The following is a 56,657-nucleotide window of genomic DNA, read 5'->3' as shown; positions in this document are numbered from 1 at the left end:
AGCCGTGTTTCGCGGAGCAAACGCCATCAGTCTCGATGCCAAAGGGCGGCTAGCTATGCCCAGCCGGTATCGTGACGAGCTCGTTTCGCGCTGTGAGGGACAATTGATCATCACAATCGACGCTGTTGATCGCTGCCTCTGTATCTACCCACTTCCTGAATGGGAACAGATCGAAGCCAAGCTCCGCGAATTGCCGTCACTGCGTGAGGAGAGCCGCCGGTTGCAGCGCCTGCTTATCGGCAACGCTGTAGATCTGGAAATGGATGGCAGCGGCCGCGTGTTGGTGCCGCCACGTTTGCGTGAGTACGCCGGGTTGGACAAGCGAGCCATGCTGGTCGGGCAGTTGAACAAGTTCAGCCTGTGGAACGAGGACGACTGGAACGCGCAAGCAAATGCGGACCTGGCGGCCATTAAACAACCCGGTGCCTTGCCGGAAGAACTGCGTGACCTAATCCTGTGAGCCAGACCAGCTATAACCACATAACCGTGTTGCTCGACGAGGCCGTTGCGGCGCTCGCTGTGCGCTCGGATGGCCGCTATCTGGATGGAACGTTCGGACGTGGGGGGCATAGCCGTCTTTTGCTGCGGCAGCTTGGGCCTGATGGCTATTTGCTAGGTTTCGACAAAGACCCGCTAGCAATCGCTACGGGGCAAGCACTGGCGGCCGAGGATGGCCGCTTTGTCGTTGTGCAGAGAAGTTTCGCCGAGCTCGGTGCCGAGGTTACGCAACGCGGCTGGACCGGCACCTTGAGTGGCGTGCTGCTGGATTTAGGGGTGTCTTCGCCACAGCTGGACGATCCGGAGCGCGGCTTTAGCTTTCTCAATGATGGCCCCTTGGATATGCGTATGGATCCCAGTCGCGGACTCAGCGCGGCCGAGTGGATCGCGACTGCCGCCGAAGATGACATCGCTCGGGTATTCAAGGAATACGGCGAGGAGCGCTTCGCCAAACGCATGGCGCGTGCGGTGGTGCAGCGTCGAGCCGAACGGCCCTTCGAGCGGACAGCTGATCTCGCTCAGGTATTGACTGTCGCCAATCCGGCCTGGGAGAAAGGCAAGAACCCGGCGACGCGTGCGTTTCAGGGCTTACGCATTTTCATTAACAACGAACTCGGCGATCTGGAAGCTGGGCTCGAGGCTGCCTTCGAGGCGCTCGAGGTTGGCGGTCGGCTGGTAGTGATCAGCTTTCATTCGTTGGAAGACCGCATCGTCAAGCAGTTCATGCGTCGTCATGCCAAGGGCGAGGCGGATACCCTGCCGCGCGACCTTCCGATCATTCCTGAGAAATTCGTGCCGCGTCTGAAGCTCCTGGGTAAACCTCAATACGCCTCTGCTGAAGAGATCAAGGCCAACCCGCGCTCGCGCAGCGCCGTGATGCGCGTTGCGGAGAAGCTGCGATGAGCCAGCTTCGGCGATCGATGCCGCGCGGCAGCCTGTTGATGCTGGTGCTGTTCGTTGCTGTGTTGCTTTCGGCAATCGGTGTTGCCTACAGCGCGCATTGGAATCGCCAGTTGCTAAATGAGCTCTATGGCGCGCTCAGCGTGCGCGACAAGACGCAGGCTGAGTGGGGTCGCCTGATATTGGAGCAGAGCACTTGGACCGCTCATAGCCGCATCGAGACGCTCGCCACCGAACAACTGGAAATGCAAATTCCGGCAGCGGCGGATGTCAGGTTGGTGGCGCCATGAGACTCCAGGGCGCGCTCTATCCTTGGCGTTTTCGTATCGTGCTAGCCCTGCTGGCCTTGATGGTCGGCGCCATTGCATGGCGTATCGTGGACCTGCAGGTGATCGATCAGGATTTCCTGAAAAACCAAGGTGATGCGCGCAGCGTGCGGCACATTCCTATACCGGCGCATCGCGGTCTGATCACCGATCGTCACGGCGAGCCGTTGGCGGTCAGCACTCCAGTGACAACGCTCTGGGCCAACCCGCAGGAGTTGCAGGCGGCGAAGGCACGTTGGCCCGAATTGGCGAATGCGCTGGGGCAGGAGCCGGGCGCTGTCCAGCAGCGCCTCGAAGGGCAGGCCGAGCGTGAATTCATCTACCTGGTGCGTGGACTGACCCCCGAGCAAGGGCAGCGTGTGCTGGACCTGGATATTCCGGGCGTCTACTCACAAGAAGAATTCCGCCGGTTCTACCCTGCGGGCGAAGTTGCTGCGCATGTAGTCGGCTTCACCGATATCGATGATCGTGGTCGGGAAGGCCTGGAGCTGGCATATGACGAGTGGCTTGCAGGCGTCCCCGGCAAACGCCAGGTGCTCAAGGATCGCCGTGGTCGGCTAATCAAGGACGTACAGGTGACCAAGAATGCCAAGGCCGGCAAAGCCCTGGCGCTCTCCATTGACCTGCGGTTGCAATATCTGGCGCACCGCGAGCTGCGCAACGCATTGTTGGAGTTCGGCGCCAAGGCCGGCAGCCTGGTGATGCTCGATGTAAAGACCGGGGAGGTGCTGGCCATGGTCAACCAGCCGACCTACAACCCGAACAATCGCCGCAACCTGCAGCCGGCTGCGATGCGTAACCGGGCATTGACAGACCTGTTCGAGCCGGGTTCGACAATGAAGCCCATCTCCATGAGCGCGGCGCTTCAAACGGGCCGCTGGAAGCCCAGTGATCTGGTCGAGGTTTGGCCAGGCTGGTTGCGCATCGGTCGCTACACCATTCGTGATGTCACCAGATCCGAAGGCCGCGAACTGGACCTGACCGGCATCCTCATCAATTCGTCCAACGTTGGCATGAGCAAGATCGCCTTCGATATCGGTGGCGCAGCCATTCATGACGTCATGAGCAAGGTCGGTTTCGGTCAGGCGACCGGCCTGGGCTTCCCCGGTGAGCGAGTCGGCAATCTTCCCAGTCATCGCGAATGGCGCCGGGCCGAGACCGCCACGCTTTCCTATGGGTACGGCCTGTCGCTGACCGCGGTGCAATTGGCTCATGCTTATGGCGCGCTGGCCAACAATGGTCGCCTTGTGCCCTTGTCGCTGACCCGCGTCGATCAGCAGCCAGAGGGCGTCGAAGTGGTTCCGCCAGAGGTTGCCAAGACGGTCCAAGGCATGCTGCAGGAGGTCATCGAGGCCCCGCGCGGCGTGTTCCGGGCCCAGGTGCCGGGTTATCACGTGGCGGGTAAGAGCGGTACTGCACGTAAGGCATCGTCAAGCAGCCGGGGCTACCAGGAAGATGCCTATCGCTCGATGTTTGCCGGTTTCGGGCCGATGAGCGATCCACGCATTGCCATTGCGGTAGTGATCGACGAGCCCAGCAAGGGCGGTTACTACGGGGGCCTGGTGTCGGCTCCGGTATTCAGTCGCGTGATGTCCGGCGCGCTGCGCCTGATGAATGTTGCCCCCGACAATCTGCCCCCAGTGGAAGAAGTCCAGACGGCCGAAATGGCCAAGCCGAAGGGAGGGCGGATCTGATGCCGATGCCGTTGAATCAACTGCTACCGCAGGCCGGCAGCGCCACGTTGATCCGTGAGCTGACGCTGGACAGCCGCAAGGTGCGTCCGGGTGACCTGTTCCTCGCTGTGCCTGGCTTGCAGCAGGACGGTCGCTTGCACATCGCGGATGCGATTTCCCGCGGCGCGGCTGCGGTCGCTTACGAAGTTGACGGCGCGGCCGAAATGACGGCAGTAAGTGCTGTGCTGGTGCCGGTCCGCGACCTGGCGGAGCAGTTGTCAGCGATCGCTGGACGTTTCTATGGCGAGCCAAGTCGCAGCCTCCACCTCGCTGGGGTTACCGGAACCAACGGCAAAACCAGCGTGACCTATTTGATCGCCCAAGCGCTGGATCGTCTGGGTGAACGTTGCGGGATCATCGGTACCCTCGGCACTGGTTTTCATGGTGAGCTAGTGCTCGGTCAGCACACCACCCCGGATGCGATCGGTGTGCAGGCCAATCTTGCGAACCTGCGCAAACAGGGCGCACGCGCCGTGGCTATGGAAGTGTCATCCCATGGTCTGGATCAGGGCCGGGTTGCAGCGCTGGCGTTCGATGTTGCCGTATTCACAAACCTGTCTCGCGACCATCTGGATTATCACGGATCGATGGAGGCCTACGGTGAGGCCAAGGCGCGACTGTTCACGGTGCCCGGGCTCAGCTGCCGTGTGATAAATCTCGATGATGCGTTCGGGCGCGTCCTTGCTGCTGAAAAAGGCGAATCACGGCTGATCACTTACAGCCTGGACGATGCCTCCGCTTATCTTTACTGCACGCAGGCGCGGCTGGACGACGATGGGATTCATGCTCGCCTTATCACACCGCAAGGAGAGCGTTCGCTGCGCAGCCCGCTGCTGGGCCGTTTTAATGTCAGCAATGTCCTTGCTGCGATAGGTGCGCTGCTGGGAATGAACTATCCGCTGGACGAAATTCTCTCCGTATTGCCGGAGATCGAGGGTCCTGTCGGTCGCATGCAGCGTCTGGGCGGCGGAGATCGCCCATTGGTGGTGGTTGATTACGCACATACGCCCGATGCCTTGGAGAAGGTTCTTGGGGCACTGCGACCTCATACCCGCGGCAAGCTGCTGTGCCTGTTCGGCTGCGGCGGCGAGCGTGATCGTGGCAAGCGTCCGCTGATGGCCGAAGTCGCCGAGCGGTTGGCTGATCGAGTCGTGGTGACCGATGACAATCCACGCAATGAGGATCCCATACAGATTCTCGACGAGATCCGTGCCGGCTTCAGCACACCGGAAAACGCGACCTTTGCGCCGGGGCGCGCCGCAGCCATAGCGAGCTGCATCGCGGCTAGCCATGTCGACGACGTGGTGTTGCTGGCCGGCAAAGGCCATGAGGATTACCAGGAAATCAAGGGAGAACGCTTGCCGTTCTCCGATCTCGACCAGGCCGCGATCGCCCTGGCTGCCTGGAGGGGCTCCGATGCTTGAAGCCATGCGTTTGACGGATCTTGTCGCCTCACTACCCGCTGAGTTGGTGGGTGCTGATGTGTCATTCAGCTCGGTTAGCACCGATAGTCGTGCGATCGCGCCGGGGCAGTTATTTGTCGCCCTGACCGGCCCTCGTTTCGATGGTCATGCATACCTGGCCGAGGTCGCGTCAAAAGGCGCAGCCGCCGCTTTGGTCGAACGGCGTGTGGAAAATGTTTCGTTGCCCCAACTGGTGGTTGCGGATAGCCGCATCGCTTTGGGGCAGTTGGGTGCGATGAATCGCGCTGCCTTTGCCGGGCCTGTAGCGGCAATTACCGGTTCCAGCGGCAAGACCAGCGTCAAGGAGCTGCTCGCCAGCATCCTGCGCGCTGCCTACGGTGCCGATGCGGTGCTCGCCACTCGCGGCAATCTCAATAACGATCTTGGCGCTCCGTTGACTCTGCTCGAGTTGGCACCACAACACAGCGCAGCGGTGATCGAGTTGGGCGCATCGCGTCCCGGAGAGATCGCATATACGGTCAGCCTGACGCAACCAGATGTCAGCTTGATTACCAATGCCGGTACTGCCCATGTCGGCGAGTTCGGCGGGCCCCAGAAAATCGTCGAGGCCAAGGGCGAGATACTCGACGGACTCGGCGCCGATGGCATCGCGGTGCTCAATCGCGACGACAAGGCCTATTCGATTTGGGAGCGACGGGCAGCCGGTAAACGCGTGCTGAGCTTCGCGACGAAGAGTCCCCTGGCTGATTTCCATCCCGCTTCGATTGCCTACGATCCGCGCGGTTGCCCAAATTTCGTACTAAACGGGCCCTCCGGATCCATGCGTGTGCAGCTTAATCTGCTCGGCCGCCACAGCGTGGCCAATGCACTCGCCGCAGCGGCCGCGGCGCATGCGCTGGGTGTCGTGCCGGAACACATCGTCGCCGGCCTGGAGAGCTTGCAGCCGGTCAAGGGCCGAGGTGTTGCGCAGATGCTAGGCAATGGCGTGCGCCTTATCGACGATACCTACAACGCCAATCCGGCATCGATCTGCGCGGCCATCGACGTGCTGACCGGCTTTGCCGGGCGCACCGTGTTGGCGCTGGGCGACATGGGCGAACTGGGCGATTGGGCCGAGCAGGGGCACCGCGAAGTCGGCAGCTATGCGATCGGCAAAGTCGATACGTTATTTGCCGTCGGTCCGCTGATGAAGCATGCCGTCGATACCTTCGGTGCTGGTGGTCGTCATTTTGCCGATCAGCAAAGCCTGATCGCGGCCCTGCGCCTGGAGCAGGGCAACGCCACCACTATTTTGATCAAGGGATCACGGAGCGCCGCGATGGACAAGGTCGTCGCTGCGCTTTCCGCATCCGGCACGGAGAAACGTTGATGCTGCTGCTACTCGCCGAGTATCTGCAACAATTCCACACGGGCTTCGCGGTCTTTCAGTATCTGTCCCTGCGTGGAATTCTCGGCGTACTCACCGCGCTGGTGCTCTCCCTATGGATGGGGCCCTGGTTGATCCGCACCTTGCAGTTGCGCCAGATCGGTCAGGCTGTACGTACTGACGGTCCGCAGTCGCACCTGTCAAAGTCCGGCACGCCGACCATGGGCGGGGCATTGATCCTCAGTGCCATCGGTATCAGCACGCTGCTTTGGGCTGACTTGGCCAACCGCTACGTCTGGGTGGTCTTGGCCGTCACGTTGCTGTTCGGCGCGATTGGCTGGGTCGACGACTATCGCAAGGTCATTGAAAAGAATTCCCGCGGCTTGCCAAGTCGCTGGAAGTACCTCTGGCAGTCCGTGTTCGGTCTCGGTGCTGCGATCTTCCTTTATATGACTGCGCAAACGCCGGTAGAGACGACACTGATTCTGCCGCTGCTGAAGAACATCGAAATACCGCTGGGTATTGGCTTCGTGGTCCTGACTTACTTCGTCATCGTCGGTTCGAGCAATGCGGTGAATCTCACCGACGGGCTCGATGGCTTGGCGATCATGCCGACCGTGATGGTCGGTGGCGGGTTGGGCATCTTCTGCTATCTGTCGGGTAACGTGAATTTCGCCGAGTATCTGTTAATTCCCTACGTACCGGGTGCCGGCGAGTTGATCGTGTTCTGCGGCGCGCTGATCGGCGCTGGGTTGGGCTTTCTATGGTTCAACACCTACCCGGCCCAAGTCTTCATGGGCGACGTCGGTGCGCTGGCGCTCGGCGCCGCGTTGGGGACTATCGCAGTGATTGTCCGCCAAGAAATCGTGCTGTTCATCATGGGCGGCGTGTTCGTGATGGAAACCCTGTCGGTAGTAATTCAGGTCGCCTCGTTCAAATTGACCGGCAAGCGGGTTTTCCGCATGGCACCGATTCATCACCACTTCGAACTCAAGGGCTGGCCCGAGCCCCGTGTGATCGTGCGCTTCTGGATCATCACGGTGATTCTGGTTCTGGTCGGTCTCGCCACCCTGAAACTGAGGTAATAAAGAGTGCTCATCGCTTCCGATCAGTTCCGCATCGTCGTCGGTCTCGGCAAGAGCGGTATGTCCCTGGTTCGTCATCTGGCGAGCCATGGCGTACCGTTTGCCGTGGCTGATACGCGCGCGAACCCGCCGGAACTTGCCGCTCTTCAAGCGCAATATCCGGGCATCGAAGTGCGTTGTGGCGAGCTTGATCCCGAGTTTCTTTGCCGCGCCAGCGAATTGCTGATCAGTCCAGGGCTGCCGCTCAGTACGCCGGCGCTGCAGGTTGCCGCGTCCCGAGGCGTGAAAATCTCAGGCGACATCGAGCTGTTCGCCCGCGAAGCCAAGGCGCCAATCATCGCGATCACCGGTTCCAATGCGAAAAGCACCGTGACCACGCTAGTCGGCGAGATGGCCGTCGCAGCCGGTCGCAAGGTGGCGGTGGGTGGAAATCTAGGCACCCCGGCACTGGATCTGCTTAGCGATGACATCGAACTCTATGTACTCGAACTGTCGAGCTTCCAGCTCGAAACTACCAACCAATTGAATGCCGAAGTCGCGACCTGCCTGAACGTCAGCGAGGACCACATGGATCGCTACGACGGGCTGCCTGCCTACCATCAGGCCAAACACCGGATCTTCCGCGGTGCGCACCAAGTCGTGATCAATCGCGACGATCGCCTTAGCCGTCCGCTAGTTGGCGATGACGTCCCGATCTGGTCGTTCGGCCTCGGCAAACCCGATTTCAAGGGCTTCGGACTGTTCGAGGAAAATGCTCAGAAGTACCTGGCCTTCCAATTCGACGCCCTGATGCCAGCGGACCAGTTGAAGATCCGCGGCGCGCACAATCAGTCCAATGCATTGGCTGCCTTGGCCCTCGGGCATGCGGTAGGGCTGCCGTTCGAACCGATGCTGGCGACCCTGCGCAGCTTCGCCGGGCTCGCGCACCGCTGTCAGTGGGTCGGCGAGCGCAAGGGCGTTGCTTACTATGACGATTCCAAGGCCACCAATGTTGGCGCCGCGCTTGCAGCGATCGATGGGCTGGGCAGCGACATCGCCGGCAAACTGGTGCTGATCGCTGGTGGTGACGGCAAGGGCGCGGATTTCTCCGCTCTGCACAGCCCCGTCGCACGAAATTGCCGGGAAGTCATCTTGCTTGGGCGTGATGCCGAACTTCTGGCTGTTGCCCTCAAAGGCGCGGCGCCGATTCATCGTGTTCAGACGCTTCAGGAAGCCGTGCAATTGGCGGCCAGAAATGCGCAAGCGGGCGATGCGGTGCTGCTTTCACCGGCCTGTGCCAGCCTCGATATGTTTGCCAATTTCGAAGATCGCGGACGTCAGTTCGCCATTGTGGTGGGGGCGCTCAACTGATGCTCGCCTTCCTGCGCACTGCACCTTCGCCCCTGTTCGGCCGCCGCGGTCTGGACCTCGACTTCCCGATGCTCGCTGGCTGTTTGGCGCTGCTGGGGCTGGGCCTAGTGATGATCACCTCGGCGTCTTCCGAAGTCGCTGCGGTGAATGCCGGTAACTCCATGTATCACATGGTCCGCCATCTTGTTTACATACTGCTTGGCCTTGGCGCTGCTGCTGTTGTGTTGATGGTTCCCCTGTCGGCTTGGCAACGGCTGGACTGGATGCTACTGCTGGGCGCGTTCGCCTTGCTGATTCTCGTGCTGATTCCCGGCATCGGTCGTGAGGTCAACGGCTCCATGCGTTGGATCGGCTTCGGCGCGTTCAACGTGCAGCCTTCGGAGATAGCCAAGCTGTTTGTCGTGGTCTACCTCGCGGGCTATCTGGTGCGCCGCCAGGAAGAGGTACGTGAAAGTTTCTGGGGCTTCCTCAAGCCGTTTCTCGTGCTGCTGCCAATGGCGATGCTGCTTCTGCTCGAACCCGACTTTGGCGCAACCGTCGTTATGATGGGCGCGGCGGTGGCGATGCTGTTTCTCGGCGGCGTCGGCTTGATCCGATTCAGCCTGCTGGTGCTGTTAGCCGTCGGTGCGGTGTTCGTTCTGGTACAGACACAGGAATATCGCCTGCAGCGCTTGATCACTTTCACCGATCCCTGGGCTGACCAGTACGGTGCCGGCTATCAATTGACCCAGGCGCTGATCGCGTTCGGTCGCGGTGAATGGCTGGGGGTCGGCCTGGGCAACAGCGTGCAGAAGCAATTCTATCTGCCTGAAGCGCACACCGACTTCGTGTTCTCGGTTCTGGCTGAGGAGCTGGGCATGGTTGGCGCTTTGCTAACCATCCTACTGTTTGCGTTCGTTGGTGTGCGCGCCCTGTACATCGGTCTCGCGGCGGAACGGGCACGGCAGTTCTTCGCGGCTTTTATCGCCTGGGGTGTCGCATTCCTCTGGCTCGGGCAGTTCCTAATCAACGTCGGTGTGAACGTCGGTTTATTGCCAACGAAAGGCCTGACTCTGCCATTCCTCAGCTATGGCGGCAGCTCGCTGGTGGTGACCTGCGCCAGCATGGCGTTGTTGCTGCGCATCGAGTGGGAAAGCCGCACCGTATTGGGCAGCGAAGATGCTGAGTTCAGCGAAGACGATTTCGCCGAAGTGCCTGCGGCCAGGAACAAGGGGGTCGCAGATGGGCGCTAACGTGCTGATCATGGCCGGCGGAACCGGCGGGCATGTATTCCCGGCGCTGGCCTGCGCCCAGGAATTTCAGAGCCGTGGCTACAACGTGCACTGGCTGGGTACGCCTCGCGGCATCGAAAACGAAGTGGTTCCAGCGGCTGGCTTGCCGCTGCATTTGATTCATGTCAGCGGGCTGCGAGGCAAGGGCGTGGCTTCTTTACTCAAGGCGCCGTTACAGCTACTGCGTTCGTTGTGGCAGGCCCGTCGCATCATGCGCGAGCTTAAGCCCGTTTGCGTATTGGGTCTCGGTGGCTACGTAACTGGTCCCGGGGGATTGGCGGCGAAGCTTGCCGGGATACCGCTGATCATTCACGAGCAGAACGCCGTGGCTGGTACCGCCAACCGTAGCCTGGTGCCATTTGCACAGCGCGTTTGCGAAGCCTTTCCCAATACATTCAGCAACAGCGACAAACGACGTACCACCGGTAATCCGGTGCGCCACGAACTGTTCGTCGAAACACCAAGGCAGACCCTGCTCAACCGCAGGCCACGCCTGCTGGTGTTGGGTGGCAGCCTGGGCGCCGAGCCCTTGAACAAGCTGCTGCCGGAGGCGCTCGGTCAGCTGGCTCAGGAGCTGCGTCCCGAGGTTTTTCATCAGGCTGGCAAGCAGCACGCCGGCATTACTCAGGAGCGGTATACCGCTGCCGGAGTCGAGGCCGAAGTAGCCCCCTTCATTAAAGACATGGCCCGCGCTTATGCCTGGGCCGATCTGGTGGTCTGCCGCGCTGGCGCCCTGACTGTCTGCGAGTTGGCGGCGGCCGGGTTGCCTTCATTTCTGGTGCCGTTACCGCACGCGATCGACGATCACCAGACCCGCAATGCCGAATATCTGGCGAAGGAGGGCGCAGCCGTTCTTCTCCCCCAAGCAAAAACCGATGCTGCCGCGCTGGCCGCGCAGCTGACCGAGGTAATGATGCAGCCGGAAAAACTCAAGGCCATGGGAGCTACGGCGCGCCGTTTGGCTCGGCCGGACGCCACCCGCACCGTCGTCGATATCTGCCTGGAGGTGGCGCATGGCTAAATCCCCCGCAGCGGTAAAAGCTGAGGTGCGTCGCATGCGCCGTATCCGCCGAATTCATTTCGTTGGCGTTGGCGGTGTCGGCATGTGCGGCATAGCCGAGGTGCTGCTCAACCTAGGGTACGACGTCTCCGGTTCGGATCTGAAGACTTCCGCAAGCACCGAGCGTCTGCAGAATTTCGGCGCGCAGATTTTTATCGGACACCAGGCCGGCAACGTGGCCGGGGCGGACGTGCTGGTGGTATCGAGCGCTGTCAACGCTGCCAATCCCGAGGTCGCATTCGCGCTTGAGCAGCGGATTCCGGTCGTACCGCGCGCCGAGATGCTTGCCGAGCTGATGCGCTACCGCCACGGGATCGCCGTTGCCGGCACTCACGGCAAAACCACCACGACGAGTTTGCTGGCCTCAGTGTTTGCCGCGGGCGGGCTTGACCCGACGTTCGTCATTGGCGGCCGTCTAACTGCGGCGGGAACAAATGCACAGCTGGGCACCAGCCGCTACCTGATTGCCGAAGCCGATGAGAGCGATGCCAGCTTTCTCCATTTGCAGCCGATGGTTGCGGTGGTGACGAATATCGACGCCGACCATATGAGCACCTATGGCGGCGACTTTGGCAGGCTGAAGAAAACCTTCGTCGAGTTCCTACACAACCTGCCGTTCTACGGGCTCGCGGTGCTCTGCGTCGACGATCCGGTAGTGCGCGAGATCATTCCCCAGGTCGGTCGCCCGATTACCACTTACGGCTTCAGCGAAGATGCCGACGTGCGCGCTATCAACATTCGTCAGGAAGGCATGCGTACCTTCTTTACCGTGCTGCGCGATGGATTCGATGCCCTCGATGTGTCGGTCAAGATGCCAGGCAATCACAACGTCCTCAATGCGCTGGCAACAATCGCCATCGCCACAGACGAGGGCATCGATGACGACGCGATTGTCCAGGGACTGGCGGAGTTTGGCGGTGTCGGCCGGCGCTTTCAGGTCTATGGCGAGCTGCCGGTAGACGGCGGCAGCGTGATGCTGGTCGACGATTACGGCCATCACCCGCGCGAAGTCGCGGCGGTGATCCAGGCTGTTCGCGGCGGCTGGCCCGAACGTCGTCTGGTGATGGTCTATCAGCCCCATCGTTTCAGTCGTACCCGCGATCTGTACGACGACTTCGTTCAGGTGCTGACCGACGCCAATGTGCTGTTGCTGATGGAAGTCTATCCGGCCGGCGAGGAACCCATTCCCGGAGCTGATAGCCGTCACCTGTGCCATAGCATCCGCCAGCGCGGCCAGCTCGATCCGATCTACATCGAGCGCGGAGTTGAACTGGCGCCCCTGGTCAAGCCGCTGCTGCGTGCGGGCGACATTCTGCTTTGCCAGGGCGCCGGCGATATCGGCGGATTGGCTCCCCAACTGATCAACAGTCCCCAGTTTGCTGGCGATGCAAGCGCCGCGAGGAAGAGCGAATGACTGCCCTGCAATCGACTCGTGATCCCCAGGCGTTCGGCCGGGTTGCCGTGCTGTTCGGCGGCAAGAGTGCCGAGCGCGAAGTGTCCCTGAAATCCGGCGCTGCGGTGCTGTCGGCGCTACAGGCCGCGGGCGTTGATGCCTTCGGCATCGATGTTGGCGATGATCTGCTGACGCGTCTGGGCACCGAGCGCATCGATCGCGCCTTTATCGTGCTGCATGGGCGTGGCGGCGAAGATGGCAGCATGCAGGGCCTGCTCGAATGTGCGGGGATCCCCTACACCGGCAGCGGCATCCTTGCCTCTGCACTGGCCATGGACAAGCTGCGCACCAAGCAGGTATGGCAGAGCCTCGGCCTGCCAACACCGCGTCATGCTGTGTTGGCCAGCGAGGCTGACTGTCAGGCAGCCGCCAACGATCTCGGCTTCCCACTGATCGTCAAACCGGCCCATGAAGGGTCGAGCATCGGCATGGCGAAAGTCGGCGGCATCGCAGAGCTGATCGCCGCCTGGCGTGCTGCCAGTGCCTACGATTCTCAAGTGCTGGTCGAGCAGTGGGTTCAGGGGCCTGAGTTCACCATCGCTACGCTACGCGGTTCGGTATTGCCACCGATCGGGTTGGGCACGCCGCACACCTTCTACGACTACGACGCCAAGTATGTCGCCAACGATACCCAATACCGCATTCCTTGCGGTCTGGATGCCGCTAAGGAGCAGGAACTCAAGGATCTGTCCGCCCGCGCCTGCGACGCCGTGGGTATACAGGGTTGGGCGCGTGTCGATGTCATGCAGGACAGTGCCGGCGCCTTCTGGCTGTTGGAAGTGAACACCGTTCCGGGGATGACCGATCACAGTTTGGTACCGATGGCCGCACGCGCTGCAGGGCTGGATTTCCAGCAATTGGTGCTGGCCATTCTCGATGCAAGCCTGGCGGCAGGGAACTGACCCATGATCACCACGCTGCGTCACTCACAACCCGCTTCCGGTCGCGCCTCGCGCAAACTGGCGCAGCGTGGTGCGAGCCGCCTGGTGCAACCTGAGCCGCTTTCGACGCGCCTGCCGCGGCCAAGCCTGAGTTCGCTCAAGCGTTTCCTTTGGCCGGTGCTGTTGGTGGCGCTGGTAGTCGGGCTTTATGAGCTGGGCGAGCGGCTCGCGCCCTATGCCGATCGGCCAATCGCCAAGGTCAGCGTTCGGGGCGAGCTGACCTACGTCGATCAGCAGGTCGTACAGGCGCGTATGGCGCCGTTCGTCGAGGCCAGTTTTTTCAAGGTTGATCTTGATGCCTTGCGTCACGACCTTGAACAAATGCCGTGGATTGCGCATGTCGAGGCGCGACGGATCTGGCCGGACCAGGTCATGGTGCGTCTCGATGAGCAATTGCCTATCGCCCGTTGGGGCGACGAGGCGTTGCTGAACAACAACGGTCAAGCCTTTGCGCCGAATGACCTGACTCAGTATGAACACTTGCCACAATTGTATGGTCCGAAGCGGGCCCAGCAGCGGGTCATGCAGCAGTACCAGATGCTCAGCCAGATGCTGCGGCCCCTCGGTTTTTCCATTGCCCGTCTGGAGCTACGTGCACGGGGCAGCTGGTTCGTGACGACCAAGCAGGGCGTCGAGCTGTTGTTGGGCAGAGACCAGGTAATCGAAAAAATGCGTCGCTTCACTGCCATCTATCAGCAAGCGCTGGCGCAGGAGAGCGAGAAAATTGCGCGGATCGATCTCCGCTACGCCAACGGCTTGGCCGTGGCCTGGCGCGAGCCGAGTCCGACCACGACGGACGAATCCGTCGTTGCGAAGAATTGAGGAATGAAACACATGTCTAGCGTGCAAAGCGGCAAGATGATCGTCGGTCTCGATATCGGCACTTCCAAGGTGGTAGCGCTGGTGGGCGAGGTTACGCCGGATGGCGAACTTGAAATCGTCGGGATCGGTACCCATCCGTCGCGCGGGCTGAAGAAGGGCGTGGTGGTCAATATCGAGTCAACCGTTCAGTCGATCCAGCGTGCTGTCGAAGAAGCACAGCTGATGGCTGGCTGCCGTATCCATTCGGCCTTTGTCGGCCTGGCCGGTAACCACATCCGCAGCCTCAACTCCCACGGCATCGTCGCCATTCGTGATCGCGAAGTCAGCAATGCGGACCTTGAGCGCGTGCTTGATGCTGCGCAAGCTGTGGCCATTCCGGCGGATCAGCGCGTGCTGCACACCCTGCCGCAGGACTATGTGATCGATAACCAGGAAGGTGTTCGCGAGCCACTGGGCATGTCCGGGGTACGTTTGGAAGCGAAGGTTCACGTAGTCACCTGTGCGGTGAATGCAGCCCAGAACATCGAAAAGTGCGTGCGTCGCTGTGGCCTCGAAGTCGACGACATCATTCTTGAGCAGCTGGCCTCGGCTCATGCGGTACTGACCGACGACGAGAAGGAGCTGGGCGTCTGCCTGGTGGATATCGGCGGAGGCACCACCGACATCTGCATCTTCACCGAAGGCGCGATCAGGCACACCGCTGTCATCCCGATTGCCGGCGATCAGGTGACCAACGACATCGCCATGGCGCTGCGCACCCCGACCCAATACGCCGAAGAGATCAAGATTCGCTACGCCTGCGCGCTAGCCAAACTGGCTGGTCCCGGCGAAACCATCAAGGTACCGAGCGTTGGCGATCGTCCGCCGCGGGAACTCTCACGGCAGGCACTGGCCGAAGTCGTGGAGCCGCGCTATGACGAGTTATTCACATTGATTCAGGCCGAACTGCGTCGCAGCGGCTATGAGGATCTGGTTCCGGCAGGGATCGTCCTCACTGGTGGTACAGCAAAGATGGAAGGAGCCATCGAGCTGGCCGAGGAAATCTTTCACATGCCGGTGCGCCTGGGCGTACCGCACAGCATCAACGGACTCACGGATGTCGTCCGTAACCCTATCTATTCAACGGGCGTGGGCCTGTTGCTATACGGCATGCGCAAGCAGACCGATGGCATCTCCATGTCCGGTCTCGGCAACATTGCCGAAGAACCCAAAACATCTGTCGTGGACCGGCTCAAAAGCTGGATCCAGGGCAATTTCTGAGCAGTGCGGCTGTACCTAAAACTAGAAAGCTGGAAGGAGAGAGGGAAATGTTCGAACTCGTAGATCATACCCCGCAAAGTGCAGTGATTAAGGTCATTGGCGTAGGCGGCGGCGGCGGCAATGCCGTCAATCACATGGTGCGCAACAGCGTTGAAGGCGTGGAATTTATCTGCGCCAACACCGATGCCCAGGCGTTGAAGAAAATCGAAGCGCGGACCGTATTGCAGTTGGGTTCCGCCATCACCAAGGGCCTGGGCGCCGGGACCAATCCCGACATTGGCCGTCAGGCCGCAATGGACGACCGCGAGCGCATCGCTGAAGTGCTGCAGGGTGCAGACATGGTGTTTATCACCACCGGCATGGGCGGTGGTACCGGTACTGGCGCCGCACCGGTCATCGCTTCGGTCGCCAAGGAAATGGGTATCCTGACCGTCGCCGTGGTGACGCGTCCGTTCCCGTTCGAAGGTCGCCGCCGTATGCAGGTTGCAGACGAAGGCATTCGTCAGCTGTCCGAGTGCGTTGACTCACTAATCACCATCCCCAACGAAAAACTGCTGACCATCCTCGGTAAGGATGCCAGCCTGCTGGCCGCCTTCGCCAAGGCAGATGACGTGCTCACCGGCGCGGTACGTGGCATCTCCGACATCATGCAGCGTCCCGGCCTGATGAACGTCGACTTCGCCGACGTGAAAACCGTCATGGGTGAAATGGGCATGGCGATGATGGGTACTGGTTGTGCCACCGGTCCGAACCGTGCTCGCGAAGCCACCGAGGCGGCTATCCGTAACCCGCTCCTGGAAGATGTCAATCTGCAGGGCGCCCGTGGCATCCTGGTCAATATCACCGCTGGTCTGGATCTTTCGCTTGGTGAGTATGCCGCTGTCGGCGAGATTATCGAGGCGTTCGCGTCCGATGAAGCGACGGTCAAGGTTGGTGCCGTCATCGATCCGGACATGCTCGATGAGCTGCACGTTACGGTAGTGGCCACTGGTCTCGGCCCGCGCAATGAAAAGCCGGTCAAGGTTGTGGACAATACACTGCAGACCGCTGCTGTCGCGCCTCAGGCTGCGCCGGCTCCACGGCAGGATCAGGCAGCGGTGAATTACCGTGACCTGGAGCGTCCGACCGTCATGCGCAACCAGGCCCATGCAGCCGCTACTGCAGCAAAGATGCATCCTCAGGAGGATCTGGACTATCTCGATATTCCTGCCTTCTTGCGTCGTCAGGCTGATTGATTGCATGTATCAGGACTATTGGGGTGATTGGTATTCAGCAAAGTGGGCTTCTGCTATGATCGCCACCTTTGTTGGAAACCATTCGCAACAGCGCAATAGCGAAACCAAGCCATGATCAGACAACGCACATTAAAGAACATCATTCGCGCTACTGGCGTCGGCCTGCATTCGGGAGAGAAGGTCTATCTCACCCTGAAGCCGGCCCCAGTGGACACTGGGATAGTGTTCTGTCGCACCGATCTCAATCCGCCCGTGCAGATTGCCGCGCGGGCCGAGAACGTTGGCGAAACCACCATGTCGACGACGCTGATCAGCGGTGACGTCAAGGTCGATACGGTGGAGCATTTGCTTTCGGCAATGGCTGGACTTGGAATCGACAATGCCTGTGTCGAGCTTTCCGCCTCGGAAGTGCCGATCATGGATGGCAGCGCTGGACCCTTCGTATTCCTGATTCAATCGGCCGGCCTGCAGGAGCAGGATGCCCCCAAGAAGTTCATCCGTATCATCCGTGAGGTCACAGTGGAGGATGGCGACAAGCGCGCCACATTCCTGCCATTCGAAGGCTTCAAGGTGAGTTTCGAGATCGATTTCGACCACCCGGTTTTCCGAGGTCGCACCCAGACCGCCAGTGTGGATTTTTCCAGCACTTCCTTTGTTAAGGAAGTCAGCCGTGCACGAACCTTCGGTTTCATGCGCGACATTGAGTTCCTCCGCTCGCACAACCTGGCCCTGGGCGGAAGTGTCGACAATGCGATCGTGGTCGATGAAGACCATGTGCTCAACGAAGACGGCTTGCGTTATGAAGACGAGTTCGTGAAGCACAAGATTCTCGATGCAATTGGTGATCTGTACTTGCTGGGTACCAGCCTGATCGGCGAATTCCGCGGCTTTAAATCCGGACATGCATTGAACAACCGCTTGCTGCGCACCTTGATGGAACAGAAAGATGCGTGGGAAATGGTGACCTTCGATGACTCCCAGACCGCACCGATCTCCTACATGCGTCCGGCAGCTGCCGGCTGAGTAGTACTCTCTTTCCTTTTTGAGGCCACCTTCGGGTGGCTTTTTTTTAACTTCAAGTTTTCAAGAAGCGGCATCAACGCCCTAATCTACGAACCACACGCTGACCCCGCTGTCCTTTGCCACCGGCTGGCAGCTGGTAGCTTCAATTCATGCCGTCGAGCAGGCTGGCCATGTCGTCGGCGTGTTCTTCTTCTTGCGCGAGGATATCTTCGAAGATGCGCCTTGTGGTGGGGTCCTTGTCGCCGATGTACTGGACGATTTCTCGATAACTATCGATGGCGATGCGTTCGGCGACGAGGTTTTCGAAGACCATATCGCGCAGTCCATTGCCTTCGGCATATTGCGCGTGTGCCCGCTCGCTCAGGCTGTCCGGGTTGAAGTCCGGCGCGCCACCGAGCTGTACGATACGTTCGGCCAGTCGGTCGGCATGCTCCTGCTCCTCATTCGCGTGCTCGAGAAACTCATCGGCGGCAACGCTGGATTTCAGTCCTGTCGCCATGTAGTAGTGGCGCTTGTAGCGCAGGTAGCAAACTAGTTCGGTCGCAAGTGCCTCGTTGAGCAGGCGGATCACGGTGTCGCGATCCGCCGAATAACTTTCGGTCACCGCACCGTTTTCGACATGCTGTCGAGCGCGCTCGCGCAGGGTCTGTTTGTCGCTCAGTTGTACATAGCTCATCATGGTCTCCTGGATGCTGGGCTGTGGCTTATTGTTCGGCCACGCTCTGACCACTGCGCCTATTGGCGTCTCTCTGGGCCGTTAGTTGTGATGGATGGACAGACGAAAAGTTTAGCCAAGGGCTTCGTCCGCTGGCCGATCAGGTTTGCCCGGATCCTCGATGGGGACCGGTTCGCCGGGTTCTTTTCGCTCTGGCACTGGAATGGGGCTTGGTGTGCCGTCATCTCGAGGGTCGGGTTCATGCATGGCTGTGTTCCTTCAGCTGAGCGCCTTGATGAGGTCGTCTTTGCGCATCTTCGAGCGTCCATGAACGTCACGCTCACGGGCTTTCTGCATCAACTCATCTCGGGTGAGGTCGGTGAGTGACGTGCTGCCCGAGCGGTTGCTGCGCGCCGAGCCTTTATTTGGCGAGTCGCCGTCGCGAGTCTTTGCCGCTCGGTGCGCCGAATCCTTGCGGTCCGCTCGCTTGGCCGTCTCGCTTTTCTTTTGTCCTGAGCCGCCCTTGCGCTCGCCGCCACCGGATTGCTTGTTGACCGTGGCCCAGGCGCGCGCTTCGGCTTCCTTCGCCGGTACACCGCGATCTTCATAACTGTCTTCGATGTGCTCGGCTTTACGCTGCTGTTTATCCGTGTACTTGGATTTTTCGCCTCTGGGCATGATCTCTCTCCTCGTGCATGTATGGGATGACCGCGGGCTCGCAGATGCCTGACTGCAAAACTGTCCGCTACAGCCTTGCTCTTCTGTTTTGGTCCACACGGCAGATTGGGAGTTTCACTCGTGTTAGCATCACGCGCCCCTTTCGGCACCGGTCCTTTCTAACTCGCGTGATTCAGGCGTCAGCGATGGCTATGCGAGCAAGGTCGGATATAGCTGGAAATATAATTGTCAGCAGGCTTTGGTTCGGGGGAACAAAAGCCTTTTATGCTGGCCTGAACAAAGCACGCACCGCGCTAGCTCGGTGCTTTTAGCTCGATGGACGTGTATCGAATCTGTTTTTACAAATCCATGCTTGCCGCTTAACCGGCGGGCTTTCGATGAGGCGATAACCAGATGCGAATCCTTGTATGCGGTGCCAGTGGCCAGGTCGGTCACGAGTTGGTAGACCGTGCCCGTGCATATGGTCTCGAGGCGCTTGGCATGACCCGGAGGCAGCTGGACATCACCAATAGTGGTCAGGTTCGACAGCTAATCCGTCAGCTCAAGCCCGGGCTGATCATCAACGCGGCGGCGTACACCCATGTCGATAACGCCGAGACGCATAGCGATCAGGCTTACGCCGTCAATCGCGATGGTGCCGCACGGCTCGCTGAAGCGGCCCGGGAGGCAGCTATTCCGCTGCTGCACATTTCGACCGATTATGTCTTTTCCGGCGAAACCCAGACGCCTTACAACGAAACGGACGAGGTCGCGCCAACTGGCGTTTACGGCGCGAGCAAGCTGGCGGGGGAAGCGGCCATTCAGGCTGTTCTAGACCAGCATGTAATTCTGCGGACCAGCTGGGTCTATGGCGTGCATGGCCATAACTTTGTGAAAACCATGTTGCGCCTGGGGCGCCAGCGCGATTCGCTATCGGTGGTCGCCGATCAGTTCGGATGCCCCACCCAGGCAGGCAGCATCGCCGATGTTTTGCTGCAGCTATCCCAGCGTTATGCTCGCGAAGGTACGCTCGCCTGGGGGCTTTACCATTACAGCGGTCAATCGTTCTGCTCCTGGTTCGATTTCGCCGTGGAAATTTTCCGCCAGGCAGAGGCCAAGGGCATTCTTCCCAAGCAGCCGCAGGTGTCGTCGATCACGACCGCGCAATACCCGACACCCGCGCGCCGTCCGGTCTGGTCAGTTCTAGAATGCTCCAAGTTCGAAGCAACCTTTGGCATTGCCGCACATGATTGGCATGAAGGTCTGGGGGCTGTGCTCGATGCGCTGGGCAGTACAGATGCTTATCCGGCGAGTTTAGCTGCCCACCACTCTCAAGCCTGAATTCGCTGACCTATCCGGGTTCGACAATCGGACGACGCTGTCCCGGATTCGAACAGTTAGCTGATTGATGATCTCGCCCCGAAGTCGGAGTATTCTTTGCGCCTTTTTGCGGGGCGACAAGAGGTCGCGCCGGTTGCTGGAGAATGCCGCGTGGTCGTGTTTCAGGCGATTTTGCCTATTTTTGGCGTGATCATGCTTGGTTACGTGCTCGGCTGGCGGCGCTGGCTCGCCGGCGAAGCCGCTACCGGCCTCGCGAATATCACGTTCAAGTTGTTCATGCCGGCTGTTCTGTTTACCGGTATCGCCCGAGCGCAACTGAGCGATGGCATGTCGTCCATGCTATTGCTGGCGTATTTCGGACCGGTACTTGCCATCCTCGTCGCGGTCGGGCTGGTCACACACCGTTTGCTCGGGCGGGCTTCTCCGCTGGGACTTACGGCCGCCTACTCGAACAACGTGCTGGTCGGGATTCCTCTTGTGACTACCTTGCTAGGGTCGGCGAGCCTGGTATACGTGTTCGCCATCCTGGTTTTCCACAGCCTGATCCTGTTTTCGCTGCAGAGTTTCTACAGCGCGTTCGGCTCGGGGCAGAAGGTAAGCGGCAAGGCCCTACTAAAGAATCTCGCCAACCCGCTCATTGTCGGTTTGTTGCTTGGCGCTCTGCTGAACGCTTCAGGCATCGATCTGCCACAGCCGGTCTGGCGCATAGCCGACTGGCTGGCGCAGGCGGCGCTGCCTTGCGCGCTGATGGTGCTGGGTATCAGTCTCTCGCGCTACCGTTTGCGTCCCAGTCTCACTTCGCTGGGGCTGACATTGATCAAGCTGGGCCTGTTTCCGCTACTGGTGTGGTACATCAGCGGAATACTGCCGGGGCTGAATGAGGAGGCTCGCAGTGTTCTGGTGCTCCTGGCGGCCTGCCCGAGCGGCGTCAATGTGCTGGCCTTCGTGGTCAACCAGGAGGACACCCGCGCAGTCAGCTCGACCGTGTTCCTGTCGACCGTGCTAGCGGCTGTCAGTCTACCGCTGTGGATGATGTTGATATCTGCCTGAATGTGCCCTTGTTCAGGGGCGCTCGCCATGCTGATCGGCACGCATGTTAGGGGCGATGATGTCCTCAAGGCGCAGCCCGGTCAGGCCGTGGATAGTGCGCCACAGGTAATAAAAGATCGCCATCATCATCAACATGCTGGGAATGGCGATCATCGGATAGCTGAGCAATGTCATGCGACCCAGCTCTGCATTGAACGCCTCGCTACCGGCCGGGCTGTGAACGATCCACTTGGCCAGTACGTAGTTCATGAAGGACGAAAAGAAGAAGGTGCCGCTGAGCAAGTATGTGGCGCGCAACAGTCGAGTTTCGAAGTGATCGATCTGGCCATTGCGCTCGAGTTGCTCATGGACTTTGGCGACGTTAAGCACCTTGGGGTTGTAGAGCAGCGTGCGGATCAAGGGAAAGCGTGTGCGGGTGGAGGCGAGTACGGCAATGCCGATGATCCCGGGAATCGCAGCTTCCTTGATCGCCAACCACTGTGGGTCCAGCTGCAGCAGTCCGATGCCTCCGGTTAGCAATACGCTGAGCAGGCCCAACAAGGCGATCCAGTTATATTTGCGGTACTTCGCCAGCTCGAACAGGCCCCAGCCGAGGGGGAATGCCAGCGCCAGCAATAGCGCACCGTCCGCGCCGAGGCGCTCTTCACCGCTGAGCTTCATCAGAATCAGCGAAGGGATCAGGATGCTTATTGCCAGGTCAATCAAGGGCCGGGGCTTGTGCTCGGCCGGCTGATCAGTGCCCGGTTGATTGGTGCGGGTATCGGTCATGTGATTCGGTTCATCTCGGAGGAAGGTGAATGATCGCCCGTGCGCGCGTGCTTAGCCATAGGGCAATGGTGGTGTACCGTGACAGCAGGTTACTGATCAGTAGCAGCGCTCCTGCTTCTTCGCTTCCCCGACCATTGCGCGGCTTCGAATACCGTTACGATGAGGATTGCCAGGGCGAAGGGCAGCAGTAGATAGAAAGCCCTGAACACGATCAATGCCGCCAAGACGTCAGCGGTATTCAATTCTGGCAATGCGGCGAGAAAGGTTACTTCCAGCACGCCAAGTCCGCCGGGCGCATGGGATAGCAAGGCCAGCGAAAAGGAAGCAAGGAACACCCCGAGGATCACCAGGTACCCGGGATTGTGCATGGCAGGAAGCGCAAAATAGATGATTGCGGCGGCGCAGGCGAGTTCCAGCGGTGCGGCGACGAGCTGCCTGCCGACAATTGGCAGGCGCGGATAGTCGATTCGCCATTTGCCGACATGCAGTGGCGCAAAATGTCGCCATGCGCCGATCACATAAAGTCCGACCAGGCACAGCAGGAAGGAGCCGACTGCAATCGATAGCCATGGTTCGGCGTCTATGACCCTGTTCAGCAGTTCTGGTCGCAGGACCAGCACAGTGCCGCCGGCCAGCAGAGTGCCGAGGACGAACGTTAGCGAGCAGAACACGATCAGCACGCCGATTTCTTGCGGCGTAAGCCCCTTGCTGCGATACGCACGGTAGCGCACGAGTGCACCGGAAAATACAGACGCGCCTATGTTGTGGGCCAGCGCATAGGTGGTGAACGAGCAAAGCGTGATGAACCACCAGGAGATCTTTTTGCCTAGATGGGCTATGGCTATTCGATCGTACCAGGCCAGCGCGACGTAGGCGCCAAGCGTAGCCAGGCCGGCCAGCAGCCAATTGTGATAGCTGATGGCTTCAAGGCTCTCGGTGAGCTCAGCCAACGAGATAGTGCGAATCTCCTGATAGAGCAGGTAGCCGGAAAGCAATACCGCCATGATGCCGACAAGGGTCCAGGCGACATCGCTCCTCTTCATCATCGTGTTGGCTCCTTGGCGAAGGCTTTTTTGCCTCGAAGCGAAAGCTCGGACAATCGGTGATCGGCGCATCGCGGAATATTCGGCCGGTCTGTTTATCGGCACCGGTCTGTGCGTTTTGTTCATTCTACGCGGCGGCGCTGGGGTGGGGCACCCACGGAGTGGCGAGAGGTCCATCAAAGAGCCGATTGGTGAAAAGGTGTGCTTATGCCAGATATTCCCCGCGATCCAGGTGTGGACAGTTCTCTATCGCTGCTAAGCGAGGGCTATTCGTTCATTCCGAATCGCTGTCAGCGGCTCGGGTCCGACATATTTCAGGTCCGCCTGTTGATGCAGAACACCATTTGCATGACTGGAGAGGACGCAGCGAGGCTGTTTTACGATGAGCAGCTGTTTCAGCGGCAGCACGCGGCGCCGCGCATGTTGAAAAAGACCCTGTTTGGCCAGGGTGGGGTGCAAGGTCTGGATGATGCGGCCCACCGACATCGCAAGCGGCTGTTCCTTTCGCTGCTGACAGACGATGCCATTGCCGAGCTGGTGCGGTTGAGCGAAACAAATTGGCAGGCCGCTATTGCGACGTGGCAAAGCTGTGATCGCGTCACGCTGCTGCCTGAGGTGCAGGCGATTCTTGCTCGTTCGGTATGTGAGTGGGCTGGCGTGCCGCTCGCCGCTGGGGAGCTGCAGCTACGGCGCGATCAACTGGCAGCCATGATTGACGGTGCGGGCGGCGTTAGTGCTCGTCACTGGCGCGCGCGCAAAGCACGCAAAGAGGCGGAATGTTGGATGGTGGAACTGCTCAGGCAGGTGCGCACCGGGGAACTGGTTCTTGACGAGACTCGGGCGTTGGCGGTTGTTGCTCGATATGTCGATCCGGACGGACAGGCCTTGGACGAAAAGGTCGCTGCCGTGGAGATGCTCAATCTGCTGCGCCCGACCGTAGCGGTAGCACGCTTTGTTATCTATGCCGCGCTGGAACTGCTGGCCCATCCACAGTGGCGTCAACGATTGCAGTGGGATGACGCCGTGCTGGAGCCCTTTGCCCAGGAAGTTCGGCGGCTCCATGCATTCTTTCCGTTTACCGCCGCGCGTGTACGAAAGGATTTCGAATGGAAGGGCTATCACTTTCCAAAAGGCACGCGGGTGTTGCTGGATCTGTACGGCACCAATCGAGACGCACGGCTCTGGGAAGCGCCCGAGCAGTTCCGCCCCGAGCGCTTTGCCGCGTGGGATGGTGGAGCTTTCGACTTCATTACCCAGGGCGGCGGTGATGCTGCGACGGGGCATCGTTGTCCCGGCGAGCCTTTGGCAATCGCGTTGCTGATGAGTGCGCTGCGCATGCTGACGCGCCGGATGAACTATGCGGTACCTGCGCAGGATTTGCGCATGCACGAGTCACGAATGCCTGCGCAACCGGAAAGCCTATTTATCATCACTGGCGTCACGCTGCTGCAGCCGAACTCGTAAACCGGCCGCGGTCAGAGGAGCGACGAGCGATCCGTGGCGGCCGCTCTGATTTCAACCCAATGTTCGATGAGCTCGCGCAGCTGGGACATCTCGACAGGTTTGGACATATGCCCGTCCATTCCGGCGTCGCGGGCGCGTTCGCGATGCTCGCTGAGAATATGTGCGGTAAGCGCCACCACCGGAGTATGTGGGCGGCGCTCAGAGGCTTCCCAGGCACGTAGTCGCGCTGTTGCCTCGAAGCCGTCCATGACCGGCATTTCGCAATCCATCAGTACCAGGTCGTAGGGTTGTGCCTTGATTGCTGCGAGCGCTTCCTCACCATTGCTGGCGGTATCCGGCTTTAGGTTGAGCTTGTTCAACATGCCACGGATGACTTTGGTAGAAATGCTGTTGTCTTCGGCCACCAGAATGCGAAAGTCGTCCGGCACCGAAAATGAAGTGCTGGATCGAGTGGTGGAAGGTTGTGCGACTGTGCGGGTATTGCGGCGAGCCAGTTCATCCGCCAAGGTGGTTTTCAGCGTATAGCCGGCAACGGGTTTGGCCAGGATGCGTTTGATGCCGGCGTTGCGCGCGATGACCTTGCTCGGCGCGCTGCTCATGCCGGTCAGCATGATCAGCAGAACGTCATGGTTGAGGCTGAAGTCCTCCTTGATCTTGGTGGCGAGCTGCATGCCGGTCATGCCCGGCATGTCTTGGTCGAGTAAGACGACGTCGAAATATTCATGCAAGTGCGCTTTGGTGCGGAGTAGGGCGAGCGCTTCCTTGCCTGAAGCCACAGCACTGACGTCAACTCCCCAACTGCTGCATTGCTGGCTGAGTACTTTGCGGCAGGTGTCGTTGTCGTCCACTATCAGCAAACGCGCCCCTCGCAGGGGACCATCGAGATCACTGTTGGGCTGCTCCGAGATATCGACCCCCAACGGTAGGCTTATCCATAAGATGTTGCCGGTAATGCCGCCGGTCCGGATGCCGAACTCACCATCCATCAGGTGAACCAGCTGTCGCGCGATGATCAGTCCGAGTCGGCCGCCATGGCGGGTTGCGGCGAGAAAGTTGCGGCTGTCCAGCGCGGCGTTGAGCAGGGCATCGCGTTCCTGCGCTTCCAGCGGGCGGCCACTGTCTTGAATGGTGATGCGCAATCGTGGCTGCGCCTCGCTGTCGTCCACGGCAGCGATCAACAGTACCTCGCCTTCCTCGGTTTGCTTGAAGGCGTTCTCGAGCAGATTCAGCAATGTTTGGCGCAGGCGGGTCGGGTCGCCTGCAACGACATGCGGCATCTGTGGCTGGATAAAACTGATCAGCTCGACTTTCTGCTGTTCAGCCTTGGCGCGGAAGATGCCCAGGCAGTCTTCGATCAGCGCGTTGAGGTCGAATTGAACATCGTCAAGCTCGACCTGCCCGGATTCCAGTTTGGAAATATCGAGAATTTCGTTGATCAGGTTGAGCAGCTCGTTGCCGGAGCTGTGAATGGTCTGCACATAGTCACGTTGCTTGGCTGACAGCGAGGTGCTGAGCAAGAGCTCGCTCATTCCCAAAACGCCATTCATGGGTGTGCGAATTTCATGGCTGATCTTCGCCAGGAAGTCTGCCTTGGTCCGTAGCTCGGCGCTGGTGACTGCTTCGGCGGTATGCAAGGTTCGGTTGTCAGCCTGAATCTGGCGCTGCCGCTCGAGCAGGGCAAAGCTGAGTATCAGCCCTGAGCATGTCGTCATGCTGAACACTACGCCGGTCAGCCAGTCGGGATCGAGCTGGGTGAGGCCAAGCAGGGTTGGCAGAACGAAGACAAAGCCGGCATCGAACAGCAGCATGCCGGCGACGAGCAGCCGGGCCGGATCGTAGTTCTGACGCCAATACCGGATCGCCACCGCCGTAACACTGACAGCGGCGCCCAGCACCATGGCATAGATCAACCAGCTGAACCAGAGCTGGCCGGTGAGCAGTATCGTTGCCGCCAGCGCGGTGACGATGCCTAGTTGCAGTGCGAGCAGCCAGCTGACCCAGGGTTTTCTGCGGTGGTGAAAGAAACCGAAGGTGAAGGCCAGCAAGGAAATACAGGCCAGCAACGCTGACATGTCAGCTATCAGCGGTTGGCTGTAGATGAGTTTCGGCGACCACACCGCCAGCAGACCAAGGTTCGCCACGGCACAGCTAAGCAGCGCGCCATGCAGCAAGGCGAGCCACACATGGCTGTAACTGAGGGTGTAGGCGAAGCGCAGCAGGTTGTAGATCGTGAGCAGTGCCAGAGCGCCGAACAGTGCCCCGAAGAGATAAGCGGGACGGGCCTGCTCGACGAGGCCAAGCTCGTCGACGGTCTGAAACCAGGCCATGATCGGGTGTGATGACTGTAAGCGGATGTACGCTTCGCGAGGCGCGCCGTCGTTGGGCAGCGCAAACAGGTAAGCGCGGGCAGGCAAGGGTCGAGACTCCAACGGCCTTAGCTCACCGGTCTCTACATGGCGCTCAAGTTGTCCATCACGGAGCAAGTAGAAATCGACATACTGCACGCGTGGGGCAAATATTCGTAACCAATTCGGTTGGCTGAGGGCCGGTAGGCTCACTTGCAACCAGATGGCGTTGTCATTCGCCGGGGCAGAGTAGGAGAGCTTGTCGATACGTTGGAACAGACTGCGCTGATCCAGTATTTCATCAAGGGTGAGCAGACCGGATTGATCGATGAGCAATCGCCAATTGGGCTGTGTCGCTTGTGTAGCGTCGGCAACGGGTTGCGCTGGGGAGGGGGGCGATACTGAGGTGACGGCAAATGCAGGCGAAGCATTCAGCGCAGTCAGTAATAGACCGAAGGCAAAAGCAATGGCGACCCAGAGTCGACGCACGATTGAAGTCCCTTCATCTGTGTGACGGCCGATTATAGCCGCGGCAACCGAACGCTGTAATGTGCGCGGCGCTTTGCATCGGCCGTCGCGCACGTTTCCATGTTATTTGTGCTCAGCTTTCGCCTTGTTCGCGAGCGATGGCACGATAGCCGATGTCGTGGCGATAGAAATGACCATCCCACTCGATACGTGCGGCCAGAGCATAGGCGTTCTGCTGGGCAGCGGAAACCGTGTCGCCCATTGCCGTAGCGCAGAGCACTCGGCCGCCGGATGTCCTGATCTCGTCACCTTTCAGGGCGGTGCCAGCATGGAAAACCTTGCCTTCCAGCGTTGCTGCAGCCTCCAATCCGCGAATCGGTGTGCCCTTGGCATAGTCGTTCGGGTAGCCGCCGGCGGCTAGCACCACGCCGAGGCTGGGGCGCGGGTCCCATTGCGCTTCGATCTTATCCAGCGCCTTAGCCAGCGCTGCCTCGATCAGTAATATCAGGCTGGACTGCAGTCGCAGCATGATCGGTTGGGTTTCCGGATCGCCGAAGCGGCAGTTGAACTCGATGACCTTGGGCGCGCCGCTGCGGTCGATCATCAGGCCGGCGTAAAGAAAGCCCGTATAGACGTTGCCTTCGGCAGCCATGCCTTTGACGGTCGGCCAGATCACCTCGTCCATGACGCGCTGGTGCACCTCGGCGGTGACTACCGGTGCAGGCGAATAGGCGCCCATGCCGCCGGTGTTCGGGCCAGTATCTCCATCACCGACACGCTTATGATCCTGGCTGGTGGCCATCGGCAGAACGTTGGCGCCATCGACCATAACGATGAAGCTGGCTTCTTCGCCGTCGAGGAATTCTTCGATGACCACCCGCGCACCGGCATCGCCGAAGGCATTGCCGGAGAGCATGTCGCGCACGGCTTCCTCGGCTTCAACCAAAGTCATGGCGACGATAACGCCCTTACCGGCAGCAAGGCCGTCGGCTTTGATCACGATAGGTGCGCCTTTCTCTTGCAGATAAGCCAGCGCCGGCTCGATCTCAGTGAAGTTCTGGTAGTCGGCGGTAGGAATTTTGTGGCGGGCCAGGAAATCCTTGGTGAAGGCCTTGGAGCCTTCCAGTTGTGCGGCGGCGGCAGTTGGGCCGAAGCAGTCCAGGCCGCGTGCACGGAACAAGTCGACCACACCTTTGACCAGTGGAGCCTCCGGGCCGACGATGGTCAGCTGCACGTTCTGCTCGGCGAAATCCGCCAGCTGTTCGATAGCCAGCACATCAATGGCGACGTTCTCGCACTTCGCTTCAGTTGCGGTGCCGGCATTGCCGGGGGCGACGAAGACTTTTTTAATCCGAGGATCCTGCGCCACCTTCCACGCCAGTGCGTGCTCGCGCCCGCCGCTGCCGATGATCAGTACGTTCATGAAAATCTCCTGGTGGGTCCGAACGATGCCGGATCGTTGGGTATCGCTTCGCTTCCCAACCTACGAATCTCGAGGTCGTATCGGGTCGGTAGATGCACCGCGCCCGGCTCTTCACCCAGCGGAGTTGCCGTTTGGCAATGAGCATTGGGGAAGAGCCGGGCAACGCCGCAGATGCCAGTCCGAATGCGACCGTTATTAGTGTCTGAAGTGGCGCATGCCGGTGAACACCATGGCGATGCCGGCTTCGTCTGCCGCGGCGATGACTTCGGCGTCGCGCATCGAACCGCCCGGTTGGATCACCGCGGTGATGCCGGCTTTGGCGGCATTGTCGATGCCGTCGCGGAAGGGGAAGAAGGCATCCGAGGCCATGACCGCGCCGGGTACCGGTAGGCCAGCATGTTCGGCTTTGATCGCGGCGATGCGGGCGGAATTGACCCGGCTCATCTGGCCGGCGCCGACGCCCACGGTCTGACGATTCTTGGCGTAGACGATGGCGTTGGATTTAACGAACTTGGCCACCTTCCAGGCGAAGATCAGGTCGTGGATTTCCTGCTCTGTCGGGGCGCGCTGGGTCACGATCTTCAGATCCTCGGCAGTAATCATGCCGATGTCGCGGCTTTGTACCAGCAAGCCGCCGTTGACCCGTTTGTAATCCCAACCCGGTGCGCGTTCGGCCGGCCATTGGCCACATTCGAGCAGGCGCACGTTGGCCTTGGCGGCGACGGCCTCACGGGCTTCGGCGGAAATGCTCGGCGCAATGATCACTTCGACGAACTGGCGCTCGACGATGGCGCGGGCGGTTTCACCGTCCAGCTCGCGGTTGAAGGCGATGATGCCGCCGAACGCCGATTCGCTGTCGGTGGCATAGGCCAGCTCGTAGGCCTGGCGGATGCCGCCTTCGTCTTCCGGCACCACGGCGACGCCGCAAGGGTTGGCGTGCTTGACGATGACGCAGGCCGGCTTGACGAAGCTCTTCACGCATTCCAGTGCGGCGTCCGTATCGGCGACGTTGTTGAAGGAAAGTTCCTTGCCCTGCAGCTGGCGGGCCGTGGCGACGCAGGCTTCGTCGGCGGTTTCGACGTAGAACGCCGCTATCTGGTGAGGGTTCTCACCGTAGCGCATGTCTTGTGCCTTGACGAACTGGGTGGTGAACGTGCGCGGCAGCAGGCTGCGGCCTTCGGTGGACAGGTTCTCAGCGCTCTGATCGACGGTGCCCAGGTAGTTGGCAATCATGCCGTCGTAGGACGCGGTGTGCTCGAAAGCTTTAAGAGCCAGGTCGAAACGCTGCGCATAGGTCAGGCCACCGTCCTGCAGGTTCTCGATGACACTGGCGTAATCATCGGCGTTGACGACGATGGCGACGTCCTTGTGATTCTTCGCCGCGCTACGGACCATGGTCGGTCCGCCGATATCGATGTTCTCGATAGCGTCCGGCAACGTGCAGCCAGGCTTGGCGACCGTGGCGGCGAAGGGATAAAGATTGACCGCGACCAGATCGATCGGATTGATGCCGTGCTCCGCCATGACCGCGCCGTCGAGATCGCGACGTCCGAGGATGCCGCCATGAATCTTCGGGTGCAGCGTCTTCACCCGGCCGTCCATCATTTCCGGGAAGCCGGTGTAGTCGGCGACTTCGATCGCGGCGATGTCATTTTCACGTAGCAGCTTGAAGGTGCCGCCGGTGGACAAGATCTCGACACCGAGGGCGACGAGCTCGCGGGCGAATTCAGCGACGCCGGTCTTGTCGGACACGCTGATCAGGGCGCGGCGAACGGGAAGGCGGAGGGAATGATCGGTCATAACGGTTCCATCAGAGGTTTAGCTGCAAGCCGCAAGAGAAAAGCGCTTCCACTAGAGGCTTGTAACTTGAGACTTGTGGCTCAGAGAAGATCGTACTGCTTGAGTTTCTTGCGCAGAGTGCCGCGATTCAGGCCCAACAGTTCGGACGCCTTGGTCTGGTTGCCCTTGACATAATTCATCACGGTTTCCAGAAGCGGCGCCTCTACCTCGGAAAGCACCAGGTTGTAAACGTCCGTGACGTCTGCGCCTTCAAGATGGGCAAAATAGTTGTGCAACGCCTTCTCCACACTGCCGCGCAGGGTCTGACCTGCTTCGCTTGGTGTGTTGAGGTGCTGCTTGAGGTTCACGTTGTCGCTCACGGATGTTGTTCCAGTTACCAATGTTTCGTTCAACAGCGTCATGCAGCCACCCCTTTTCCATCCCCCGAGTCAGGGCTTGTTCGGCGTTCGGCGAAGAACGCTCGAACACTGGCGCATTGCGCGTCCCTGTCTTCCAAACCGTTGAACCGGGCGCGGTATTCGCGCGCGCCAGGAAGTGTTGCGAGATACCAACTGACGTGCTTGCGTGCGATGCGCACCCCCATGACGTCGCCGTAGAAGGTGTGAAGAGTGCTCAGATGTTCCAGCAGGATGGCTTCGATTTCGGCCAGATCCGGCAGAGCTAACAACGTGCCGGTCGCGAGATAATGATCGATTTCGCGAAAGATCCAAGGCCTGCCCTGGGCTGCTCGGCCGATCAACAATGCATCGGCACCCGTTGCTTTCAGCACCTGACTGGCCTTCAGCGGTGTGTCGATATCCCCATTGGCAAATACCGGTATCGATACTGCCTGCTTGATTGCAGCAATGGTGTCGTACTCGGCGTCGCCCGTATAAAGGTCGGCGCGTGTGCGCCCATGCACGGCCAGCGCCGCGATTCCCGATTGTTCGGCGATTTTCGCTACCGTGAGCCCATTCTTGTTTTGCCTGTCCCAGCCGGTGCGGATCTTCAAAGTCACTGGAACATCCACCGCGGCTACAACGGCTTCGAGTATTTCGGCGACCAGCAATTCGTCCTTCATCAGCGCCGACCCGGCGGCCTTACTACAGACTTTCTTCGCCGGGCAGCCCATATTGATATCGATGATCTGCGCGCCCAGCTCGACATTGCGAACCGCGGCTTCGGCGAGCATCTGCGGATCACCGCCCGCGATCTGCACGGAACGCGGTTCAGGATCACCCTCATGCAGCAGGCGCAGGCGCGATTTGCGGCTGTTCCATAGGCGTATGTCACTGGTCACCATTTCCGAAACGACCAAGCCTGCACCGAGGCGTCGGCATAACTGACGGAACGGCTGATCGGTCACGCCGGCCATGGGCGCGAGGATCAATCGATTTGGAAGGGTATAAGGACCGATGCGTACCGCTGACATGAAGATTCCCTGCTTGGAGCCTGCTTGTTAGGTCGATCGGGACAGCAAAAAAGGGTGTGCATAATACCCGCTCCGGATGACGGGTTAAAGGTTGTTTTGAACAAATTCTGAACAGCCTCAAGCTTATAACCGGCGGCTGAATTGGCACGCCGATGCGACCGACGGTGATCGCCTTCGGAGGCTGCGCGACGCCGAAAGCCGGCTAGGGGCTATTCGGGAGACCGGAAGCTCAGGCTGTAATTAACCGCCTTGGCGCCTGGGTCGAGAATATCCAGAGCGATGTGAATGGGAATCTGCGATGGCATTTCCCTTTGCCCGGCAAGCTCTCCGGAAAGATACTCGCCAGGTTTGAAGGTGCGGCTCGCCAGTGTCTGCTGATTGATGTCGGCGAAGCGGACTTCCAGCAGCGGGAACGGCTGCGCGAAGGCCGCGCGGTTGTAGATGATCGCATCGACTACCAGCGCACCAGCGAAGTCGGGATGGCTGCGAACCACCAGGTTACTGCTCCGGATCTGGCTGATGTCGACCTTTGGCGGTAGCTCGCAGCCCAGAGAAGGGCAGAGCTGCGCGAGCCAAGGGCGATATTCGTCCTGCCGCGCGAGCTCGTCGAAGTTGTACGCCACATACTGCCCGCCCAGTGCCAGCAGGGCGATCAGGTTCAACGCGCCCCAACCCAGCCAGCGGCCCCATGGTCGACGTCGGGCCTCCCAGTCGAGTTGCAAAGGCTCATCATCGAGCTCGAACAGCGGGTCATCCCGTTCTCGGCGCGGCTGGCTGGGTTGAAGGTCTGGTGCAGCGTCGGCTGCAGGGTCGGCTGCAGGGTCGGTTTGCGGCAGCTCATCGTCTGTCTCGTCGATGCTGCCAATGGCTGGTTCGACGCGTTCCCGTGAATTCTGCGAGTCCAGATGCTCGGTCAGTGGTCCGCGGGAACTCGCGAGCGGGCTCGGCGGTGCGGGGCGTTCACGCGTAACAGGGGCGAAATGCAGTTCCGTCGCATCTAGATCCGGCTCGGAAGGGAAGGGCTGTTCCGCTGGCATTACGGTTCTGGGCGTCGGGGCTGTTGCCTGATCGCTTTCCTCACTCAGCAGCTGCTCAGCCCAGGCCTCGTCATCGGCGGTCGGCTGATCGTTATCGTAGGGTCGAAGGCTGTCTCCGGGCTGCGGCTCCAGCTCGAGGAACTCGCGCGACAATTCAAGCTCCTGTCGCTCGAGCTTTGCCAGTTCCTCGTCCAGATCGAGGCTGTCCAGGTCGAGATCGTCGTGGATCCACAGCGTGCTGTCTTCCGCTTGCGGCTTCGTTGGTGGTTGCGGACGAGGCTGTGGCGTTTCGCTAATGGCAAATGGTATCGGCTCTGCTGTATCGACAACGACGTTTTGCGCTAGATCGTCCCCATGCAGATGGCGGGTTGCATTGAACACGTCCATGCACGCGCCGCAGCGCACTACGCCATGGGCGACGGCGAGTTGGGCGCGGTTGACACGGAAGCTGGTGCGGCAATGCGGGCACTGGGTGACGAAATTGGTCATGCGTTGGTCCGGCGGAAATGCCGGTTAGTCTAGCGCATGCGCGGCAGTGGCGGCTCGCGGATAACGCAACGTTGCTGTCGCGTTCCGGAGTGTCAAACCGCCGCGTGGTTCAGACCCGTCGAATGCCGGTGATGCGCACCCAGCCATCCTTATCTGCGGTGGGATCAAGATCGAATTGCTCGATGTAGGCGGCGCGGACTTCTTCGGCCTGTTCGGCGAGGATGCCGGATAGGGCCAGGCGGCCGCCCGGTTTGACCCGCGCGGTGATCTGCGGCGCAAGCGCCACCAGTGGACCAGCGAGGATATTGGCAACGACCACGTCGGCCTGACCATCCGGCAATTGTTCAGGCAGGAACAGTGGGAAGCGGGCCGGGTCGATGCCGTTGCGCCCGGCATTGTCGCGGGATGCTTCTATGGCCTGGATATCGATATCGGTACCGATCGCTCTCTCGGCTCCGAGCAGCAGTGCGGCGATGGCAAGGATCCCTGAGCCACAACCGAAATCGAGTACCTGCATGCCGGTCAATCGTTGCCCATCCAGCCACTCCAGGCATAGCGCAGTAGTAGGGTGGGTGCCCGTACCGAAGGCGAGGCCGGGGTCAAGCAGCAGATTCACCGCGTTCGGTTCGGGTGCGGCGTGCCAGCTGGGCACGATCCACAAGCGGCGACCAAAGCGCATGGGGTGGAAATTATCCATCCAGCTGCGCTCCCAGTCCTGATCTTCGATGCGTTCCAATTGATACTCAGGTAGCTCGTCTCCGATCAATAGCTGCAGATGGGCGAGGAGGTTGCTTTCCTCGACGTCACCCTCGAACAAGGCCAGCAGGTGGGTGTGCGACCACAGCGGCGTGGTGCCCAGATCGGGCTCGAATATGGGCTGGTCCTCAGCGTCCATGAAGGTCACTGATACCGCGCCGACGCCCAGCAGCGCATCCTCTAGGGTTTGCGCCTGTTCTGGAGCGATGGCAAGACGAAGTTGTAACCAGGGCATGCGAAACTCCCTTCGAGAGCAGCTTCAAGCGACAGGTCTCAAGCTGCAAGAAAAAGAAAGGGAGCGGCTTTGCCGCTCCCTTTGGGTGCACATCATATCGCTCGCAGCTTAGTGCTTATCCATACCCAGCTTCTTTTCGAGGTAATGGATATTCACGCCGCCCTTGCAGAAGCCTTCGTCACGAACCAGATCCCGGTGCAGCGGAATGTTGGTCTTGATACCGTCGACGACGATTTCGTCCAGCGCGTTGCGCATGCGCACCATGGCTTCTTCACGCGTGGCGCCGTAGGTGATCAGCTTGCCGATCAGCGAGTCGTAGTTCGGCGGAACCGAATAGCCGCTATACAGGTGCGAATCGACGCGTACGCCGTTGCCGCCCGGTGCATGGAAATGCTTGACTTTGCCTGGGCTGGGCAGGAAGTTCGACGGGTCCTCGGCATTGATCCGGCACTCCAGAGAATGCCCCCGGATGACGACGTCTTCCTGCTTGATCGACAGCTTGTTTCCGGCAGCGATGCTGAGCATCTCTTTGACGATATCCACGCCAGTCACCATTTCCGTCACCGGATGTTCGACCTGCACGCGCGTGTTCATCTCGATGAAGTAGAAGCGACCGTCTTCGTAAAGGAACTCGAAGGTGCCGGCGCCACGGTAGCCGATCTCGACGCAGGCGTCGGTGCAGCGCTTGAGTACTTCGGCACGGGCCTTTTCATCGATGTAAGGGGCAGGCGCCTCTTCCAGAACCTTCTGATGGCGACGCTGCAAGGAGCAGTCGCGGTCGCCCAGGTGAATCGCGTTGCCCTGACCATCAGAAAGCACCTGGACTTCCACGTGACGTGGATTGCCGAGGAATTTTTCCAGATAAACCATCGGGTTGCCGAACGCAGCACCGGCTTCGGTACGGGTCAGCTTGGCCGACTTGATCAGGTCTTCTTCCTGATGAACCACGCGCATACCGCGACCACCACCGCCACCAGCGGCCTTGATGATCACTGGATAGCCGACTTCTCGGGCGATGCGCAGGGCTTCGGTCTCGTCTTCCGGCAGCGGGCCGTCGGAACCGGGCACCACTGGCACGCCTGCTTTGATCATTGCGTCCTTGGCCGACACCTTGTCGCCCATCAGGCGGATGGTTTCGGCTTTCGGTCCAACGAAGGCGAAGCCGGAATTTTCCACCTGTTCGGCGAAGTCGGCGTTTTCAGCGAGGAAGCCGTAGCCCGGATGAATCGCCGTTGCGCCGGTCACTTCCGCTGCGGCGATGATCGCCGGGATGTGAAGGTAGGAATTGGTTGCAAGGGCTGGGCCGATGCAGACGGACTCGTCTGCCAAGGCTAGGTGCATTAGTTCGCGGTCGGCGGTGGAGTGCACCGCGACAGTCTTGATCCCCAGCTCCTTGCAGGCTCGCAAAATCCGCAGGGCGATTTCACCGCGGTTGGCGATTAGTACTTTTTCCAACATCGCTGGCTCTCCGCGGTTCAAACGATGGTGAACAGCGGCTGGTCGTATTCGACCGGCTGACCATTCTCCACCAGGATGGATTCGATGGTGCCGCTGGTTTCGGCCTCGATGTGGTTCATCATCTTCATCGCTTCGACGATGCAGAGGATGTCGCCCTTCTTCACGCTCTGACCGACCTCAACAAAGTTGGCAGACGTTGGGGAGGAGGCGCGGTAGAAGGTGCCGACCATCGGCGAGCGGACCACGGTGCCGTTGAGCTTAGGCTGTGCCGGGGCAGCATCGGCAGCGGGAGCTGCAGCAGCTGGCGCGGCGGCCGGTGTTGGCATCGGCGCCTGGGCGTAGTAGGGCTGCTGCATGGCGACTTGCTTGCTGTGGCGGCTGATGCGTACGGACTCTTCGCCCTCGTGAATTTCCAGTTCGTCGATACCGGACTCTTCCAGCAGTTCGATCAGCTTTTTAACTTTGCGAATATCCATGAAGCGGTGACTCCCAAGTAAGTTCAAAGGGCATTGCTGCTCGCTTCTTCGAGGCCGGGCACGTTCGCTGTGCGCGGTCCTGTCAGGAAGCAGCGAGTTGTTCCAGGGCGGCCTCCAATGCCAGGCGGTAGCCGCTGGCGCCAAGGCCGCAGATCACCCCTACCGCGACATCCGAGAAGTAGGAGTGATGACGGAAAGGCTCACGCTTGTGCACGTTTGACAGGTGCACTTCGATGAATGGGATGCTCACAGCCAGCAGCGCGTCACGTAGCGCGACGCTGGTGTGTGTGAAAGCGGCAGGATTGATCAGAATGAAGTCCACGCCTTCGCTGCGGGCGGCATGGATTCGCTCGATGAGTTCGTACTCCGCATTGGATTGCAGGTGCAACAGGTGATGGCCGGCGTCGCGGGCCCGCTGCTCAAGGTCCTGATTGATCCGCTCCAGCGTAACCGCGCCATAGACGCCGGGTTCGCGGGTGCCGAGCATATTCAGATTCGGGCCGTGGAGGACCAGAAACGTCGCCATGAGTATTCCTTGTTGTTCTGTCCGGAAGGCGCCCTGTTAGCGCTCGATCCGGTGAGGGGGAAAAACTATGCACGAAGCGAGGGCTGACTGTCCAGTCATGTCTTGATCGGCGTAAATGGCCGCATTATGTCTGGAGATTGCGGCAAGGAACCTGTCTAAAGATAGGCTTTGGCGCGGTTCAGCCGTTCAGCGAACTGGCTCGCGTCGATTTCACCGACGACACGTACGTCTGCCATTTCCCGACCGGTGCGATCGAAGAACAATATCGCGGGCGGACCGAAAAGTTTGTACTGGTCGAGCAATGCGCGTTGTTCCAAGTTGCTGTCGGTGATATCGAAGCGAATCAAGCGATAGTCGGCGAGGCGTGGCGCGATCGCCGGGTCAGCGAACACTTCACGCTCGATCACCTTGCAGCTGATGCACCAATCGGCATACCAGTCGAGCATCAATGGCTGTCCCGCCGCGCGGGCCGCGGCGAGCTGGGCGTCGAGTTCCGTTGGTGTGGAAACCGTATGCCAGCCCGCGACCTCGCTGGCGGCGCCTCCTGCCGCAACGAATGTCGAGCGTGGCAGCGGACGCAGAGGGTCGGAGCCGCCCTGCAGCGCGCCGATCCACGCTGCCAGTGCGTAGACCAGCAGTGCCAGGCCAATCAATTGCGCGAGCTTCTGCCGCGACGTCTTCTGGGTAAATTCGAGCGTTCCGAGAAACAACGCCGTACCAGCCGCCAGCAAGCCCCACAGCGCCAGCGCCAGCGATCCTGGCAGCACGCGTTCGAGCATCCATACCGCAACCGCGAGCAAGAGCACGCCGAAGACATTGCGTACAGCGACCATCCAGGGTCCGCTCTTGGGTAATAGCGCGCCGCCGCCTGTGGCAAACAGGACCAGCGGAGCGCCCATGCCAAGACCCAGAGCGAAAAGTTTCAGGCCGCCACCGAGCGCATCGCCGCTGGCGCTGATGTAGAGGAGCGCGCCGGCCAGCGGCGCGGATACGCAAGGCGAGACCAGCAGGCTGGATACGGCGCCCAATAATGCGGCGCCCATGAACGAACCGCCCTTGGCATTCCCCGCCAGGTGATCGAGACGACTGTGCAATGCCTGCGGCAAGCGCAACTCGAAGAGGCCGAACATAGCCAGGGCAAAAGCCACGAAGAACAATGCGAAGGGCACCAGAACCCAGGGTGATTGCAGACGTGCCTGCAAATTCAGCTCGGCGCCGAACACACCCATCAGCGCGCCCAGCAGGGCGAAGCCGCCGGCCATCGGCAGTACGTAGGCGAGCGACAAAAGGAAGCTACGCATGCCGCCTGTCTGCCCACGCAGTACCACGCCGGAGAGGATCGGCAGCATCGGTAGCACGCAAGGTGTGAAGGTCAGGCCCAGCCCGGCGAGGAAGAACAGCGCCACCGATCGCCAGGATAATGCACCGCTATCGCTGTCAGCGCTGGCGGTATTGGAATCTGAAGAGGCGGGGGCTGGCGTGCCGCCGATATCCAGCGATTCCGTTTCCGGCGGATAACACAGGCCTTTGTCGGCACAACCCTGGTAAGTGACCTGCAGCACGAACGGTCGATTGTCGGGGTTCTGCACCGGCAGCTCAACGTCGAGCACACCGTAATACACCTCGACCTCGCCGAAATAATCGTCCGTCTTCTGCTTGCCTGCAGGTAGGCTTGCTTCGCCGATGACCACGCCCGCGTCGCTGGCCTTGAACTGGAACCGGTGCCGATAGAGATAATAGCCTTCCGCGGCGACGAAGCGCAGTTTGATCTGCTCGGGTGTCGCGTCGATAAGACTCAGGCGGAACGCCTCGCGCACCGGGAGAAAGTCTGCGCTGTTGTTCAGCCCGCCCAGGGTGGCGCTGGGACGACTATCGAACAGGCCGGCGGCGGCGGGCAGGGCGAACAGCAGGATCAGCAGACTCAGCAAACGGCGCATAGTCATCTCACAGGTAACAATGGCGGCATGATACCCAAGGTGATGAATCGTCGCCCGGGCGCAACGTCGCACTAGCGCGTGTTCTGTAACCAGATTGTGCCGTCGCGTTCGACAATGGTTAGCGCGCGCAGCGCCTGGCCGGCGCAGGGGCCTGCCACGCATTCACCGCTATCGATGAGAAACAGCGCACCGTGTATGGCGCACTGGATGAGGCTGCCACTGCTGTCGAGAAACTGGTCAGGCTGCCATTCCAGCGGAGTCCCGCGGTGCGGACAGCTATTTTCGTAGCCATACAGGGCGCCGTCCTTGCGCACGACAAGCAGGCGTTGACCCTTTATCTCCAGGCCTTTGCTATTGCCTTCCGCGACTTCGCTCGCGGCGCACAATCGGATCATGTTACCTCCACGGTGGAACCGGGATTATCGCTTAGGCAATTCCATTTAGCGCAGGGCTCTGTTCGGATTAGTACTGGCGGACCTATGGGATGGCTTTTATTCTTCGCGTCGACTTCCAACTGACGACGCTATTGATGAGCTCTGTGCTATCCGCACGCCCCTTGTTCCTTTCGCTGGGCCTGTTGTGGCTGGTTGCCTTCTGGCTTTCGCTCGCGTTGGGGCCGGTCAGCCTGTCGCTCGACGACACTCTGCAAGCCATGCTCCGCCTGCTTGGCATTCCGCTTGGTGAAAAAGTCGGGCAGGCCGAGCTCATTCTCGGGCAGATACGTTTGCCGCGTGCTTTGCTCGGGATGGCCGTCGGCGCGGTGCTCGCGTTGTCCGGTGTCGCCATGCAAGGGTTGTTTCGCAATCCACTGGCGGACCCGGGCTTGATCGGAGTGTCCAGTGGTGCTGCGCTGGGCGCCGCCGTGACCATTGTCGGCGGTGAGCTGGCAGGCGGTATCCCGACGTTATTGGAGCCCTATCTGCTGTCGCTTAGCGCTTTCATCGGCGGTCTCGGCGTCACCGCATTGGTGTATCGCCTCGGGCGTCGCGATGGTCGCACTCACGTCGCCACGATGCTGCTCGCTGGCATCGCGCTGACCGCCCTGGCTGGCGCGGCAATCGGGCTTTTTACCTATCTTGCCGATGACACCACACTGCGAACCCTGACCTTCTGGAATCTGGGCAGCCTCAACGGTGCCAGCTATGCACGGCTCTGGCCGCTCCTGCTGGTGACGGTGGCAGTCGCCTTCTGGTTGCCGCGGCGAGCCCAAGCGCTGAATGCGCTGCTGCTTGGCGAGTCCGAGGCGCGTCATTTGGGGTTCGACGTCGAGCGGCTCAAGCGCGAACTGGTGTTCTGCACGGCAATGGGTGTCGGCGCGGCAGTGGCCGCAGCCGGCATGATCGGCTTCGTCGGGCTGGTGGTCCCGCATCTAATGCGTCTGGTGGTCGGACCCGACCACCGCTTACTGCTGCCAGCTTCGGCGATAGCGGGCGGTAGTCTGCTACTGCTGGCTGACGTGCTGGCGCGGCTTATGCTGGCGCCCGCCGAGCTGCCGATCGGTATCGTTACCGCTTTGCTGGGCGCACCCTTCTTTCTATACCTGTTGCTGCGAGGGCGACGCTGATGCTCCAGGCCCAGGGGATTTCGGTACGCCGCGGTGCCGCGACGGTACTCCACGATATTGACCTCCAATTGGCGGCTGGCGAAGTCTTAGGAGTGCTGGGCCCCAACGGTGCTGGCAAAAGCACCTTGCTCGGCGCTCTGAGTGGCGAGCTGGCGGTCGGTACCGGACAGGTACTGCTGCATCAAAAGCCGCTGCACGCCTGGGATGGGCCTGAGCGCGCGCGCTGCCTGGCGGTGCTGCCGCAAAGCTCGAGTCTGAGCTTCGGGTTCTTGGTGGAGGACGTAGTCGGCCTCGGTCGATTGCCCCATGCCAGCGGCCGCAAGTTTGATGACCAGATCATCGCGGCCGCATTGCACGCCGCGGACGTCCAACATCTGGCCCGACGTAACTACCTGACGCTGTCCGGCGGCGAGCAACAACGCGTGCACTTAGCGCGCGTTCTCGCGCAACTTTGGCCGGGTGGCTCCGGGCAGGTGCTACTGCTCGACGAACCCACCGCCATGCTCGACCCAGCGCACCAACATAGCATTCTGCAGTCGGTACGGCGCTTTGCCGAACAGGGCGGCGCGGCGCTGGTGATCCTGCACGATCTGAATCTCGCCGCGCGTTATTGTGATCGCCTGCTGCTGCTCGCCGATGGGCGCGCCCGGTTATGTGGTGCGCCGGATCAAGTGCTGCGTGCTGAGCCGCTGAAGTCCGTATTCGGTCTCGAGGTGCTGATACAGCAGCACCCGGAGCGTGGTCATCCACTTGTCATTGCCCGTTGAGGGGTGCAGATGCGATTTTTCTTGCCCGTCGCCGTGATTCTGCTCACCGCGTGCCAATCGATGCCATCCCTGCCGGCTTGGCAGAGCCCCGAAGGCCTCGATCATCCGGATCTGGGTCAGATCGTTGATCTGCGCAGCGGCGAGCGGCTTTCGCCGCAACAGCTATTGAGCGAACTGGCCGATGCCGATCGAGTCCTGGTTGGTGAACGTCATGACAATCCTGACCATCACGCCCTGCAGCGCTGGCTACTTCAAGCGCTGGCACAGCGGCGCGAGCAGGGCAGCGTTTTGTTGGAAATGCTCAACCCCGATCAGCAGGAGAGGGTTGCGAGCGTACAGGAGTTTATTGCGCGAGGGCGGCGGCCAGCGGACCTGCCAGCGGCGTTGGGATGGCAGAGCGGTTGGAAATGGGAGCTGTACGCGCCGCTAGTCGAGTACGCTCTGGCACAGCCTTATCCATTACTGCAGGCGAACCTTGATCATGCGGAAATATTCAGCATCTACCGCAGCGAGCCGCTGCTTACCGGTGCGGCCGCTACGGCGAAGGTACAAGACACTCTGCTGGCGCAGATCCGGGTTTCTCACTGCGGCCTGCTGCCCGAGGCGCAACTACCGGCAATGCTTGCAGTGCAGCAGCAACGCGACCGCCGAATGGCTCAGCAATTAGAGGTGGCGCCGAAGCCGGCGATGTTGTTGGCTGGTGCCTTTCACGTAAGGCGTGATCTCGGGGTGCCTTTGCATCTAGGAAATGGCGGAGCCGCCGACGTACGTATATTGATGCTTGCCGAGACCGGGGAAGCGGTGGAGGCGAAACAAGCCGATTTCGTCTGGTTTACTCCGGCCCAGGCGCGACAAGACCTTTGTGATGCATTTCCCGAAAAGCTCAGAAACCAGAATTAAGGCGAGTGCATTTTTGCAGGCAAAAAAAGACCCGGCAAGAGCCGGGTCAAAACCGTGATTAGCCTGATGAGGAGATAATCTGAAAGTCCGACTGCCTGGTCTTTCAGCTTACCAACTGGCCTCGCGACCAGTGGTGCTAATAATAACAATTCTCATTTCATAGTCAACAATTGATTTGAGAATATCAGACTAGAAAGGCCTCTGGTGAGCCTTCAAGCGGAGATCGGCAGCCGCAACTGGGTAACTTCCTTGTTGAGCAGATCGATGCGTCTGGCCATGCTTTCTATCAGGCTGTGGGCAATTTTCGGATTGCTCTGCATCAAGCTGAGAAATTGATCCTTGGGTATCACCATGACGGTACAGGCCGTGGTGGCGACGACGGTCGCGCTACGTTTTTCCCGAGTGAATACAGCCATCGCACCGAAAATTTCATCGCGTTGCACGTCGCCGACCTTTTGCCCGTCGACAATCGCTTCGGCGTGCCCTTCGATGATGATGAAAACGTTATCTGCATCGTCGCCCTGATGGATCAGTTCTTCGCCGGCCGCGAAATGCTGAAAACCCGTCGTCGGATGGATCTCGGGTTGCTTCAGCCGAGCGAGGGCATCGGACAGCAGGGCCGTCTGGCCAATCAGATATTGGGTAAAGAGTTCCTGTCGGCGTTGATCGGCGTGAATATGTTGGAATACCGCACTGCGCGAATAGGGAATCAGGCGAATCGACTCTTCACTTCGATAACGACAGACCGGCAACTCGATGCCTTGGCGGAGACCCAGGATGTCCCCTTCCTGCATGTAGAACAGTGGCCGCTCGTCCACCAGCGCATGCAGTAGCCCGCTCTCGATGACGAACAACTGCTGTTCAGGCAGCTCGCTGCTCAAATCATCGGAACACTTGACTTCAATAGCAGAGCCGGAGGGTGCGAGGCCTTCCAATAGCTGGGCGGGGATCCCTTGCAGGCGATTGATCAGTCGATCGGCGTAGGCCGGTTGTTCCCCGAGTAGATACATGACGGTAGTCCTTGAGCCTGCGAGCTTGCAAAGGTTGAGCGATGCGCGCGCTGACAATAAGGCCGCAGGTGCTAAGGAGTAAATCTCGCCACGTAGAGGTTGTGAGCTAGCTCTTGTTGCCGCGGTGGCAACTATTCAAATGCTGGTTCAGCTCGCTCTTGAGGGTATCTGGCAGTTCTTTCCAGTTTGTGTCACGCAGCGCTCCTTCAATGGCGTACAGCAATACTCGGGATGCATTGAATCCTCGTGATTTGACCGCTTGGTAGGCGCTGACCGAACCGAGCCGGCGCAGATCATCGGCGGTGTGGATGCCTGACGCGTGCAGCCATTGCGCAGATGTCTTGCCCAGGTTCTTCAAGGTCAGCAGCTCGTCGTGCATGAGTGGCTCCTATCGGCCCGGATAACCGGCGAGGAAGTGAAGCGGCCAGCGAACCCTGCGTTGTCGATCCGGATCGCCCCACAGGCTTGCAAGCTCGGGTTCTAGCTGGGTCACCGGATCTTTGCCGTGGGCTTGCTGCCATTGCCTCACTGCCGACCAGGTGCGCAAGTAGCCAAGCAACTGGGGCAGGTTCCAGAGCGCCTCGATGGCAAAATCCGGCGGTTCGATGGTTTCGAAGGGCACCTGAATGTCGCGATAGCCGGCATCGACGCTGGCACGTCCTTGCGGCCAGTAGCCGCGCAGCGTTTCGCCATGTAGGCGGGCAATGACGGCATCCACCGCAGGGTCGATACGAAGCAGGCTGTAGCACCACGCGCAGAACAGACCATCCGGGTTGAGCGCTCGAGTCGCTTCTGAAAAGAACGCTGGAGTAGCGAACCAGTGCAGCGCCTGGGCAACCACAATCAGATCAGCCAAGCCATCGCGCAGGGGCAGCTGCTCTGCCCGAGCAGCGAAACGCTGTGCCGATTGCCAGGTCCTGCCGCTGATCAACTGATCAGGACTGGCATCGCAGGCAAGCACGGTATCGAAGTGGACCAGTAGAGGAAGAGTCGCCTGGCCGCTACCGGCGGCGATGTCGAGAGCGCAGCGGGGTTGTGCGCATTGCTCAGCAAGCCAGCGGAACAGACTGTCCGGGTAAGTTGGCCGGAACTGGGCGTAATCTTCCGAACGGATCGAGAAAAGCTGGACGCTATCACCCATAGCGGCGATCCGGTGGCAGCAATAGCAGAACGCAGTGGGGCATGGTCAATTTCCGCAGGCAGACCGTGCAAGTATAGAAGCACCGCCGGCTTCTGCCCGCAGCGGTGCTTGATCAATGTTGTCGCATCCAGCGCAACGCCGCCAGCTCTCGAATCTTTAGATGCCAGGAAGGCGCAGGCGAATCGCGCTGACCAGATTGTCGAGGCTGCCAGCATCGGGCGTATCGACCCGTCGGCTGAGCAGTTGCTCGCTCTCGGTCAACGGCTCGCGTGCCGCCTGCTGCGCTTTGACTACGTCCATGGTCGCATCGGATGGGTCGCCGCCTTCGGCCTGTCGTTGCGCGAGCCATTGTTCGATGACCGCGTCGGGAGCCTCGCAATCGATAATCACGAACGGCACTCCGGTGGATTCTGCGGCCTGCCAGGCCGTTTGGCGGTGCTGTTGCTTGAGATAGGTAGCATCGATCACCACCGAGAAGCCCGCATTCAGTGCCGTCTCGGCTAGCGAATGCAGTCGCTTATAGGTGGCTTCGCCAGCTTCGGCACTGTAGATGCCAGCATCCAGCTCGCTGGATTGTCCTTGAGGCTGCTCGCCATGCAGCCGCTTGCGCTCGACATCCGAACGCAGCCTGAGCGCGCCCAGCGCCTCGACCAGGCGTAGTGCGACTTGGCTTTTGCCCACCGCCGAGACGCCATGGGTAATGGCTAGAAAGCGAGACGGAATCGCACTGTAACTTTCGGCCAGATTGGCGTAACTGCGGTACTGGCGCAGGATGACCCGACGCTGAACGGCGTCCTGCTCCTGATAAAGCCGGAACAGATTGACCTTGGCGCGCACCAGCGCGCGATAGGCTTTGTACAGATTGAGCAGTTCGAGTGCGGCGTAATCGCCGGTGCGTTCCAGCCAGCCGTTGATAAAGCGCCGCGCCTGGCATTTCAGTCCTCGATCTTCCAGATCCATCGCGAGGAATGCTGCGTCGCAGGCGATATCGATCAGACGGAAGGGCTCGTTGAACTCGATGCAATCGAATAGCACCACTTTGTCTTCAATGATCGTGGCGTTGCCCAGGTGTAGATCGCCGTGACATTCACGGATAAAGCCGTGTTGGGAGCGCTGTGCCAACAACGGCTGCAAGCGGGCAATGCTCGTTTCGGTCCAGTCGAACAGTGCATCGAGTTGTTGCAGATCGGCCTGCTCTGTCAGTAATGGGCGGATCTGCTCGAAGTTCTGCCGCATCGGCGCGACGATTGCTTCAGCGCTGTTCAGTGCATGCCCGGAGGGCACCTGGGGAACGCTCAGGTGGAACTGCGCGATCTGCTCGGCGAGGGCGTCGATGTGGGCATCGGTCAGTTCGCCGCGAGCTTGCACTTCAGCCATCAGTTGGGTCTGCGGAAACTCACGCATTTGCAGCACGTACTCAATCGGCTCACCGCTACCGCCGATCACCGGCGCGTCAACGATGCCGGTGATCGGTAGGACGCGCAGGTACAGATCAGGTGCCATGCGCTGATTCAGGCGTAGCTCTTCTTCACAAAAATGCTTGCGAGCCGCCAGGTCGGTGAAATTGAGAAAGCCGAAGTCCACGGGTTTCTTCATTTTATAGGCGTAAGTGCCGGTGAGAATTACCCAGGAAATATGGGTTTCGATGACCTTGAAACCTTCGACCGGGTGGGGATAAAGGGCCGGGTTCTGCAGCGCGGCGATCAATGCTTGGCTCACAGTCATTCCTTGTAGAGTTTTTTGAATGGGCGTGTGAGCACATCGGGATACAGTTCACACAGTCTGAGACCGCCTCATTATGTCGTTCCGTGATGGGCCTGCAAACCGCCAAGAGGCGGTCTTGCGGGCAAATCAAAGTGCGTATAATGCGCCGCCATGACTAAAGCACGCTCTCCTCGTTCCCGTTCGAAACGCCGCTCCGGTGGCTCCCGCCCCTGGCTGGGCTGGGTTATCAAACTAGCCATTGTGGCTCTGGTTATACTCGCCGGTGTCGCCGTTTACCTCGATGCCGTGGTGCAGGAGAAGTTCTCCGGCAAACGCTGGACTATCCCGGCAACGGTCTATGCCCGGCCGCTCGAATTGTTCGTCGGGCAGAAGCTCGCCAAGAATGATTTCCTGACCGAGCTCGATGCGTTGGGCTATCGCCGCGAAAATACGGTAAGTGGTCCCGGCAGCATTTCGGTGGCTGGCAATGCCGTGGAAATTCATACGCGCGGATTCCGGTTCTATGAGGGCGCTGAAGAGTCGCAGCGCATCAGGGTGCGGTTCTCTGGCGACTTCGTTGCTGGCCTAGCGCGCGCCAATGGTGGCGAGCTTCCGGTTGCGCGTCTCGAACCGCTAACGATCGGTGGGCTTTATCCGGCGCATAACGAAGACCGTATTCTCATCAAGCTCGACCAGGCGCCACCGTACCTTGCGGAAACCTTGGTCGCCGTTGAAGATCGGGAGTTCTTCGATCATTTTGGCGTGTCGCCCAAGTCCATCGCACGTGCCGTCTGGGTGAACCTGACCGCCGGCGAGGTTCGCCAAGGTGGTAGCACGCTGACCCAGCAGTTGGTCAAAAACTTCTACTTGACCAACGAGCGCAGCCTTAGCCGAAAGGCCCTTGAGGCGATGATGGCGGTGCTGTTGGAGCTGCATTACGACAAGCAGGAAATTCTCGAGGCCTACCTCAACGAGGTATTTCTCGGTCAGGACGGCCGCAGAGCCATTCATGGTTTCGGCCTGGCCAGCCAGTATTTCTTTGGTCGGCCGCTAGCCGAGTTAAAGGTGCAGCATGTTGCGCTGCTAGTTGGCATGGTAAAGGGACCGACTTACTACAACCCTCGGCGCCATCCGGAACGGGCACTGGAACGTCGCAATCTTGTTCTCGATCTGTTAGCTGAGCAACAGGTTCTGAGCCCTGAGGAAGCCGCGGCAGCGCGGAAGACACCGCTTGGCGTGACACAGCGGGGCAGTCTTGCCGATAGCTCTTATCCGGCGTTCCTGGACCTGGTCAAACGTCAGTTGCGTGAGGATTACCGCGAGGAAGACCTGACGGAGGAGGGCCTGCGGGTCTTTACCAGTTTCGATCCGATTTTACAGGTGAAAGCCGAGAAGGCGATGAGCGAGACGCTGAAGCGCCTCGGCAAGGCTGCGGAGAAAGTCGAAGGGGCGATGCTGGTCACCAATCCTGAGACCGGCGAGATTCAAGCGATGCTCGGCGGCCGTCAACCAGGGTTCGCGGGATTCAATCGTGCGCTGGATGCGTCCCGGCCCATTGGCTCTCTGATCAAGCCGGCTATCTACCTCGCCGCTTTGGAGAAGCCCAGCCAGTACACCCTGACCAGTCTCTTGGAGGACGAACCGTTTTCGGTCAAAGGTGCCGATGGGCAAGTATGGAAGCCGCAAAACTATGGGCGTACCGCTCACGGCACTGTGTATCTCTATCAGGCATTGGCTCATTCCTACAATCTGTCCACGGCTCGCCTCGGCCTCGATTTGGGTGTGCCACACGTGCTGAAAACGCTTGAGCGGTTGGGTGTTTCACCAGAGTGGCCAGCTTATCCCTCGATGCTGTTGGGTGCTGGCGGGTTGCGGCCTATCGAGGTGGCGGGCATGTACCAGACACTCGCCAACGGTGGTTTCAATACACCGCTTCGAGCCATTCGCAGCGTCGTCGCTGCCGACGGCGAGCCGCTCAGCCGTTATCCATTCAAGATCCAACAGCGTTTCGATGCTGGTGCTATCTATCTGACTCAGTACGCCATGCAGCGCACCATGCTAGAGGGCACAGGACGCTCGGCCTACAATTACGTGCCAAAGTCGTTGGCGTTGGCGGGCAAGACGGGCACCACCAATGATTCGCGCGATAGCTGGTTCGCCGGGTTCAGTCAGGACTTACTGGCTGTGGTCTGGCTAGGTCGTGACGACAATGGCAAAACTTCGCTGACCGGGGCCACCGGAGCATTGCAGGTCTGGGCGGACTTCATGCGGCGTGCCGATCCGCTGCCGCTGCAGTCGCCAATGCCGGACAATGTTGAGATGGTGTGGGTGGATGCGCAGACGGGGCAGGGTACGCTGGAGAATTGCCCTGACGCTGTGCAGATTCCTTATATTCGCGGCAGCGAACCCGCAGTGGGTCCTGGTTGCGGTATTCGGGCTCCGGCTGAGTCGGTCATGGACTGGGTTCGTGGCTGGTTGCCATAAGCGTTTACCAGTTGAACGGAATTTCAAGAGGTTCGAATATTGAGCAAGCGATGGATTATGATTCTGGCGGCCGCGACGGTGGTGCAGGGCTGCGCAACGGTCAAGCGGGGCGCAATACCCGTCGTCGATTCGGGAGCTCCGGTTTCCGAAGAAGTGTCGGCGCGGCAACCTTCTCGCGCCGGCAACTCGCCCGCGCCGACGACGCGCTCTGCGCCCGCGGACTCCGGCGTAATGGTCATGGTGCCGCAGCAGAACTCCGAACCCTTGCAAACGTTCGCTGCGCCGGATATCACCTTCTCCGGTTCTTCGAGCCCGGTTTCCGATGCGCCTGGACAATGGACCCCGCCGGTGCAACCGGCCCCAGGCCCGACGCCGCGCCAGCCGGTGCCCAATGGTATCCCTTCCAATAGTGGAACGTTGTCTGCTGACGAGCGGCTTGACGGACCGGTGCTGGCGCTACTGACCACGGCTCAGCAGCAACAGGGCGGTGGTGATCTGAATGGTGCAGCGTCCAGCCTCGAGCGTGCTCAGCGTATTGCGCCGCGCGAGCCGCAGGTGCTGTACCGTCTGGCTCAGGTGCGCCTTGCTCAGGGGGATGCAGTACAGGCCGAGCAGTTGTCTCGGCGGGGGTTGAGTTACGCCAACGATCGCCCGACGCTGCAGGCCAGTCTGTGGGAATTGATCGCTCAGGCGCGTGAGCGTCAGGGTAACGCCGCGGGTGCCTCGCAGGCTCGTGAGCGGGCAAAGGTTGCGATGTGATGGATCAACGCATCCCGGAACTGGCTGAACAGTTACTGCTGATAGAACAAGAGCTGCGTGGGCTCGGCGTGTGGACATCGTCGCCGCCGGATGCGCAGGCTTTGGTCAGCCAGGAGCCGTTTTGCGTCGATACGTTGTCGTTCGATCAATGGCTGCAGTGGCTATTCCTGCCGAGAATGAAGACCATCCTCGAACGCGGTGAGGCGCTGCCGACCGTTTCGGGGATTCTGGCGATGGCGGAAATGGTCTATAGGGACCGGCCGCAGCAAGTGGTTGGCCTGCTCAAGGCGCTGGAAAGGTTTGATGTGCTGATCAGCCGCGGCGAGGCTTGATGCGCGTCAGTCCGCGAGACTGATGTTGTGCCCGATATGCATCAATCACACGTGTCGGCGATTTTCTGTTTGGTTTCGCCGATACGAGTTTGGCGCTCTTCTTCGTTCAGGCGCCGCATCTCTCCTTCTTCTTCCACGCGCACCCGTGGATTGTTCTGCAGTTGCGCCAAATTGGTTCGTAGCGTTGTGCAGTAGCGCTGGCGTTCTGCTTCCTGTTCGGCCACCTGCTTCTTGACCTGGCGATTAATGCTGCGCTGTTCGGATACGCCCGCTGGCTCGGGCTCGACCGGTTCTGCCGCGCTAGGCTTGGGCGGTGGCGTGGCGGTGTTGAGTACTTCGGAGGATTGACCCTCCGGTGGTTGTGCACCGAAGTGGGTTACCCCCTGTGCATCCACCCATTTATAAACCTGGCTGGCCATGACGCCGCTGCTCAATGCAACAAGCAACAGTCCGCCCGCGAGAATCGTCAAACGCATGCTAATCCCTTCTGTGGTAGAGCCAAGCCGGTACTATACGCAAAAGCCGTGAGCCTTCATTCTGCGCTGGATCACAGCTGAAAACAGTTGAAGGGCAACAGCAGGCTTGACTTGGCTGGGCCTAATCCGAACAATTCCATGCTTGCTGTTCTGAGGGGTCCCTGCAGGCACCCGTTCAGTCAATCATGAGGTGCACACCCGCGCCGACTTGTAACACCCGCAACGCGTTACCTCGCGCTGGGAGGAGCGCCCCGCAACACTTTGGGGCTTTCCTAATACTTGCTAGTCAGTAGCTGACGTAGTCGGCGACCACCGTCGCTCATGCTCTGTTTGGCAGTAAACCTATTTCTGGCCGGTCCGACGCGGGGCGGCTATCTGGCGTTTAGAGGTGAACAACGTGGAACTTTTATCCGGCGCTGAAATGGTCGTCCGCTTCTTGCGCGACGAGGGCGTTAAGTACATCTACGGTTATCCGGGCGGCGCCTTGCTGCACATCTACGATGCGCTATTCAAGGAAAAGGAAGTCACGCACATCCTTGTGCGTCACGAACAAGCCGCTACTCACATGGCTGACGGTTACGCTCGCGCCACCGGCAAGGCCGGTGTCGTGTTGGTGACATCCGGCCCTGGCGCCACCAACGCTATCACCGGCATTGCCACCGCCTATATGGACTCGATCCCGATGGTGGTGATCTCCGGCCAGGTGCCGAGCACCATGGTCGGCACCGACGCCTTCCAGGAAACCGACATGATCGGTATCTCCCGGCCCATCGTGAAGCACAGCTTCATGATCAAGCATCCTTCGGAAATCCCCGAAGTGATGAAAAAAGCGTTTTATCTCGCAGAGTCTGGCCGCCCTGGGCCGGTTGTCATCGACATCCCGAAGGATATGACCAACCCGGCCGAAAAATTCGAATACGTTTACCCGAAGAAAGCCAAGCTGCGTTCTTACAGCCCGGCGCTGCGTGGCCATTCGGGGCAGATCCGCAAGGCGGCGGAGTTGCTGCTGTCAGCCAAGCGGCCAATTATCTATGCCGGTGGTGGCGTAGTCATGGGCGGCGCCTCGGCGCAGCTGACCGAGCTGGCGAAGATGCTCAACCTGCCAGTGACCAATACCTTAATGGGGCTCGGTTGCTATCCGGGTAGCGACCGTCAGTTCGTCGGCATGCTCGGCATGCACGGCAGCTATACCGCCAACTTGGCGATGCATCACTCCGATGCGATTCTCGCGGTCGGTGCGCGTTTCGATGATCGCGTAATCAACGGTGCGACTAAGTTCTGCCCGAACGCCAAGATCATTCATATCGATATCGACCCGGCGTCCATTTCCAAGACGATCAAGGCTGATATCCCGATCGTTGGTCCGGTGGACAGCGTGCTCACCGAGATGGTTGCCATCGTCAAGGAAATCGGCCAGGCGCCGAATGCCGAGACGGTTGCAAGCTGGTGGAAGCAGATCGAGGAATGGCGTGGAAGCCGTGGCCTATTCCCGTATGACAAGGGTGACGGCATTATTATCAAGCCGCAGGCGGTTATCGAAACGCTATGTGAAGTAACCAAGGGCGACGCTTATGTGGCCTCGGACGTTGGTCAGCATCAGATGTTCGCGTCCCAGTACTACAAGTTCGACAAGCCCAACCGCTGGCTCAATTCTGGCGGTCTCGGCACCATGGGCTTCGGTTTCCCGGCTGCCATGGGGGCCAAGCTGAATTTCCCAGAGGCTGACGTCGCCTGTGTTACTGGCGAAGGCAGCATCCAGATGAATATTCAGGAGTTGTCGACCTGCCTGCAGTACGACCTTCCGGTGAAAATCATCAACCTCAACAATGGTGCGCTGGGCATGGTCCGCCAGTGGCAGGACATGATGTACAGCAGCCGCTATTCACACTCTTATATGGAATCGCTGCCGGACTTCGTCAAGCTGGTCGAAGCCTACGGGCATGTAGGTATGCGCATTACCGACTTGAAGGATCTCAAGCCGAAGTTGGAAGAGGCCTTCGCCATGAAAGACCGACTCGTGTTCCTCGATATCGCTGTTGATACCAGCGAGCACGTTTATCCAATGCAGATCAAAGATGGCGCCATGCGTGACATGTGGCTCAGCAAGACGGAGCGGACCTGATCATGAGACACATCATCTCTCTGCTAATGGAAAACGAACCAGGTGCATTGTCCCGTGTGGTGGGCCTGTTCTCGCAGCGCAACTACAACATCGAGAGTCTCACCGTTGCGCCGACTGAAGATCCGACCCTGTCGCGATTGACCTTGACCACTGTTGGCCATGAGGAGGTGATAGAGCAGATCACCAAAAACCTCAACAAATTGATCGAGGTGGTCAAGCTGGTGGATCTGTCTGAGAGTGCGCACATTGAGCGCGAGCTGATGCTCATCAAGGTGAAGGCTACCGGCGCGCAGCGTGCCGAGGTCAAGCGCACCACTGACATCTTCCGTGGGCAGATCGTCGACGTGACTTCAAACGTCTACACCATCCAGTTGGCCGGTACGACCGACAAGCTGGACAGTTTTATCCAGGCTATCGGTACCACATCGATTCTGGAAGTCGTGCGCAGCGGCGTCACCGGGATTTCCCGTGGCGACAAAGTGCTGAGCATCTAACACGTTTTTATCGAATGGCCCGAACGGCCAGTAACAGGGGTAATTCCATGAAAGTTTTCTACGACAAAGATTGTGATCTTTCCATCATCCAGGGCAAGAAGGTCGCGATCATTGGATACGGCTCTCAGGGCCATGCGCATGCCTGCAACCTGAATGATTCCGGTGTCGACGTGACTGTCGGCCTTCGCGCTGGCTCCTCGTCCGTTGCCAAAGCCGAGGCCCATGGTCTTAAAGTCGACAATGTCGCAGCGGCAGTTGCTGCGGCCGATGTGGTAATGATCCTCACCCCGGACGAATTCCAAGGCCGTTTATACCGTGACGAGATCGAGCCGAACCTGAAGAAAGGCGCCACGCTGGCCTTTGCTCATGGTTTCTCGATCCATTACAACCAGGTCGTGCCCCGTGCTGATCTGGACGTAATAATGATCGCGCCAAAAGCGCCAGGTCACACCGTGCGCTCCGAGTTCGTCAAAGGCGGTGGTATCCCCGATCTGATCGCGATTTATCAGGATGCGTCCGGTAATGCCAAGAACGTTGCCCTGTCCTACGCCTCGGGTGTTGGTGGCGGCCGCACCGGCATCATCGAAACCACTTTCAAGGACGAAACCGAAACCGACCTGTTCGGTGAGCAGGCCGTTCTATGTGGTGGTTGCGTCGAGCTGGTCAAAGCTGGTTTCGAAACTTTGGTCGAAGCCGGCTACGCGCCGGAAATGGCTTATTTCGAATGTCTGCACGAACTGAAGTTGATCGTCGACCTGATGTTCGAGGGCGGTATCGCCAACATGAACTACTCGATTTCCAATAACGCCGAATACGGCGAGTACGTCACCGGTCCGGAAGTCATCAACGCCGAGTCCCGTGCTGCGATGCGCAATGCGCTGAAGCGTATCCAGGACGGCGAGTACGCGAAGATGTTCATCACCGAAGGCGCAGCCAACTATCCGTCGATGACAGCCTATCGCCGTAACAATGCTGCCCATGGCATCGAAGTAGTCGGTGAAAAACTGCGCTCCATGATGCCTTGGATCGCTGCTAACAAGATTGTCGACAAGAGTAAGAACTGATACTGGTTCTGCTTGGAAAGAACGCGGCCTAGGCCGCGTTCTTTCGTTATGCCTGCGGGCATCTGATATAAACCGATGCTGGCGCCCAGATGAACCCGCTGTGCCAGGATCTGTCGAAATTATTCAAACCTGCTGTAAGGTGAATTTGCATGAGTGAGCACCCCGAAGAGCCGAACAAGCCAGTCGAGCCGGAAAGTCTGCTGCCTATCGACGAGCACGTCGAAGAAATCCAGGATTCCGACGGTCGAAAAGTTCGCCATCGTGGCATCTACCTGCTCCCAAACCTTTTCACTACCGCCAATCTGTTTGCTGGCTTCTTCTGCATAATTGCCGCGATCAACGGTAACTTCTATGTCGCTGCCGCCACGGTATTCGTGGCGATGGTACTGGACAGCCTCGACGGACGAGTGGCGCGGCTGACCAACACCCAAAGTGCGTTCGGTGCCGAATACGATTCGCTGTCCGATATGGTTGCCTTTGGCCTGGCACCCGCCGTGTTGGCATACGAATGGGCGCTGTCCGGCTTGGGTAATGTAGGGCTGACCGTGGCGTTCATTTATGTCGCCTGTGCTGCGTTGCGTCTCGCGCGTTTCAATACGCAAATCGGTAAAGTCGACAAGCGCTGGTTTATCGGTCTGGCCAGCCCTGCGGCGGCTGGTGTGGTTGCCGGTTCGGTGTGGGCGGTCTGGGCGCTGGACGAGCCGGGCATTCGAGGCGTGGATCTTCCCATTGCGGTGGTAATGCTGTTTGCGTTGCTAGTGGCGGCGGCAGGTTTGTTGATGGTCAGCAACATCAAGTACTACAGCTTTAAGGATCTCGATCTCAAAGGCCGGGTGCCCTTCGTTGCAATCCTCGTGGTGGTCTTGGTTTTCGCCGTAGTGTTCAGCGATCCTCCTCGTATTCTGCTTTTGATCTTTCTTGCCTATGCCGTTTCGGGGCCCGTGCAATTTTTGATGCGTCGTCGCAAGCGCGTCTAAAGTTGATTTCTACAGTGATCCGCTGTCTATTGGAGAGCCAGGCCTTAGGCAGCGGAGCACCTCATGTTTATAAAAATTCCCCGTCGCGGCGATTGCCGCGAATCAGAGGTCATTCCCGAAGCGCTATATCTGAATCGCCGGCAATTGTTGCAGGGGTCGATGTTGTCAGTGGCTGCTAGCGGATTACCGGTACTGACGCGTGCGGACGAGGGGCGTTATGCGCAGGTAGATGCAGTCGATGCTCCTGCATGGTTCGATGCAAAGCTCGACCAAGCGCACTGGGAAGCAGTCACTGCCGACGGCGAATCCATTACGCCTTATCGAGACGCTACCCATTACAACAACTTTTATGAGTTCGGTCCGGACAAGGGTGACCCTGCCCGTCACGCGCCGAAGCTGGTGACCGAGCCCTGGACTGTCATGGTCGATGGAGAGGTGACGAATCCGGGGCGGTACTCAGTGGACGATTTGTTCTCTCCGACTCAGCTTGAAGAGCGTATTTATCGCTTACGTTGTGTCGAGGCGTGGTCAATGGTCATTCCGTGGCTGGGCTTTCCTTTGGCTGAATTGGTTCGTCGTCTGGAGCCAACCTCCAATGCGAAGTATGTGCGCTTCGAGACCTTGGTCCGGCCCGAGCAAATGCCAGGGATGCGTGCTGGCTTTTCTTTGATCGACTGGCCCTATGTCGAGGGGTTGAGAATGGACGAGGCGATGCATCCACTTAGTCTGATGGCAGTTGGTATGTATGGGCGCGTCCTTCCAAATCAGAATGGCGCGCCTCTTCGTCTGGTCGTTCCTTGGAAATACGGGTTCAAAAGTATCAAATCCATCGTTCGCATCAGTTTCGTTCATGATCAGCCGGCTACGACTTGGGAAACCATGGCACCTCAGGAGTACGGCTTCTATGCCAACGTCAATCCGCACGTCTCTCATCCTCGGTGGTCGCAGGCGCGGGAGCGTAGGCTCCCTGGTAGTCTGTTCAAACCCAACGTTCGCGAAACGATTTTGTTCAACGGTTACGCTGATGAGGTCTCACACCTGTATGCCGGAATGGATCTGAGCAAGGATTATTGATGCGGTATCCCCGCTGGCGGCTACTTCTCTTCGTCGGTATAGCGAGCGTGCCTTGTTACTGGTTGTACTTGGGGGCGATCGCTGCGCTAGGGCCGGACCCCGGCAAAGTGCTGGTAGATAATATGGGGCAGGGTGCTTTGGTACTGCTGTTGTGCTCGCTCGCAATGACACCTTTGCAGACGCTCACCGGATGGTCGGGCTGGATCGCGTTCCGTCGTCAGTTGGGCCTGTGGTCCTTCGGCTATGCAGTGCTGCATCTTGCGGCTTATCTTTATTTCTTGCTCGGGCTCGATTTCACAGGCTTTACGGCTGAGCTTGTTGATCGTCCATATATAGCTGTTGGAGCGATAGCATTGCTGGGATTGCTCGCTCTCGCTGCAACCTCTACCCGTTGGAGCATGCGCAGGCTGGGCAAACGTTGGAAGAAACTGCATCGGATTATTTATCCGGTGCTTCTTATCGTTCTGCTGCACATGCTATGGGTCGTCCGAGCTGATGCCGGGCGATGGGCTGCTTACGCTACGGTTGCCGCCATGCTGCTATTAGCGCGATTGCCGGTCATGAAAAAGAGGCTGAGCATGTTCGGCAGATCGAAGCGTGGAAAGATCATCGGAAACAAACCTGAAAACAACCATTGACGCCTCGTTTTGAGTGCCTATAATGCGCACCTTCTCCGGCGCAGGTCTTTGGTTAAACCTCTTTT

General features: G+C 59.7%; 52 protein-coding genes. 31 read left to right on the top strand and 21 right to left on the bottom strand.

The genetic code is table 11. From position 1 onward, the window contains the following. Positions 1-4 precede the first annotated feature (4 nt). The 16 genes from mraZ (at position 5) to lpxC (ending at position 17,747) form a co-directional block, all read left to right on the top strand. Positions 5-460 carry a division/cell wall cluster transcriptional repressor MraZ gene (gene mraZ / locus NAV33_RS19410; protein ID WP_255983101.1) on the top strand — a complete coding sequence of 152 codons (456 nt, stop codon included), beginning with the start codon at positions 5-7 and terminating at the stop codon, positions 458-460. Continuing rightward, positions 457-1,401, top strand: a complete 945-nt coding sequence (gene rsmH, locus NAV33_RS19405) for a 16S rRNA (cytosine(1402)-N(4))-methyltransferase RsmH (protein WP_255983098.1) — start codon at positions 457-459, stop codon at positions 1,399-1,401. The genes mraZ and rsmH overlap by 4 nt, the downstream gene beginning before the upstream one ends. Continuing rightward, positions 1,398-1,688: a cell division protein FtsL gene (gene ftsL, locus NAV33_RS19400; protein WP_255983096.1), complete on the top strand. Its 291-nt coding sequence runs from the start codon at positions 1,398-1,400 to the stop codon at positions 1,686-1,688. Before rsmH ends, ftsL begins: the two co-directional genes overlap by 4 nt. Further along, positions 1,685-3,418, top strand: a complete 1,734-nt coding sequence (locus tag NAV33_RS19395; RefSeq protein ID WP_255983094.1) for a peptidoglycan D,D-transpeptidase FtsI family protein — start codon at positions 1,685-1,687, stop codon at positions 3,416-3,418. The genes ftsL and NAV33_RS19395 overlap by 4 nt, the downstream gene beginning before the upstream one ends. Beyond that, on the top strand, positions 3,418-4,881 hold the full coding sequence (locus NAV33_RS19390; RefSeq protein ID WP_255983092.1) for a UDP-N-acetylmuramoyl-L-alanyl-D-glutamate--2,6-diaminopimelate ligase: 1,464 nt from the start codon (positions 3,418-3,420) through the stop codon (positions 4,879-4,881). The genes NAV33_RS19395 and NAV33_RS19390 overlap by 1 nt, the downstream gene beginning before the upstream one ends. Further along, on the top strand, positions 4,874-6,250 hold the full coding sequence (locus NAV33_RS19385; RefSeq protein WP_255983089.1) for a UDP-N-acetylmuramoyl-tripeptide--D-alanyl-D-alanine ligase: 1,377 nt from the start codon (positions 4,874-4,876) through the stop codon (positions 6,248-6,250). Before NAV33_RS19390 ends, NAV33_RS19385 begins: the two co-directional genes overlap by 8 nt. Beyond that, positions 6,250-7,332, top strand: a complete 1,083-nt coding sequence (gene mraY, locus NAV33_RS19380) for a phospho-N-acetylmuramoyl-pentapeptide-transferase (RefSeq protein WP_255983087.1) — start codon at positions 6,250-6,252, stop codon at positions 7,330-7,332. The genes NAV33_RS19385 and mraY overlap by 1 nt, the downstream gene beginning before the upstream one ends. Positions 7,333-7,338: 6 nt before the next feature. Beyond that, positions 7,339-8,682, top strand: a complete 1,344-nt coding sequence (gene murD, locus NAV33_RS19375) for a UDP-N-acetylmuramoyl-L-alanine--D-glutamate ligase (RefSeq protein ID WP_255983085.1) — start codon at positions 7,339-7,341, stop codon at positions 8,680-8,682. Beyond that, positions 8,682-9,914 carry a putative lipid II flippase FtsW gene (gene ftsW / locus NAV33_RS19370; RefSeq protein ID WP_255983083.1) on the top strand — a complete coding sequence of 411 codons (1,233 nt, stop codon included), beginning with the start codon at positions 8,682-8,684 and terminating at the stop codon, positions 9,912-9,914. The genes murD and ftsW overlap by 1 nt, the downstream gene beginning before the upstream one ends. After that, entirely contained in the window at positions 9,904-10,974 is a 1,071-nt protein-coding gene (gene murG / locus NAV33_RS19365; RefSeq protein WP_255983081.1) for an undecaprenyldiphospho-muramoylpentapeptide beta-N-acetylglucosaminyltransferase, read from the top strand. Before ftsW ends, murG begins: the two co-directional genes overlap by 11 nt. Next, a complete protein-coding gene (gene murC, locus NAV33_RS19360) occupies positions 10,967-12,427 on the top strand; it encodes a UDP-N-acetylmuramate--L-alanine ligase (RefSeq protein ID WP_255983079.1) in 1,461 nt (486 codons plus the stop codon). The genes murG and murC overlap by 8 nt, the downstream gene beginning before the upstream one ends. Then, positions 12,424-13,368, top strand: a complete 945-nt coding sequence (locus tag NAV33_RS19355) for a D-alanine--D-alanine ligase (RefSeq protein ID WP_255983077.1) — start codon at positions 12,424-12,426, stop codon at positions 13,366-13,368. Before murC ends, NAV33_RS19355 begins: the two co-directional genes overlap by 4 nt. Positions 13,369-13,371: 3 nt before the next feature. Then, positions 13,372-14,229 carry a cell division protein FtsQ/DivIB gene (locus NAV33_RS19350; RefSeq protein WP_255983075.1) on the top strand — a complete coding sequence of 286 codons (858 nt, stop codon included), beginning with the start codon at positions 13,372-13,374 and terminating at the stop codon, positions 14,227-14,229. Between the two features lie 12 nt (positions 14,230-14,241). Next, complete coding sequence (gene ftsA, locus NAV33_RS19345; RefSeq protein WP_255983073.1) at positions 14,242-15,489, top strand: cell division protein FtsA; 1,248 nt, start codon at positions 14,242-14,244, stop codon at positions 15,487-15,489. A 47-nt stretch (positions 15,490-15,536) separates the two neighbouring features. Then, positions 15,537-16,724, top strand: coding sequence for a cell division protein FtsZ (gene ftsZ / locus NAV33_RS19340; protein WP_255983071.1), 1,188 nt, complete (start codon positions 15,537-15,539; stop codon positions 16,722-16,724). Between the two features lie 111 nt (positions 16,725-16,835). Beyond that, positions 16,836-17,747 carry a UDP-3-O-acyl-N-acetylglucosamine deacetylase gene (gene lpxC / locus NAV33_RS19335; protein WP_255983069.1) on the top strand — a complete coding sequence of 304 codons (912 nt, stop codon included), beginning with the start codon at positions 16,836-16,838 and terminating at the stop codon, positions 17,745-17,747. Between the two features lie 142 nt (positions 17,748-17,889). Here lpxC and NAV33_RS19330 read toward each other — a convergent pair whose 3' ends face one another. Both NAV33_RS19330 and NAV33_RS19325 read right to left on the bottom strand, forming a co-directional pair. Continuing rightward, positions 17,890-18,423 (bottom strand): ferritin-like domain-containing protein, encoded by a 534-nt coding sequence (locus tag NAV33_RS19330; RefSeq protein ID WP_255983067.1) that lies wholly within the window; start codon positions 18,421-18,423, stop codon positions 17,890-17,892. A gap of 258 nt (positions 18,424-18,681) precedes the next feature. Continuing rightward, complete coding sequence (locus NAV33_RS19325) at positions 18,682-19,080, bottom strand: Rho termination factor N-terminal domain-containing protein (RefSeq protein ID WP_255983065.1); 399 nt, start codon at positions 19,078-19,080, stop codon at positions 18,682-18,684. 393 nt (positions 19,081-19,473) lie between these two features. On the opposite strand from NAV33_RS19325, the gene rfbD reads away from it, so the two are divergent. Next, positions 19,474-20,400, top strand: a complete 927-nt coding sequence (gene rfbD / locus NAV33_RS19320) for a dTDP-4-dehydrorhamnose reductase (RefSeq protein WP_255983063.1) — start codon at positions 19,474-19,476, stop codon at positions 20,398-20,400. Positions 20,401-20,550: 150 nt separating this feature from the next. Beyond that, positions 20,551-21,450 carry an AEC family transporter gene (locus tag NAV33_RS19315; RefSeq protein WP_255983061.1) on the top strand — a complete coding sequence of 300 codons (900 nt, stop codon included), beginning with the start codon at positions 20,551-20,553 and terminating at the stop codon, positions 21,448-21,450. A gap of 12 nt (positions 21,451-21,462) precedes the next feature. Here the strand turns inward: NAV33_RS19315 and NAV33_RS19310 are convergent, their stop codons facing one another. Then, complete coding sequence (locus NAV33_RS19310) at positions 21,463-22,218, bottom strand: VC0807 family protein (protein ID WP_255983059.1); 756 nt, start codon at positions 22,216-22,218, stop codon at positions 21,463-21,465. 89 nt (positions 22,219-22,307) lie between these two features. Further along, the gene (locus tag NAV33_RS19305) at positions 22,308-23,264 is read right to left on the bottom strand and encodes a lysylphosphatidylglycerol synthase transmembrane domain-containing protein (protein ID WP_255983057.1); all 957 of its coding nucleotides are present in this window, start codon (positions 23,262-23,264) and stop codon (positions 22,308-22,310) included. Between the two features lie 204 nt (positions 23,265-23,468). On the opposite strand from NAV33_RS19305, the gene NAV33_RS19300 reads away from it, so the two are divergent. Beyond that, positions 23,469-24,725: a cytochrome P450 gene (locus NAV33_RS19300; RefSeq protein WP_255983055.1), complete on the top strand. Its 1,257-nt coding sequence runs from the start codon at positions 23,469-23,471 to the stop codon at positions 24,723-24,725. An 11-nt stretch (positions 24,726-24,736) separates the two neighbouring features. Here NAV33_RS19300 and NAV33_RS19295 read toward each other — a convergent pair whose 3' ends face one another. The 12 genes from NAV33_RS19295 to NAV33_RS19240 all read right to left on the bottom strand — a co-directional run bounded on the left by NAV33_RS19295 (position 24,737) and on the right by NAV33_RS19240 (position 39,481). Then, positions 24,737-27,559, bottom strand: coding sequence for a hybrid sensor histidine kinase/response regulator (locus NAV33_RS19295; RefSeq protein ID WP_336605405.1), 2,823 nt, complete (start codon positions 27,557-27,559; stop codon positions 24,737-24,739). A 112-nt stretch (positions 27,560-27,671) separates the two neighbouring features. Next, entirely contained in the window at positions 27,672-28,961 is a 1,290-nt protein-coding gene (gene purD, locus NAV33_RS19290; protein WP_255983053.1) for a phosphoribosylamine--glycine ligase, read from the bottom strand. Between the two features lie 195 nt (positions 28,962-29,156). Continuing rightward, complete coding sequence (gene purH, locus NAV33_RS19285; RefSeq protein ID WP_255983051.1) at positions 29,157-30,761, bottom strand: bifunctional phosphoribosylaminoimidazolecarboxamide formyltransferase/IMP cyclohydrolase; 1,605 nt, start codon at positions 30,759-30,761, stop codon at positions 29,157-29,159. An 80-nt stretch (positions 30,762-30,841) separates the two neighbouring features. Continuing rightward, the gene (gene fis, locus NAV33_RS19280; protein WP_131649971.1) at positions 30,842-31,162 is read right to left on the bottom strand and encodes a DNA-binding transcriptional regulator Fis; all 321 of its coding nucleotides are present in this window, start codon (positions 31,160-31,162) and stop codon (positions 30,842-30,844) included. Next, positions 31,159-32,172: a tRNA dihydrouridine synthase DusB gene (gene dusB, locus NAV33_RS19275; RefSeq protein WP_255983047.1), complete on the bottom strand. Its 1,014-nt coding sequence runs from the start codon at positions 32,170-32,172 to the stop codon at positions 31,159-31,161. Before dusB ends, fis begins: the two co-directional genes overlap by 4 nt. Positions 32,173-32,381: 209 nt before the next feature. Further along, positions 32,382-33,698: a DUF3426 domain-containing protein gene (locus NAV33_RS19270; protein ID WP_255983045.1), complete on the bottom strand. Its 1,317-nt coding sequence runs from the start codon at positions 33,696-33,698 to the stop codon at positions 32,382-32,384. Positions 33,699-33,807: 109 nt separating this feature from the next. Continuing rightward, positions 33,808-34,689 (bottom strand): 50S ribosomal protein L11 methyltransferase, encoded by an 882-nt coding sequence (gene prmA, locus NAV33_RS19265; protein WP_255983042.1) that lies wholly within the window; start codon positions 34,687-34,689, stop codon positions 33,808-33,810. A 108-nt stretch (positions 34,690-34,797) separates the two neighbouring features. Beyond that, positions 34,798-36,147 (bottom strand): acetyl-CoA carboxylase biotin carboxylase subunit, encoded by a 1,350-nt coding sequence (accC, locus tag NAV33_RS19260; protein WP_255983040.1) that lies wholly within the window; start codon positions 36,145-36,147, stop codon positions 34,798-34,800. Positions 36,148-36,164: 17 nt separating this feature from the next. Continuing rightward, the gene (gene accB / locus NAV33_RS19255; RefSeq protein WP_255983038.1) at positions 36,165-36,623 is read right to left on the bottom strand and encodes an acetyl-CoA carboxylase biotin carboxyl carrier protein; all 459 of its coding nucleotides are present in this window, start codon (positions 36,621-36,623) and stop codon (positions 36,165-36,167) included. Between the two features lie 82 nt (positions 36,624-36,705). Next, entirely contained in the window at positions 36,706-37,149 is a 444-nt protein-coding gene (aroQ, locus tag NAV33_RS19250) for a type II 3-dehydroquinate dehydratase (protein ID WP_255983036.1), read from the bottom strand. A gap of 155 nt (positions 37,150-37,304) precedes the next feature. Then, entirely contained in the window at positions 37,305-39,086 is a 1,782-nt protein-coding gene (locus NAV33_RS19245) for a protein-disulfide reductase DsbD (RefSeq protein ID WP_255983034.1), read from the bottom strand. Between the two features lie 71 nt (positions 39,087-39,157). Continuing rightward, positions 39,158-39,481 carry a Rieske (2Fe-2S) protein gene (locus NAV33_RS19240; RefSeq protein WP_255983032.1) on the bottom strand — a complete coding sequence of 108 codons (324 nt, stop codon included), beginning with the start codon at positions 39,479-39,481 and terminating at the stop codon, positions 39,158-39,160. A gap of 134 nt (positions 39,482-39,615) precedes the next feature. On the opposite strand from NAV33_RS19240, the gene NAV33_RS19235 reads away from it, so the two are divergent. From NAV33_RS19235 to NAV33_RS19225, 3 genes are read left to right on the top strand one after another with little or no spacing between them, the layout of a single operon-like run. Then, positions 39,616-40,650 (top strand): FecCD family ABC transporter permease, encoded by a 1,035-nt coding sequence (locus NAV33_RS19235; RefSeq protein WP_272887424.1) that lies wholly within the window; start codon positions 39,616-39,618, stop codon positions 40,648-40,650. Then, the gene (locus NAV33_RS19230) at positions 40,650-41,417 is read left to right on the top strand and encodes a heme ABC transporter ATP-binding protein (RefSeq protein ID WP_255983030.1); all 768 of its coding nucleotides are present in this window, start codon (positions 40,650-40,652) and stop codon (positions 41,415-41,417) included. The genes NAV33_RS19235 and NAV33_RS19230 overlap by 1 nt, the downstream gene beginning before the upstream one ends. A 9-nt stretch (positions 41,418-41,426) precedes the next feature. Continuing rightward, a complete protein-coding gene (locus NAV33_RS19225) occupies positions 41,427-42,317 on the top strand; it encodes a ChaN family lipoprotein (RefSeq protein ID WP_255983028.1) in 891 nt (296 codons plus the stop codon). A 212-nt stretch (positions 42,318-42,529) separates the two neighbouring features. Here NAV33_RS19225 and NAV33_RS19220 read toward each other — a convergent pair whose 3' ends face one another. From NAV33_RS19220 to NAV33_RS19205, 4 genes are all read right to left on the bottom strand, one after another. Further along, on the bottom strand, positions 42,530-43,327 hold the full coding sequence (locus tag NAV33_RS19220) for a cyclic nucleotide-binding domain-containing protein (protein ID WP_255983026.1): 798 nt from the start codon (positions 43,325-43,327) through the stop codon (positions 42,530-42,532). A 106-nt stretch (positions 43,328-43,433) separates the two neighbouring features. Further along, positions 43,434-43,706 carry a TfoX/Sxy family protein gene (locus NAV33_RS19215; protein ID WP_255983024.1) on the bottom strand — a complete coding sequence of 91 codons (273 nt, stop codon included), beginning with the start codon at positions 43,704-43,706 and terminating at the stop codon, positions 43,434-43,436. 9 nt (positions 43,707-43,715) lie between these two features. After that, positions 43,716-44,468: a class I SAM-dependent methyltransferase gene (locus NAV33_RS19210; RefSeq protein ID WP_255983022.1), complete on the bottom strand. Its 753-nt coding sequence runs from the start codon at positions 44,466-44,468 to the stop codon at positions 43,716-43,718. Positions 44,469-44,624: 156 nt separating this feature from the next. Further along, positions 44,625-46,187: an AAA family ATPase gene (locus NAV33_RS19205; RefSeq protein WP_255983020.1), complete on the bottom strand. Its 1,563-nt coding sequence runs from the start codon at positions 46,185-46,187 to the stop codon at positions 44,625-44,627. A gap of 156 nt (positions 46,188-46,343) precedes the next feature. Between NAV33_RS19205 and mrcB the strand changes: the two genes are divergently transcribed. The 3 genes from mrcB to NAV33_RS19190 are packed head-to-tail and all read left to right on the top strand — an operon-like array spanning position 46,344 to position 49,747. Continuing rightward, complete coding sequence (gene mrcB / locus NAV33_RS19200) at positions 46,344-48,656, top strand: penicillin-binding protein 1B (RefSeq protein WP_255983018.1); 2,313 nt, start codon at positions 46,344-46,346, stop codon at positions 48,654-48,656. A gap of 57 nt (positions 48,657-48,713) precedes the next feature. Then, on the top strand, positions 48,714-49,415 hold the full coding sequence (locus NAV33_RS19195) for a tetratricopeptide repeat protein (protein WP_255983015.1): 702 nt from the start codon (positions 48,714-48,716) through the stop codon (positions 49,413-49,415). After that, on the top strand, positions 49,415-49,747 hold the full coding sequence (locus tag NAV33_RS19190) for a YqcC family protein (RefSeq protein WP_255983013.1): 333 nt from the start codon (positions 49,415-49,417) through the stop codon (positions 49,745-49,747). The genes NAV33_RS19195 and NAV33_RS19190 overlap by 1 nt, the downstream gene beginning before the upstream one ends. Before the next feature lie 41 nt (positions 49,748-49,788). On the opposite strand, the gene NAV33_RS19185 is transcribed toward NAV33_RS19190, so the two are convergent. Then, positions 49,789-50,223 carry a DUF4124 domain-containing protein gene (locus NAV33_RS19185; protein WP_255983011.1) on the bottom strand — a complete coding sequence of 145 codons (435 nt, stop codon included), beginning with the start codon at positions 50,221-50,223 and terminating at the stop codon, positions 49,789-49,791. Between the two features lie 397 nt (positions 50,224-50,620). On the opposite strand from NAV33_RS19185, the gene NAV33_RS19180 reads away from it, so the two are divergent. The 6 genes from NAV33_RS19180 to msrQ all read left to right on the top strand — a co-directional run bounded on the left by NAV33_RS19180 (position 50,621) and on the right by msrQ (position 56,592). Further along, positions 50,621-52,345 carry an acetolactate synthase 3 large subunit gene (locus tag NAV33_RS19180; RefSeq protein ID WP_255983009.1) on the top strand — a complete coding sequence of 575 codons (1,725 nt, stop codon included), beginning with the start codon at positions 50,621-50,623 and terminating at the stop codon, positions 52,343-52,345. A 2-nt stretch (positions 52,346-52,347) separates the two neighbouring features. Next, positions 52,348-52,839 carry an acetolactate synthase small subunit gene (ilvN, locus tag NAV33_RS19175; protein ID WP_131649991.1) on the top strand — a complete coding sequence of 164 codons (492 nt, stop codon included), beginning with the start codon at positions 52,348-52,350 and terminating at the stop codon, positions 52,837-52,839. A gap of 47 nt (positions 52,840-52,886) precedes the next feature. After that, positions 52,887-53,903 (top strand): ketol-acid reductoisomerase, encoded by a 1,017-nt coding sequence (ilvC, locus tag NAV33_RS19170; RefSeq protein ID WP_255983006.1) that lies wholly within the window; start codon positions 52,887-52,889, stop codon positions 53,901-53,903. 149 nt (positions 53,904-54,052) lie between these two features. Further along, complete coding sequence (gene pssA, locus NAV33_RS19165) at positions 54,053-54,880, top strand: CDP-diacylglycerol--serine O-phosphatidyltransferase (protein ID WP_255983004.1); 828 nt, start codon at positions 54,053-54,055, stop codon at positions 54,878-54,880. A 63-nt stretch (positions 54,881-54,943) separates the two neighbouring features. Beyond that, positions 54,944-55,954, top strand: a complete 1,011-nt coding sequence (msrP, locus tag NAV33_RS19160) for a protein-methionine-sulfoxide reductase catalytic subunit MsrP (protein ID WP_255983002.1) — start codon at positions 54,944-54,946, stop codon at positions 55,952-55,954. After that, entirely contained in the window at positions 55,954-56,592 is a 639-nt protein-coding gene (gene msrQ, locus NAV33_RS19155; RefSeq protein WP_255983000.1) for a protein-methionine-sulfoxide reductase heme-binding subunit MsrQ, read from the top strand. Before msrP ends, msrQ begins: the two co-directional genes overlap by 1 nt. The last annotated feature ends 65 nt before the right edge of the window (positions 56,593-56,657 follow it).

Source organism: Stutzerimonas stutzeri (assembly GCF_024448715.1).
Taxonomy (GTDB): domain Bacteria; phylum Pseudomonadota; class Gammaproteobacteria; order Pseudomonadales; family Pseudomonadaceae; genus Stutzerimonas; species Stutzerimonas stutzeri_AR.
This window is presented reverse-complemented; position numbering and strand designations above follow the sequence as displayed.

What these genes read in the sequence shown, in the direction of transcription:
- ftsL (WP_255983096.1), top strand. Translation starts at nt 1,398, where the DNA reads ATGAGCCAGCTTCGGCGATCGATGCCGCGCGGCAGCCTGTTGATGCTG.
- NAV33_RS19395 (WP_255983094.1), top strand. Translation starts at nt 1,685, where the DNA reads ATGAGACTCCAGGGCGCGCTCTATCCTTGGCGTTTTCGTATCGTGCTA.
- NAV33_RS19390 (WP_255983092.1), top strand. Translation starts at nt 3,418, where the DNA reads ATGCCGATGCCGTTGAATCAACTGCTACCGCAGGCCGGCAGCGCCACG.
- NAV33_RS19385 (WP_255983089.1), top strand. Translation starts at nt 4,874, where the DNA reads ATGCTTGAAGCCATGCGTTTGACGGATCTTGTCGCCTCACTACCCGCT.
- mraY (WP_255983087.1), top strand. Translation starts at nt 6,250, where the DNA reads ATGCTGCTGCTACTCGCCGAGTATCTGCAACAATTCCACACGGGCTTC.
- ftsW (WP_255983083.1), top strand. Translation starts at nt 8,682, where the DNA reads ATGCTCGCCTTCCTGCGCACTGCACCTTCGCCCCTGTTCGGCCGCCGC.
- murG (WP_255983081.1), top strand. Translation starts at nt 9,904, where the DNA reads ATGGGCGCTAACGTGCTGATCATGGCCGGCGGAACCGGCGGGCATGTA.
- murC (WP_255983079.1), top strand. Translation starts at nt 10,967, where the DNA reads ATGGCTAAATCCCCCGCAGCGGTAAAAGCTGAGGTGCGTCGCATGCGC.
- NAV33_RS19355 (WP_255983077.1), top strand. Translation starts at nt 12,424, where the DNA reads ATGACTGCCCTGCAATCGACTCGTGATCCCCAGGCGTTCGGCCGGGTT.
- NAV33_RS19350 (WP_255983075.1), top strand. Translation starts at nt 13,372, where the DNA reads ATGATCACCACGCTGCGTCACTCACAACCCGCTTCCGGTCGCGCCTCG.
- ftsA (WP_255983073.1), top strand. Translation starts at nt 14,242, where the DNA reads ATGTCTAGCGTGCAAAGCGGCAAGATGATCGTCGGTCTCGATATCGGC.
- ftsZ (WP_255983071.1), top strand. Translation starts at nt 15,537, where the DNA reads ATGTTCGAACTCGTAGATCATACCCCGCAAAGTGCAGTGATTAAGGTC.
- lpxC (WP_255983069.1), top strand. Translation starts at nt 16,836, where the DNA reads ATGATCAGACAACGCACATTAAAGAACATCATTCGCGCTACTGGCGTC.
- NAV33_RS19330 (WP_255983067.1), bottom strand. Translation starts at nt 18,423, where the DNA reads ATGAGCTATGTACAACTGAGCGACAAACAGACCCTGCGCGAGCGCGCT.
- NAV33_RS19325 (WP_255983065.1), bottom strand. Translation starts at nt 19,080, where the DNA reads ATGCCCAGAGGCGAAAAATCCAAGTACACGGATAAACAGCAGCGTAAA.
- rfbD (WP_255983063.1), top strand. Translation starts at nt 19,474, where the DNA reads ATGCGAATCCTTGTATGCGGTGCCAGTGGCCAGGTCGGTCACGAGTTG.
- NAV33_RS19310 (WP_255983059.1), bottom strand. Translation starts at nt 22,218, where the DNA reads ATGACCGATACCCGCACCAATCAACCGGGCACTGATCAGCCGGCCGAG.
- NAV33_RS19305 (WP_255983057.1), bottom strand. Translation starts at nt 23,264, where the DNA reads ATGATGAAGAGGAGCGATGTCGCCTGGACCCTTGTCGGCATCATGGCG.
- NAV33_RS19300 (WP_255983055.1), top strand. Translation starts at nt 23,469, where the DNA reads ATGCCAGATATTCCCCGCGATCCAGGTGTGGACAGTTCTCTATCGCTG.
- purD (WP_255983053.1), bottom strand. Translation starts at nt 28,961, where the DNA reads ATGAACGTACTGATCATCGGCAGCGGCGGGCGCGAGCACGCACTGGCG.
- purH (WP_255983051.1), bottom strand. Translation starts at nt 30,761, where the DNA reads ATGACCGATCATTCCCTCCGCCTTCCCGTTCGCCGCGCCCTGATCAGC.
- fis (WP_131649971.1), bottom strand. Translation starts at nt 31,162, where the DNA reads ATGACGCTGTTGAACGAAACATTGGTAACTGGAACAACATCCGTGAGC.
- dusB (WP_255983047.1), bottom strand. Translation starts at nt 32,172, where the DNA reads ATGTCAGCGGTACGCATCGGTCCTTATACCCTTCCAAATCGATTGATC.
- NAV33_RS19270 (WP_255983045.1), bottom strand. Translation starts at nt 33,698, where the DNA reads ATGACCAATTTCGTCACCCAGTGCCCGCATTGCCGCACCAGCTTCCGT.
- prmA (WP_255983042.1), bottom strand. Translation starts at nt 34,689, where the DNA reads ATGCCCTGGTTACAACTTCGTCTTGCCATCGCTCCAGAACAGGCGCAA.
- accC (WP_255983040.1), bottom strand. Translation starts at nt 36,147, where the DNA reads ATGTTGGAAAAAGTACTAATCGCCAACCGCGGTGAAATCGCCCTGCGG.
- accB (WP_255983038.1), bottom strand. Translation starts at nt 36,623, where the DNA reads ATGGATATTCGCAAAGTTAAAAAGCTGATCGAACTGCTGGAAGAGTCC.
- aroQ (WP_255983036.1), bottom strand. Translation starts at nt 37,149, where the DNA reads ATGGCGACGTTTCTGGTCCTCCACGGCCCGAATCTGAATATGCTCGGC.
- NAV33_RS19245 (WP_255983034.1), bottom strand. Translation starts at nt 39,086, where the DNA reads ATGCGCCGTTTGCTGAGTCTGCTGATCCTGCTGTTCGCCCTGCCCGCC.
- NAV33_RS19240 (WP_255983032.1), bottom strand. Translation starts at nt 39,481, where the DNA reads ATGATCCGATTGTGCGCCGCGAGCGAAGTCGCGGAAGGCAATAGCAAA.
- NAV33_RS19235 (WP_272887424.1), top strand. Translation starts at nt 39,616, where the DNA reads ATGAGCTCTGTGCTATCCGCACGCCCCTTGTTCCTTTCGCTGGGCCTG.
- NAV33_RS19230 (WP_255983030.1), top strand. Translation starts at nt 40,650, where the DNA reads ATGCTCCAGGCCCAGGGGATTTCGGTACGCCGCGGTGCCGCGACGGTA.
- NAV33_RS19225 (WP_255983028.1), top strand. Translation starts at nt 41,427, where the DNA reads ATGCGATTTTTCTTGCCCGTCGCCGTGATTCTGCTCACCGCGTGCCAA.
- NAV33_RS19220 (WP_255983026.1), bottom strand. Translation starts at nt 43,327, where the DNA reads ATGTATCTACTCGGGGAACAACCGGCCTACGCCGATCGACTGATCAAT.
- NAV33_RS19215 (WP_255983024.1), bottom strand. Translation starts at nt 43,706, where the DNA reads ATGCACGACGAGCTGCTGACCTTGAAGAACCTGGGCAAGACATCTGCG.
- NAV33_RS19210 (WP_255983022.1), bottom strand. Translation starts at nt 44,468, where the DNA reads ATGGGTGATAGCGTCCAGCTTTTCTCGATCCGTTCGGAAGATTACGCC.
- mrcB (WP_255983018.1), top strand. Translation starts at nt 46,344, where the DNA reads ATGACTAAAGCACGCTCTCCTCGTTCCCGTTCGAAACGCCGCTCCGGT.
- NAV33_RS19195 (WP_255983015.1), top strand. Translation starts at nt 48,714, where the DNA reads ATGATTCTGGCGGCCGCGACGGTGGTGCAGGGCTGCGCAACGGTCAAG.
- NAV33_RS19190 (WP_255983013.1), top strand. Translation starts at nt 49,415, where the DNA reads ATGGATCAACGCATCCCGGAACTGGCTGAACAGTTACTGCTGATAGAA.
- NAV33_RS19185 (WP_255983011.1), bottom strand. Translation starts at nt 50,223, where the DNA reads ATGCGTTTGACGATTCTCGCGGGCGGACTGTTGCTTGTTGCATTGAGC.
- ilvN (WP_131649991.1), top strand. Translation starts at nt 52,348, where the DNA reads ATGAGACACATCATCTCTCTGCTAATGGAAAACGAACCAGGTGCATTG.
- ilvC (WP_255983006.1), top strand. Translation starts at nt 52,887, where the DNA reads ATGAAAGTTTTCTACGACAAAGATTGTGATCTTTCCATCATCCAGGGC.
- pssA (WP_255983004.1), top strand. Translation starts at nt 54,053, where the DNA reads ATGAGTGAGCACCCCGAAGAGCCGAACAAGCCAGTCGAGCCGGAAAGT.
- msrP (WP_255983002.1), top strand. Translation starts at nt 54,944, where the DNA reads ATGTTTATAAAAATTCCCCGTCGCGGCGATTGCCGCGAATCAGAGGTC.
- msrQ (WP_255983000.1), top strand. Translation starts at nt 55,954, where the DNA reads ATGCGGTATCCCCGCTGGCGGCTACTTCTCTTCGTCGGTATAGCGAGC.